This window comes from Runella sp. R0.1_18 (assembly GCF_057652155.1).
Genome location: NZ_JBYFCK010000005.1, coordinates 1 through 57,671, shown reverse-complemented (window position 1 = coordinate 57,671; position 57,671 = coordinate 1). Strand labels below are relative to the sequence as shown.

48 protein-coding genes (1 of these 48 running past the window's edge) are annotated in these 57,671 nt (G+C 43.5%); 31 read left to right on the top strand and 17 right to left on the bottom strand.

Annotation, left to right across the window (positions count from 1 at the left end):
* Both AC23P2_RS10675 and AC23P2_RS10670 read left to right on the top strand, forming a co-directional pair.
* Window positions 1-94 carry the end of a DUF7133 domain-containing protein gene (locus AC23P2_RS10675; RefSeq protein WP_487773176.1) on the top strand. The gene continues 1,406 nt to the left of window position 1, outside the view, so only the last 94 of its 1,500 coding nucleotides appear in the window; its start codon lies off the left edge, out of view; it ends in the stop codon at window positions 92-94.
* Window positions 95-97: 3 nt separating this feature from the next.
* Window positions 98-688 carry a Uma2 family endonuclease gene (locus AC23P2_RS10670; RefSeq protein WP_487773175.1) on the top strand — a complete coding sequence of 197 codons (591 nt, stop codon included), beginning with the start codon at window positions 98-100 and terminating at the stop codon, window positions 686-688.
* A 3-nt stretch (window positions 689-691) separates the two neighbouring features.
* Here AC23P2_RS10670 and AC23P2_RS10665 read toward each other — a convergent pair whose 3' ends face one another.
* The gene (locus AC23P2_RS10665) at window positions 692-1,264 is read right to left on the bottom strand and encodes an RNA polymerase sigma factor (RefSeq protein ID WP_487773174.1); all 573 of its coding nucleotides are present in this window, start codon (window positions 1,262-1,264) and stop codon (window positions 692-694) included.
* A gap of 164 nt (window positions 1,265-1,428) precedes the next feature.
* Between AC23P2_RS10665 and AC23P2_RS10660 the strand changes: the two genes are divergently transcribed.
* From AC23P2_RS10660 to AC23P2_RS10645, 4 genes are all read left to right on the top strand, one after another.
* On the top strand, window positions 1,429-2,433 hold the full coding sequence (locus AC23P2_RS10660) for a FecR family protein (protein WP_487773173.1): 1,005 nt from the start codon (window positions 1,429-1,431) through the stop codon (window positions 2,431-2,433).
* Window positions 2,434-2,468: 35 nt separating this feature from the next.
* Window positions 2,469-6,137 carry a SusC/RagA family TonB-linked outer membrane protein gene (locus AC23P2_RS10655; RefSeq protein WP_487773172.1) on the top strand — a complete coding sequence of 1,223 codons (3,669 nt, stop codon included), beginning with the start codon at window positions 2,469-2,471 and terminating at the stop codon, window positions 6,135-6,137.
* A gap of 12 nt (window positions 6,138-6,149) precedes the next feature.
* Window positions 6,150-7,823 (top strand): SusD/RagB family nutrient-binding outer membrane lipoprotein, encoded by a 1,674-nt coding sequence (locus tag AC23P2_RS10650; protein WP_487773171.1) that lies wholly within the window; start codon window positions 6,150-6,152, stop codon window positions 7,821-7,823.
* Window positions 7,824-7,950: 127 nt separating this feature from the next.
* Entirely contained in the window at window positions 7,951-10,365 is a 2,415-nt protein-coding gene (locus AC23P2_RS10645; RefSeq protein ID WP_487773170.1) for a hypothetical protein, read from the top strand.
* Window positions 10,366-10,553: 188 nt separating this feature from the next.
* Here AC23P2_RS10645 and AC23P2_RS10640 read toward each other — a convergent pair whose 3' ends face one another.
* Both AC23P2_RS10640 and AC23P2_RS10635 read right to left on the bottom strand, forming a co-directional pair.
* Entirely contained in the window at window positions 10,554-10,937 is a 384-nt protein-coding gene (locus tag AC23P2_RS10640; RefSeq protein ID WP_487773169.1) for a nuclear transport factor 2 family protein, read from the bottom strand.
* A gap of 8 nt (window positions 10,938-10,945) precedes the next feature.
* The gene (locus tag AC23P2_RS10635; RefSeq protein ID WP_487773461.1) at window positions 10,946-11,731 is read right to left on the bottom strand and encodes a glycoside hydrolase family 16 protein; all 786 of its coding nucleotides are present in this window, start codon (window positions 11,729-11,731) and stop codon (window positions 10,946-10,948) included.
* A 194-nt stretch (window positions 11,732-11,925) separates the two neighbouring features.
* Between AC23P2_RS10635 and AC23P2_RS10630 the strand changes: the two genes are divergently transcribed.
* The 3 genes from AC23P2_RS10630 (at window position 11,926) to AC23P2_RS10620 (ending at window position 17,975) form a co-directional block, all read left to right on the top strand.
* The gene (locus AC23P2_RS10630) at window positions 11,926-13,416 is read left to right on the top strand and encodes a M48 family metalloprotease (protein ID WP_487773168.1); all 1,491 of its coding nucleotides are present in this window, start codon (window positions 11,926-11,928) and stop codon (window positions 13,414-13,416) included.
* Window positions 13,417-13,546: 130 nt separating this feature from the next.
* Window positions 13,547-16,576, top strand: a complete 3,030-nt coding sequence (locus AC23P2_RS10625; RefSeq protein ID WP_487773167.1) for an amidohydrolase family protein — start codon at window positions 13,547-13,549, stop codon at window positions 16,574-16,576.
* Window positions 16,577-16,616: 40 nt separating this feature from the next.
* Window positions 16,617-17,975, top strand: coding sequence for an amidohydrolase family protein (locus AC23P2_RS10620; protein ID WP_487773166.1), 1,359 nt, complete (start codon window positions 16,617-16,619; stop codon window positions 17,973-17,975).
* 87 nt (window positions 17,976-18,062) lie between these two features.
* Here AC23P2_RS10620 and AC23P2_RS10615 read toward each other — a convergent pair whose 3' ends face one another.
* The gene (locus AC23P2_RS10615) at window positions 18,063-19,493 is read right to left on the bottom strand and encodes a circularly permuted type 2 ATP-grasp protein (RefSeq protein ID WP_183971138.1); all 1,431 of its coding nucleotides are present in this window, start codon (window positions 19,491-19,493) and stop codon (window positions 18,063-18,065) included.
* Window positions 19,494-19,733: 240 nt separating this feature from the next.
* On the opposite strand from AC23P2_RS10615, the gene AC23P2_RS10610 reads away from it, so the two are divergent.
* Complete coding sequence (locus AC23P2_RS10610) at window positions 19,734-21,275, top strand: DUF5723 family protein (RefSeq protein WP_487773165.1); 1,542 nt, start codon at window positions 19,734-19,736, stop codon at window positions 21,273-21,275.
* A gap of 9 nt (window positions 21,276-21,284) precedes the next feature.
* Window positions 21,285-22,040 (top strand): enoyl-CoA hydratase/isomerase family protein, encoded by a 756-nt coding sequence (locus tag AC23P2_RS10605; protein ID WP_487773164.1) that lies wholly within the window; start codon window positions 21,285-21,287, stop codon window positions 22,038-22,040.
* Here the strand turns inward: AC23P2_RS10605 and AC23P2_RS10600 are convergent.
* Window positions 22,037-23,299 (bottom strand): replication-associated recombination protein A, encoded by a 1,263-nt coding sequence (locus AC23P2_RS10600; RefSeq protein WP_487773163.1) that lies wholly within the window; start codon window positions 23,297-23,299, stop codon window positions 22,037-22,039. The two genes, AC23P2_RS10605 and AC23P2_RS10600, sit on opposite strands and share 4 nt — an antisense overlap.
* Window positions 23,300-23,421: 122 nt before the next feature.
* Between AC23P2_RS10600 and AC23P2_RS10595 the strand changes: the two genes are divergently transcribed.
* Entirely contained in the window at window positions 23,422-23,940 is a 519-nt protein-coding gene (locus AC23P2_RS10595) for an N-acetyltransferase family protein (protein ID WP_487773162.1), read from the top strand.
* Window positions 23,941-24,006: 66 nt separating this feature from the next.
* Here the strand turns inward: AC23P2_RS10595 and AC23P2_RS10590 are convergent, their stop codons facing one another.
* Together AC23P2_RS10590 and ade are read right to left on the bottom strand one after the other, a co-directional pair.
* Window positions 24,007-24,588: an RNA polymerase sigma factor gene (locus AC23P2_RS10590; protein WP_028521893.1), complete on the bottom strand. Its 582-nt coding sequence runs from the start codon at window positions 24,586-24,588 to the stop codon at window positions 24,007-24,009.
* Window positions 24,589-24,681: 93 nt separating this feature from the next.
* Window positions 24,682-26,328 (bottom strand): adenine deaminase, encoded by a 1,647-nt coding sequence (ade, locus tag AC23P2_RS10585; RefSeq protein WP_487773161.1) that lies wholly within the window; start codon window positions 26,326-26,328, stop codon window positions 24,682-24,684.
* Window positions 26,329-26,465: 137 nt separating this feature from the next.
* Between ade and AC23P2_RS10580 the strand changes: the two genes are divergently transcribed.
* The 11 genes from AC23P2_RS10580 to AC23P2_RS10530 all read left to right on the top strand — a co-directional run bounded on the left by AC23P2_RS10580 (window position 26,466) and on the right by AC23P2_RS10530 (window position 38,380).
* Window positions 26,466-26,801, top strand: coding sequence for a hypothetical protein (locus AC23P2_RS10580; RefSeq protein ID WP_487773160.1), 336 nt, complete (start codon window positions 26,466-26,468; stop codon window positions 26,799-26,801).
* Window positions 26,802-26,941: 140 nt separating this feature from the next.
* A complete protein-coding gene (locus tag AC23P2_RS10575; protein WP_487773159.1) occupies window positions 26,942-27,598 on the top strand; it encodes an NAD(P)-dependent oxidoreductase in 657 nt (218 codons plus the stop codon).
* A gap of 55 nt (window positions 27,599-27,653) precedes the next feature.
* Entirely contained in the window at window positions 27,654-29,888 is a 2,235-nt protein-coding gene (locus AC23P2_RS10570) for a DUF5916 domain-containing protein (protein ID WP_487773158.1), read from the top strand.
* A 245-nt stretch (window positions 29,889-30,133) separates the two neighbouring features.
* Window positions 30,134-31,921, top strand: a complete 1,788-nt coding sequence (lepA, locus tag AC23P2_RS10565) for a translation elongation factor 4 (RefSeq protein WP_487773157.1) — start codon at window positions 30,134-30,136, stop codon at window positions 31,919-31,921.
* Between the two features lie 21 nt (window positions 31,922-31,942).
* Entirely contained in the window at window positions 31,943-32,533 is a 591-nt protein-coding gene (locus AC23P2_RS10560) for a Uma2 family endonuclease (protein WP_487773156.1), read from the top strand.
* A gap of 91 nt (window positions 32,534-32,624) precedes the next feature.
* A complete protein-coding gene (locus AC23P2_RS10555; RefSeq protein WP_487773155.1) occupies window positions 32,625-34,262 on the top strand; it encodes a pyruvate dehydrogenase complex dihydrolipoamide acetyltransferase in 1,638 nt (545 codons plus the stop codon).
* 111 nt (window positions 34,263-34,373) lie between these two features.
* A complete protein-coding gene (gene hslV, locus AC23P2_RS10550; RefSeq protein WP_028521883.1) occupies window positions 34,374-34,916 on the top strand; it encodes an ATP-dependent protease subunit HslV in 543 nt (180 codons plus the stop codon).
* 324 nt (window positions 34,917-35,240) lie between these two features.
* A complete protein-coding gene (locus AC23P2_RS10545) occupies window positions 35,241-36,284 on the top strand; it encodes a sensor histidine kinase (RefSeq protein WP_487773154.1) in 1,044 nt (347 codons plus the stop codon).
* Window positions 36,285-36,286: 2 nt separating this feature from the next.
* Window positions 36,287-37,075, top strand: a complete 789-nt coding sequence (locus AC23P2_RS10540; protein WP_487773153.1) for a LytR/AlgR family response regulator transcription factor — start codon at window positions 36,287-36,289, stop codon at window positions 37,073-37,075.
* A gap of 32 nt (window positions 37,076-37,107) precedes the next feature.
* The gene (gene pth, locus AC23P2_RS10535) at window positions 37,108-37,668 is read left to right on the top strand and encodes an aminoacyl-tRNA hydrolase (protein WP_028521881.1); all 561 of its coding nucleotides are present in this window, start codon (window positions 37,108-37,110) and stop codon (window positions 37,666-37,668) included.
* Between the two features lie 241 nt (window positions 37,669-37,909).
* Window positions 37,910-38,380, top strand: a complete 471-nt coding sequence (locus tag AC23P2_RS10530) for a hypothetical protein (RefSeq protein WP_487773152.1) — start codon at window positions 37,910-37,912, stop codon at window positions 38,378-38,380.
* Between the two features lie 114 nt (window positions 38,381-38,494).
* On the opposite strand, the gene AC23P2_RS10525 is transcribed toward AC23P2_RS10530, so the two are convergent.
* The 7 genes from AC23P2_RS10525 to AC23P2_RS10495 form a co-directional block, all read right to left on the bottom strand.
* The gene (locus tag AC23P2_RS10525; protein WP_487773151.1) at window positions 38,495-39,967 is read right to left on the bottom strand and encodes a DUF1501 domain-containing protein; all 1,473 of its coding nucleotides are present in this window, start codon (window positions 39,965-39,967) and stop codon (window positions 38,495-38,497) included.
* A 3-nt stretch (window positions 39,968-39,970) separates the two neighbouring features.
* Window positions 39,971-42,721: a DUF1553 domain-containing protein gene (locus tag AC23P2_RS10520; RefSeq protein ID WP_487773150.1), complete on the bottom strand. Its 2,751-nt coding sequence runs from the start codon at window positions 42,719-42,721 to the stop codon at window positions 39,971-39,973.
* Window positions 42,722-42,792: 71 nt separating this feature from the next.
* Window positions 42,793-44,196, bottom strand: coding sequence for a Gfo/Idh/MocA family protein (locus tag AC23P2_RS10515; RefSeq protein WP_487773149.1), 1,404 nt, complete (start codon window positions 44,194-44,196; stop codon window positions 42,793-42,795).
* 151 nt (window positions 44,197-44,347) lie between these two features.
* Window positions 44,348-45,664, bottom strand: coding sequence for a gluconate:H+ symporter (locus AC23P2_RS10510; protein WP_487773148.1), 1,317 nt, complete (start codon window positions 45,662-45,664; stop codon window positions 44,348-44,350).
* A gap of 79 nt (window positions 45,665-45,743) precedes the next feature.
* The gene (locus tag AC23P2_RS10505; RefSeq protein WP_487773147.1) at window positions 45,744-46,514 is read right to left on the bottom strand and encodes an ABC transporter substrate-binding protein; all 771 of its coding nucleotides are present in this window, start codon (window positions 46,512-46,514) and stop codon (window positions 45,744-45,746) included.
* Window positions 46,515-46,529: 15 nt separating this feature from the next.
* A complete protein-coding gene (locus AC23P2_RS10500) occupies window positions 46,530-48,032 on the bottom strand; it encodes a capsule assembly Wzi family protein (protein WP_487773146.1) in 1,503 nt (500 codons plus the stop codon).
* Window positions 48,033-48,095: 63 nt separating this feature from the next.
* Complete coding sequence (locus tag AC23P2_RS10495; protein WP_487773145.1) at window positions 48,096-49,562, bottom strand: capsule assembly Wzi family protein; 1,467 nt, start codon at window positions 49,560-49,562, stop codon at window positions 48,096-48,098.
* Window positions 49,563-49,610: 48 nt separating this feature from the next.
* Between AC23P2_RS10495 and AC23P2_RS10490 the strand changes: the two genes are divergently transcribed.
* From AC23P2_RS10490 to AC23P2_RS10480, 3 genes are read left to right on the top strand one after another with little or no spacing between them, the layout of a single operon-like run.
* The gene (locus AC23P2_RS10490; protein ID WP_487773144.1) at window positions 49,611-50,621 is read left to right on the top strand and encodes a sugar transferase; all 1,011 of its coding nucleotides are present in this window, start codon (window positions 49,611-49,613) and stop codon (window positions 50,619-50,621) included.
* Window positions 50,618-51,538 (top strand): Gfo/Idh/MocA family protein, encoded by a 921-nt coding sequence (locus tag AC23P2_RS10485; RefSeq protein WP_487773143.1) that lies wholly within the window; start codon window positions 50,618-50,620, stop codon window positions 51,536-51,538. The genes AC23P2_RS10490 and AC23P2_RS10485 overlap by 4 nt, the downstream gene beginning before the upstream one ends.
* Entirely contained in the window at window positions 51,525-52,391 is an 867-nt protein-coding gene (locus AC23P2_RS10480; RefSeq protein ID WP_487773142.1) for a glycosyltransferase family 2 protein, read from the top strand. The genes AC23P2_RS10485 and AC23P2_RS10480 overlap by 14 nt, the downstream gene beginning before the upstream one ends.
* Here the strand turns inward: AC23P2_RS10480 and AC23P2_RS10475 are convergent.
* The 3 genes from AC23P2_RS10475 to AC23P2_RS10465 all read right to left on the bottom strand — a co-directional run bounded on the left by AC23P2_RS10475 (window position 52,333) and on the right by AC23P2_RS10465 (window position 54,722).
* Window positions 52,333-52,908, bottom strand: a complete 576-nt coding sequence (locus tag AC23P2_RS10475) for a dTDP-4-dehydrorhamnose 3,5-epimerase family protein (protein WP_487773141.1) — start codon at window positions 52,906-52,908, stop codon at window positions 52,333-52,335. The two genes, AC23P2_RS10480 and AC23P2_RS10475, sit on opposite strands and share 59 nt — an antisense overlap.
* A gap of 241 nt (window positions 52,909-53,149) precedes the next feature.
* On the bottom strand, window positions 53,150-53,464 hold the full coding sequence (locus AC23P2_RS10470) for a transposase (RefSeq protein WP_487773140.1): 315 nt from the start codon (window positions 53,462-53,464) through the stop codon (window positions 53,150-53,152).
* 151 nt (window positions 53,465-53,615) lie between these two features.
* A complete protein-coding gene (locus AC23P2_RS10465; RefSeq protein ID WP_487773139.1) occupies window positions 53,616-54,722 on the bottom strand; it encodes an IS110 family RNA-guided transposase in 1,107 nt (368 codons plus the stop codon).
* Between the two features lie 245 nt (window positions 54,723-54,967).
* Here AC23P2_RS10465 and AC23P2_RS10460 point away from each other — a divergent pair, with 245 nt between their 5' ends.
* The 5 genes from AC23P2_RS10460 to AC23P2_RS10440 form a co-directional block, all read left to right on the top strand.
* Window positions 54,968-55,174 carry a transposase gene (locus tag AC23P2_RS10460; RefSeq protein WP_487773138.1) on the top strand — a complete coding sequence of 69 codons (207 nt, stop codon included), beginning with the start codon at window positions 54,968-54,970 and terminating at the stop codon, window positions 55,172-55,174.
* 275 nt (window positions 55,175-55,449) lie between these two features.
* Entirely contained in the window at window positions 55,450-56,244 is a 795-nt protein-coding gene (locus AC23P2_RS10455; RefSeq protein ID WP_487773137.1) for an IS110 family transposase, read from the top strand.
* Window positions 56,165-56,551: a transposase gene (locus tag AC23P2_RS10450; protein ID WP_487773136.1), complete on the top strand. Its 387-nt coding sequence runs from the start codon at window positions 56,165-56,167 to the stop codon at window positions 56,549-56,551. The genes AC23P2_RS10455 and AC23P2_RS10450 overlap by 80 nt, the downstream gene beginning before the upstream one ends.
* Window positions 56,552-56,785: 234 nt before the next feature.
* Window positions 56,786-57,286, top strand: coding sequence for a hypothetical protein (locus AC23P2_RS10445; RefSeq protein WP_487773135.1), 501 nt, complete (start codon window positions 56,786-56,788; stop codon window positions 57,284-57,286).
* 33 nt (window positions 57,287-57,319) lie between these two features.
* Window positions 57,320-57,671, top strand: a 352-nt coding sequence (locus AC23P2_RS10440) for a DUF6444 domain-containing protein (protein WP_487773134.1), incomplete at its 3' end; no start/stop codon positions are given.

Here is a 57,671-nt window from a genome sequence, read left to right as displayed (position 1 = left end):
CGTTTATGACCTTAAAATGGGGGAACTTAAAACATCCGATGGAAAACTGCTCATGAACCGCGCGATTTATTATACCTTGAATAAACTGAAGTAGGGGTTGGAGAAAAAACATTATACCGTAGAAGAATATTTTGAGCTTGATAACCAAAGTGAAATTCGGTACGAATTTTATGAGGGGGAGGTATTTGCCATGGCAGGTACTTCCAAAAATCACAACATTATCACTGATAATATTCAAAGTGCTTTAAAGCGTGTGTTTCGCCCTAAAGGTTGTGATGTTTTTAGCGAGAGCGTCAAGCTGGAGGTAATAAAAAATACCTATTATCCCTATCCAGATGTAATGGTAAGCTGTGATGAGCGAGATAAAGAAGATGAATACATCGTTGCCCACCCTTCTATTTTGGTAGAAGTTTTGTCTAAAAGTACGGCAGAATATGATAAGGATTTTAAGCTAAAGAAATACAAGAAAATCCCTTCGTTACAGTATTACCTCATTGTTTCTCAGTACGAATGCAGTGTAGAGCTGTACAGCCGCACCGAAAACCCTGAGTTATGGTTGTATCAAACTTATGAGAAGCTAACAGACGAAATATCCTTCAATCGTTTAGATTTTACCCTGCCCGTTTCGAGTATTTACGAAAGTGTGCGCTTTTCGGCGATTGTTAGCCCATTTCGGGTAGATGCGTAAGGCTTAAAATATCCCTAGCGAAGCCTGTACCAAGAGAATCAGGAGTGGGACAAGGTGTTCTCGCAGAAATTTGACTGATTTATAAATCAGATTGACAACCGCTTGGTAGGTCAGCTTCATCACTTCGGCGATTTCGTCGTAATGTAATTGGCTAAAAAAACGAAGATAAAGGGCTTCTTGTTGTCGTTTGGTAAGCTGCCCCATGAGGTGGGTTAGTCTTTCTTTTTGATCATGGTCGGTTTGTTGTTCTATTAGCCAGCTTTCGTGGCTGATTTCAAACCACTCGTTGTTCTCTTCCTCAATCACATCAAAGCGATTTTCTTTTCGTAACTCCCGTGTTAGCTTGAATTTCAGGGCTTTAAAGAGATAGCCCTTGACCGACGCAACTTCCCCCAGACGTTCTTTGGACGTCCAAAGCTCAAAAAAAAGGTCTTGGATGCAGTCGTCCAAAAGCTGCGTATTACGGACAATTTTATACCCATACAGATATAACGGCCTGTAATACTTCTTAAAAAGTCCCTCAAAAGCTTTTTGGTCGGCGTTTAGAAAACCCTTCCACAATTGAGTTTCATCCATCTAACCAAGTGTTTATATACCACTATTACAAAAGTGAAGCAAAAGTAGGCTATTTAATGATGTAGCAATTTTAATTTTTTGAGAATAAAAAAAAAATAAGAAAAAAAATGATTATCCCGTGATGCCTTGTGGTACTGGTATATGAAAGGGTTAATAATCTTGATATGAAACCAGAACAATTGCTGACCGACGAGACCTTTCTTGCTTGGTATTTCCGAACCGATGATGAGTCGGTTGAAAAATGGAATAGGTCGATGGCCGAAAATCCTTCCCTCAAGGCGAGCGTGGACGAGGCCGTGTCTTTGTTGCAATTTATGCAAAGCGAAGAAGAGAGGCTAGTCAATGAACAGCAAATAGAGCAAGCGACGGCACGATTGATGTCGAGGGTGCAAGATTGGGAAAACACCAAGCCCGTAACTCGTTCGCTGTCAAATGTATTTGTTCGATGGGCATGGCCTGTTGCAGCGAGTATTTTGATGGCATTTGGGCTGGTTTGGTATCTGACCAAAGAAGTGGCCGACAACGTATATGTGGCTTCGGAGCACATGATGGAACTGAAACTGGCCGATGGTTCTCTGGTAAAACTGAACAAAGGCGCCGAGTTGAAAGTAACAAATTTGAACCAAGACGCTACTGGAAGCCGAGAGGTATGGCTCAAAGGAGAGGCATTTTTTGATGTGAGCCACCTGCCCAATCACCGAGGATTTGTGGTGCATTCGGGTGAAGTGGATGTAGTTGTATTAGGAACACGCTTCAACGTCCGCAATGGTGCTAATGCTACAGCTGTGGCGCTTGAATCGGGCAAAGTAGAACTGTCATTGGCCAATAACCACGCCCAAAAATTAGTGATGAAACCAGGCGATTTGGTGGAATATTCAACGGCTTCGGGTGGCTTGGTAAAATCAGAAATCAACGTCCAAACTTATGCTGCTTGGCAGACGGGCAAGGTGGTTTTTGAAAATGCAACATTGACCGAAATTCAAAAAACGTTAGAACGTCGCTTTGGCCTGAAAGTGCAAGTAGAGCCAGGCAGCGAGCTTGGAGAGTTCAACGGAGCTTTTCCGTCTGACGACCCCGCCGTACTCATCAATGCCTTGGAAAAAGCGTACCCAGGTCAGGTGGTTCGTATGGAGGGCGGAATTCAAGTGCGTAAGTCTATTAACAATTGATTGTTAGGTTTTTAGAATATTAAACCATTGTCTATATGAAAAATTTCTACCGTCGGAAATCGCGGCAACAGGCGCTGGGGCTACTGTTTTGCTGTTTTGCCTTTCAGGCATCAGGACAATTACTGGCCTCGCGCGAAATAGCTGGAGTTCAGGGTCAGTACCAAAAGTCAACAACGACCAAATCGCTCAAAAGCGCCTTGAAAGATCTTCAATCCAGATACAAAGTTTCCTTTTCTTATGACCGACGAACCGTTGAAAACAAAACCATTGAGTATGGGGTGCAACAGTTTGGGTCGCTTGAAAAAGAATTAGATTTTATCGTATCCACACTAAATCTACGCTATGAAAAACTCGACAAAAATCTGTACCTACTGACGCCCATGACCAAATGGGCGGGGTTTGTACAGGAACCTTTGCGAGTAACGCCCCCCGCAACCACCTCAACACCCCAAGTTTCGGAAGTACAGGCATTAGCACCTGCCCGAAAATTGGTGAAGGTGATTGCGGGTAAGGTGGTGGCAAAGTCGGATGGAGCACCTTTGCCTGGCGTCAACGTGGTAATAAAAGGAACCCAAACGGGAACGATTTCGGGAAGTGATGGCTCGTTTAGTATCGACGCCCCCGCTTCTACGTCGGTGTTGGTATTTTCGTTTATCGGGTACCAAACCAAAGAGGTGGCGTTGGGAGATAAAACCAACTTACAAGTGGAGTTGGAAGAAAGCGCGATCGTTCTCAACGAGGCAGTCGTGACGGCCTTGGGTATCAAACGTGAAAAACGCTCGCTGGGCTATTCGGTGGGGAATGTAGAAAGCACTGCACTTACTCAAACGCCTCAAAACAACGTTCTCAACACCTTGGCAGGGAAAGTAGCGGGGGTACAAATCTCGCAAATGGGCGGTGCTGTGGGTTCGTCGGTAAGCATGGTGATTCGCGGCGCAAATTCGCTCAATAGCGACAATCAGCCTTTGTTTGTGATTGACGGTGTGCCCGTTGCGAACCGCATGACCAACTCCTTTGCGGGGGCCGATATGGGAAATCCAATTTCGGACATTAACCCCAACGATATTGCCAATATCTCCATTTTGAAAGGGCCTAGTGCAGCGGCGTTGTACGGTTCGCGGGCAGGAAGTGGCGTGGTGTTGATTACGACCAAGTCGGGAACGGGAGGTAAAAAAGGCATTGGTGTGTCGTTGAACACCTCGGTAGTAATGGATAAGCCATTGGAGTACGTGCGAGTACAGAATAAGTTTGGCTCGGGTAAAACAGGAGCACACGTATTGGAAGAAGCCGAAAACGAAAGCTGGGGCGCGGCCTTAGATGCGGGCGAAAACTGGGCGTTGTGGAACAGTAATGGCCAAAAAGTGCCTTTGATTTCGTATCCGAATCGCTTCAACGATTTCTTTCAAACGGGCATAACCAACACCAACAACGTTTCGGTGAATGGTAATTATGAAAAAGGGAATTTCCGCCTATCGGTAGGAAATATGAGCAACACGGGCATTATCCCCAATACCGATTTGTCGCGTTTGACGATTGCCCTAAACTCAGCCTACAACATCACTGATAAGTTTCGTACTTCGGTAAGCTTAAACGTAACGCAGTCAGGTTCTGATAACCGACCTTTGATTGATGCCAGCCGCAACGACCCCGTTAGAAGTGTTTATGAAATGGGTTCACAGGTAAATATCAACGATCTGCGCAACTATTGGTTGCCTGGTCAGGAGGGAATAAGCCAGCTTAAATACAAAGACAAGCAAAACAACCCATTCTTTTTGGTCTATGAAAACCTGACGGGCTTTAAACGCGACCGTACAGTGGCCAAAATTCAGATGGATTATGACATTACAAACGAGCTGACGCTGACAGGAAAGTACGCTAGAGATTCGTACAGCGAAATCTTTGAGTCGAAAAAAGCCTATAGCAATTTTGAAGCGGTGAAAGGCGGTTACACCATTTCTAACGATTACCGTAAAGAGCAAAACTTGGATTTGATGCTCAATTATAAAAAGAGCTTTCAAAACAGCTGGAGCCTAAACGCGATGATGGGTGCCAACCGTTTGGAACAATACTACCAGTCATTGTATAATGCCACGACCGAACTCGTCATTCCAGGGTTATACACCATTGCCAACGGTGCCCCTGGAACGTTCAATCCACTGAGTTCTTTTTCACGGAAACTGCTTTATGGCGTTTATGCGTCGGCATCGCTTGGGTTCAAGGACTTTGTTTATTTGGATTTGACCGCCCGAAATGACTGGACGAGTACCTTGAAAAAAGGAAACAATTCGTATTTTTATCCTTCGGCATCATTGAGCGTGCTTTTATCAGAAGTGGTAAAAATGCCATCTTGGGTTGATTTTGCCAAAGTACGCGCGGGCTTTGCCCAAGTCGGTAACGACGTGGACCCATACAGCCGTTCACAAACTTACAGTACTGCGCTCGACTGGGGCGCGGCCAAGCGTATGTACATGGCGGGAGTACTTAGAAATCCTGATTTGAAGCCCGAAATTTCGACTTCGCACGAGATTGGGGTGGATTTTAAATTCTTCAAAAACCGACTTGGACTAGAAGCCACGTATTACAAACGCGGCAACCGAAACCAAGTACTTTCTATCGTAACACCCATTGAGTCAGGAGCGAGCAACAAGCAGATTAATGCAGGATTGGTGGAAAGTCAGGGCTTTGAGATTGGGATAGTAACGACGCCCATCAAAACCAAAGACTTTAAGTGGGACATGAATTTTACCTTGACCCGCAACCGCACCTACATTCGTAAGTTGGCCGAAGGAATCAAGTATTTCTCGTTTACATCGTACAGCGGGGCAGAGGTTCGTACCTACGAAGGTGGGCAAGTGGGCGATATTTATATGGCGCCGATGTTGAGGGTAAAAGATAAGGCATCGCCTTATTATAATTATCCGATTGTGACGAGCGGAGGGCTTTACCAGACTGATAACGACCCCAACAACTTGATGAAAATCGGCAACTTTAACCATAATTTCCTTATGGGGATTCAGCCGACCATTCGCTACAAAAACTTGAGCATTTTTGCCAATATCGACTGGCGTCAAGGAGGACAGTTTTATTCCAATACCATGATGTTTCTTGGAAATAACGGAATGCTTGACGAAACGTTGTCGGGCGTGCCGTATGACCCATCGCGTAGCCTTGCCGAACAAATCAAAGCCAATCCAGACGCGTATCTCGGCAATTGGGTTGGAGGAAGAAACGCCGCTTACGGAGGTTTTGCATGGCCTGAAGGAAGCACTGAAGCCGCAAAACGCCTGCAAGATGCCAGTCTAAATCCTGGGGTTTTGGCCACCAAAGATGCCGCAGGAAATACCGTTTATGTGGAAAATTTGGGGGGAGCGGGTAGTAAATGGATTGATCCATTCAGTGCGTACCGCTACGCCAATCGCCCTTTCCCTGATCGCAATTTGTACAGCGCCACGTACGTCAAGTTGAGAGAAATTTCGGTAACTTACTTTTTGCCAAAAAGCTTTGTGAGTCGTTTCAAAGTTCAAAACGCCTCTTTGTCGATTGTCGGGAACAACCTGTACATGTGGACTCGCCACGGAATCAAGGGCTTGGATCCTGAGCGCGCTTTCCGCCCCACGGGTACCAGCTGGTCGCAGGGGGTTGAATATTACAACGTGATGCCAATCACTGGCTCAGTAGGTTTCAAATTGAATGTTGACTTTTAAAATTGGGTAGCGATGAAATTCACAAACATAAAAAAAGGGATTGCCGCTTTAACCGTAGGTGGTGTGCTGTTTTCGTGTCAAGATTTGACCGAAATCGACAAAAATCCCAACAGTCCAGAAGATGTTTCTTCCAACTACATTATGACCTATGTACTGTCTAACACGGGTAAAACTTTCTTTAGCTTGGGCAGAGACGGGTCTAAAATTGGGGCAGCAATGCAATACATGCAAGCAGGAACCAACGAAGGAGCGGCAGTAATCAACCAATACGCTTGGACGCAAGAGTCGTGGAACGGTTATTATGAGATTTTGCGCAATAATCAGTTGATTTACGACAAAGGCGTCAAAGAAAATAATCGTTTTTTTCAGGCCATTGCCCTCACGATGCGGTCGGCCGTGTTTGGTTTATTAACCGATTTGTATGGCGATATACCTTACACCGAGTCACTCAAGGCATCTTCGGGTTTATTTTTTCCAAAATACGATGAGCAGGCCGTCGTGTATAAAGGCATTATGACCGACTTAAAACAAGCCGTGACCTTGCTCAATAGCCTAGAAAGCAAAGATGCCGTTAACCCAACGTCAGATATTTTGTACAAAGGAGACGGAAAAAAATGGCGGAAATTGGCCAATTCGCTCCGTTTGCGTTATGCCTTGCGCTTGGCCGATAAACGCTCAGAAATGAGTGCATTGGGCGTAAATATCCAAGCCGAATTCACAGAAGCTTCCGCCGACGCTTTTACAAGCAATAGCGACGATGCTTCGATGGCGTTTGTGGGCGCAAGTGCCGATAATTCAGCCCCAGGTGGGCCGCTCAATTCGCCTAACCCTAACTTTTTGCTAAAACCTGGGCAGCCGTTTGTGAGCAAATTGATTGCCTTGAATGACCCGCGTCTTCAACGTTGGATACAACCTGTGCAGCGAAAATGGGATACCAAAGTCACCAAAGAAACAACCGTAACGGTAAAAAATAGCTACGGCGAAAGCTATTCGGTGGTGTACGTTCCCACGACATTGACCAACGTAGATACGTCGCTTTATGTGGGCTTGCCAGTAGGCTTGCCCATTACGCAGGCAGTCGCTTACAACAAAGGCAATGACGCCACGGCTTACAACAATGAACGGAATCCCTACATTTCGTTTTTGCACGAGCGCTACCGTAAAAACACGGATACGTATGTACCCATGAACCTCATAACGTACAGCGAGGTAGAGTTTATTTTGGCGGAAGCTGCTTTGGCGGGAAATTTTGGAGCAACCGATGCTGAAGGTCACTACAAAAAAGCCATTCGGGCTTCCATGGACAAAGCAGGAGTGTTTACGGCGAGTTATGACTATGAAAAATACTACGCACAGCCGTCGGTTAGTTATGCGTCGGCTTCCAACAAACTGGAGCGAATTATGGAGCAAAAATGGCTTTCCTCTTGGTTTGGTATCGAGTCATGGTTTGACTGGAGACGAACGGGCTTCCCTGCTTTGAAGGCGGGTGAAGTGGCGCAATACGGCAAAGCGCTACCGATTCGATACATGTATCCTGTACCGAATCAAGACCCTTCGTATTTGACCAATTACAACTCAGCAGTCGAACGTTTAGGAAACACCAACTATATCCCATCAGGACAAAGCAAAGACCACCCATACGCCAAAATGTGGCTCATTCAAGGTACAAGTAAGCCTTGGAATTAGGTAGTTTTTGGCACTATTTGACTTTGAAAAATTAGAGTTCCTGTGATTAAAGCCTTCCCGAAAGTTCAAAAACTTTCGGGAAGATTCTTTTTGTACTTGGAAAATCTGATTCTGAAATAACGCACCAATGAAATCTATTTTAACCGCCCTCCTCTTTATTGTTATTTTCCAAGTCGGCTATGCCCAATCGTGGATAGACCTGACCCAAGCCAGTATTCACCATCGCCCTGCCGATGCGGCTGCTTTCAAAGAAATTGTAAATATTTTGCAGGAAGAAATCGCAAAGCGTTCAGGAATTAAACCCAACGTTTCTCCCAGTTTTTCAGAAGCTACAAGTGCCAGCATTTATTTGGTGCTGGATAAAAACATCGCCGAATTACCCGCGCCGTTGAAAGCCGAGGTACTTCGATTGCCCCCACCTACCCAAGAAGGCTTTCGATTGGTGGCTTTGCCCGAAAAAAATACTGTGGCGATTGTCGGGAAAGACACCCGAGGGGTGCTGTACGGCGTAGGGCGTTTGCTCCGCAAGGCTGAAATCACCCAAGGGAAAATTCGTTTTCCTGCCGATTTGCGACTTTCTACTAGTCCTAAATACCTCGTCCGAGGACACCAGTTGGGCTATCGACCCAAAACCAACTCATACGATGCTTTCACGGTGGCGCAGTATGACCAATACATTCGCGAATTGGCACTTTTTGGGGCGAATAGTATCGAAATTCTCCCGCCAGGTACCGACGACGAGCCTACCAGCCGCCACATGAAATTGGCAACGTTGGACATGGTCAAAGAACAAGCGCGGATTTGCCAACGCTACGGGCTGGACGTTTGGATGTGGTATCCCAACATTGGAAAAGACTTTACAACGCCCGAAAAAGTAAAAAATGAGTTGGCTGCCCGCGAAATAGTCTTCAAAGCTGTCTCAAAAATAGACGCCGTTTTTGTACCAGGTGGCGACCCAGGCGAGCTCGAACCCGACGAGCTTTTTGAGTGGATGGATAAAATGGCTTTGCTGTTAAACAAATACCATCCCAAAGCAAAAATTTGGATTTCGCCGCAATCGTTCAAACCGACCAAAGCTTGGTTTGAAGCGTTTTTTCGCCATGTCAACAAAGGCTATCCTTGGTTGGGGGGTATTGTCTATGGGCCTTGGGTAAAAGTGCCGATTGACCAAATTCGTAAAACGGTGAAGCCGTCGATTCCGATTCGGAACTATCCAGACATTACGCATTCCATCGCTGCACAATACCCCGAACCCGACTGGGATCCTGCTTGGGCGGTCACGCTCGGCCGCGAAGCCGTAAACCCGCGTCCCAAAGACCAGAAGTTTTTCCACAATATCGTGGCTCCATATTGTATTGGAAGTATAAGCTACTCGGAGGGGACTAACGATGACGTGAATAAGTTTATCTGGAGTGACCAAGACTGGGATCCGAAAATGGACGTCAGAGAGACGTTGAAAGATTACAGTCGCTTGTTTTTTGGAGCAGATTTGGCCATGGATGGGGCGTTGGGCTTATCGGAATTAGAAACCAACATCAAAGGGCCTGTGTTGGCCGCCAATCAAATCGAACGAACGCTAATGAGGTGGCAAAAAATGGAGCAGTCGGCCTCAAAAACGCTTCTAGCCAATCCTCGTTTTCAGATGGGACTGATTCGGGCGTATTTTGATGCCTACGTTCGGGAAAGAAGCATTTACGAAACACAGCTGGAGCACCAAGCCTACGAAATTCTGAAGTCGGGAGAAGGCAATGCCCAAGCCAAAGCTCAAAAAGCGATAAATGTGTTGAGCAAAGCGTGGAATGAACCTGTTGGCATTTCGTTACGAGAACGATGCTTGGCTTTGGCCGATTCGTTGCATCGAAGCATTGGGGCACAGTTGACGGTGGCAAAACACGGAGCGATGCCAGGTCGAGGTAATTTTATTGATAACTTGGATTACCCACTCAACGATGCGCCGTGGCTGATGCGCGAGCTCAAAAAAATGGAAAAAATGGACGAGGCGCAGGGGAAAGCTGCATTGACTCGTTTACTCAGCCGTACTTACCCAGGCAAAGGCGGTATCTACGACCAATTTATGAACCCCACCAGTCGAGCACGAGTAGTGACGACCAAGTACAATTGGAACAACGACCCCGAAAGCCTGCAATCGTCGCGCATAGGTTATGGCATGAACTTACCCAAAGAATACTTTGATGGCTTTCCAAGAATGAGCACACCCGTACCAGCTGTCCCCAAAGCATGGACAAGCCAAATTGAAGTTTTGTACGATAACATTTTGAAAATTAAGTATGACCAACTAGAGAAAGGAGCTAAGTACAGAGTAAAGGTGGTCTATAGCGGACGGTTTAAGTCCAACGTGCGAATGATGACTTCTAGCGGTATTCTCATCCATGATTACATTAAATTAGGCGAACAGCCCGAATACGAATTTGAAGTGCCTGCCGAGGCTTTTAAAAACGGTGAGGTTGTTTTTCAATGGAATTGCAAAGAGGCTGAGAGGGGCTTACAAGTGGGGGAAGTCTCGCTGATTCGGGTTGAATAAATGCGGTTTTGCGTCGGAGACGCGAGGCCGTATTGCCCCCAAACCATAGTTTGGGGGCAGCTTAGAGACGTGAGTCCATGTTGTCTCCAAATTATAGTTTGGGGGCAGCGATAGTTAGTTTTTGCGTCGGAGACGCGAGTCCATTTTGCCCCCGAATCATAGTTCGGGGGCAGCTTGTGCAGCGATAGTTAGCGCAAAAACCACACTTTGCGTATTAGACCTTTCTCCACCAGATAAATGGCCGTGGCAGAAAATTCTTGACCGCGTCCCGTAATGTATTCTTTGTCAATGACGTAGTTGCCCTGAATGATACGCCCGTGCAATGCGGCGAAGTTTTGAGGAAACTTTTTGAAAAGACTCCCGTAATCATTTTCTAGGTCTTTTTTTGTCAAAACGCGTGGTTTGGCGTTAGGGAAGCTATAAATCTCGACGGTATCGCTGTAGGTTTCAACGAATGCTTTGAGGTCTTGGCGGTTGTAAGCATCCAATTGTTGCTGGACGATTTTCTCAGGATTTTGAGCAAATACCTTCCACGAAAGAAAGAAAAATAAGGGTAAGAAGAGCGATTTCATAGCAATGCTTATTTTTGATATACTCGTACGTAGTCGATGATGTATTGAGAAGGAAATTTACTAGACGAAGGGTCACCACCGTTGTCGCCGCCGATGGCAAGGTTGAGTAGTAGGTAGTGGGGCTGCATAAAGGGGTTTTTCTGAGTCCCGTCTTGGTTGATGGTATATTGCAATTCCACAAAATTCAATAACTCTCCGTCCACGTAGAGCCGAATCGCTTTTTCGTCCCAGTCCATCCGCCATACGTGGAACTTCTTACTCCAGCGGCGGTCTTGGAAAGTCTCAATGGGCTTTTTGAGGTCTCGCCAAATCGCTTTATAACGGGTTTCGCTGCCCCATGCAACATTGGCCAACAGCATACCACGGTAAAACTCCATGATGTCGATTTCGCCATTGCGCGGCCATTCTCCTTCTACGCCCAGCGTCCAAAATGCTGGCCAAATTCCCGCTTGTGTATCTATTTTGGCCCTCATTTCGATGCGGCCGTATTGCCAACTGTGCAGACCTTGCGTTTTTAAACTAGCGGCGGTATATTCGATGTTGGTACGTTGCTTGCGCCAATCTTGGCTCTGAGCGTTGTAATTAGGATTCGATTTTTGCTCGCGTCGCCCCTCAATGATAAGTTTTCCTTTTTGACAATAGGCGTTTTCTGGTTGGTACCATTGTAGCTCGTGGTTACGGACAAAGCCTTTTTCAAACGTCCAGTTTTGTGGATTAGGAGCTCCGTCGTTGGAAAACTCATCAGACCAAACCAGTGCGTAGCCCGTATATTGGGGAATTTTTTGCCCAAACATCTGATTAGGAATCCCCACAACTCCCAATAAAAACCCTAAAAAGGATAAAAATGCTGATTGGTATTTTTTTAGTACATCTTTGGTAGGTTTGAATTCCATTAGGATGTGGATTTTATAGTGACTTAATGGTTACTTTTTTGGAAATTTGTGTCAATTATATAGATTCGTATCTTTTAATTTATTCTTAATTATCTATGAGAAAGACCTCACATTTGTGGTTATACTTTGTAGCGGCGGCGACTTTGGGCTTACAAAGCTGTTCCCGAAACCCCGTTACTGGCAAAAAAGAAATTATCTTCATGTCGCAAGAGCAAGAAATTGCCCTTGGGGCGCAGTCTCACCCGTCGATTGTAGCGACGATGGGCCTGTACGAGGATGCGAAACTACAAAACTTTATCAATGAAAAGGGGAAGTCGATGGGGGCTATCTCGCACCGTCCTGATTTGAAATATCAGTTTCATATTGTTGACTCTCCTGTTGTCAATGCCTTTGCCGTACCAGGTGGCTACGTCTATTTTACGAGGGGAATTATGGCGCATTTCAATAATGAAGCCGAGTTTATGGGAGTATTGGGCCATGAGATTGGCCACGTTACTGCTCGCCATTCGGCACGTCAACAAACGTCGCAGGTGCTGGGTACAGTAGGGCTAATGGCGGGAATGGTACTGTCAGAAAAAGTTCGTCAAATGGGTGATCAAGCCATGCAAGGGCTTCAGATGGTATTGTTGAGTTACAGCCGTGCCCACGAGTCGGAGTCTGATAAAATTGGGGTGGACTACTCAAGTAAAGTAGGATACGATGCCCGCGAAATGGCGCAGTTTTTCGGAACTATCAAGCGTATTTCTGACAAAAGTGGCCAAGCCATTCCAACCTTTATGTCAACCCACCCCGATCCAGGCGACCGCTTTACCAATGTGCGCCAAATGGCCGAAGCATACCAAAAGGCAAATCCTGGCCAGTATTTGGTGGAAAGAGAGCGTTATTTGCGCATGATAGACGGTATTATTTTTGGGGATGATCCGAAACAAGGGTTTGTAGAAAACTGGAATTTTTATCACCCAGAATTGAAATTCCAATTCCCCGTTCCGCGCGATTGGCAGTACGAAAACTCGCCTGTACAGTTCCAAATGGCGGCCAAAGACGGCAAGTCGATGATGATGTTGACCGTAGCCGAAGGTAAGACCTTGGACGAGGCGGCTCAAAACGTGGTTAAAAACTATAATTTCAAGGTGTTGGAAAACAAAAAAACAACCATCAATGGAATCCCTGCGGTGGTGATGGTTTCACAAATCCAGCAGCAACAACAGCAGCAGCAAGGAGGCCAAACGACTCCGCAACAAGCTCAAGACCCGAATACGGTGGTGCAGGTGGCAACGTATTTGTACGAGTACAACGGGATGATTTTGGCCATGCACGGCATGAGTTATGCGCCAACGTTTAATACGAATTTTGCGACATTCCGTAACGTTGCCGAAAATTTCCGTACCCTTAATGACCCTGACAAACTCAACCGCAAACCCGACCGTATTCGTATCAAAACGGTGGCACGTACGGCCGCTTTTAAAGATGTAATGAAAAGCTTTGGTATGCCCGATAGCAGACTGGACGAATTGGGGATTTTGAATCAACTCCAAGCCAACGACCAAGTACAGCAAGGAACATTGGTCAAGATAATTACAAAATAAAACTCGTAAAAACCCCTCTTGGTCGCAAAATCGCCTGAAGGTGAGTAAATAAGCCCAAGCGGGGTTTGGGCTTTCGCAACGAACGGAGTAGATTTGGGTTAGAATACTCACATTTACTCCGTTTTTTTGCATGAAAAAAATCATTACACTTCTCATCACACTAGCGGCTACTTTAGCCCTAAGGGCACAAACGCCCACTTTCCCCCGCAATGGGGTCTATGACGAGCGGCCAGAAATGTACGCTTTTACCAACGCGACCATTTATGTAGATGCTCGTACGGTGCTCGAAAATGCGACCTTGCTTATCAAAAATGGTATCGTCGTGGCGGCAGCCAAAGACGTTCAAATTCCTCCGGGGACGGTGGTTACTGACCTAAAAGGCCGTCGGATTTATCCTGCGCTTATTGATTTGGAATCCGATTATGGTATGCCCGAAATCGCGCGCGGACAGCGTGGTGGCCGAGGAACTCCTCCTCAAATCGAATCAAACAAAAAAGGAGCGTTTGGCTGGAACCAAGCCGTTAGCCCTGAATCAGAGGCAGGTAAACTTTTTACGGTAAATAACCCAAAAGCCGACGAACTTCGTAAACTTGGTTTTGGCGCTGTGCTTACGCACCACCACGATGGTATCGTACGAGGAAGCGGAGCATTGGTGAGCTTGGCATCGGAAAGTGCTAATACAGTGGTTCTTCGCCAACCTGCGTCTTTTCACTTGTCGTTCAATAAAGGTTCGTCAACTCAGCAATACCCCAACTCGCCAATGGGGGCAATGGCCCTGCTTCGGCAGACGTACTACGATGCGGAGTGGTACAAAAACAGCGGAAAAAACGTAGAGTTGAACCTGTCGTTGGAGGCATTTAATACATTTAGTTCCTTGCCTGCTATTTTTGAGGCAACCGACAAATGGAGCTTGATGCGTGCCGATAAACTAGGCGACGAATTTAAAACACAATATATATTCAGAGGCTCGGGCGATGAATATCAGCGTATCGACGAAATCAAAGCGACGGGTGGCGCCATTATTGTTCCGCTCAATTACCCTGCTGCTTTCGACGTAGAAGATGCATGGGATGCCGATAATGTAAGCCTAGCCGAAATGAAGCATTGGGAAATGGCGCCCGCCAACGCCGCCACGCTCGAAAAAGCAGGCGTGAACTTTGTGCTGACGTCGGCATTGCTAAAAACCAAAGCTGAGTTTTGGCCCAACCTTCGCAAAGCCATCGAACACGGCTTGACCGAAACCAAAGCCCTCGAAGCCCTCACGACCATTCCTGCGCAGTTGCTTCAATGCAGTGATAAAATCGGAAGCCTCAAAACAGGTGCGTGGGCGAACTTTATCATTACGTCGGGCAGTATTTTTAGCGCGGATAATATCCTGTACGAAAACTGGATTCGCGGTAAAAAATACGTCATCAACTCATTGAATCAAACCGATATTCGTGGCACGTACCAGCTAAATCTTAATGATGAAAAAGCAAAACTCGTCATTTCTGGAAAGCCTGATAAGCCAGAGTACCAAGTCGTGTTGCGCGATACGGTAAAAATCACGCCTAAAGTTACGTTCCTCAACGACGTCATTTCTATCAACTTCCAACCTGATCGCCGTACTCCAAACGCTACAACTCGTTTGACGGGGTATTTGGAAGGAACTACCTTGAAAGGAAGTGGTGAAAATGCCAAAGGAGAGGCGATTAAATGGGTAGCTACGTTCCAAGAAGCTTTCAAAACCCTAGAAGCACGCCGCGATTCTACCCAACGTCCTGTACCTAATGTCGGAAAACCGCTTTACCCTTTTGTTGGGTTTGGAAATACTGAAAAACCAAAGTCTGAAACAATTTTGGTGAAAAATACAACCGTTTGGACCAGCGAAGACGCAGGGGTGTTGACGAATACTGATGTGTTGGTAGAAAATGGCAAAATCACGAAAGTGGGTAAAAACCTTTCGGCAGCTACAGCCCGCGTGATTGACGGGACAGGCAAACACCTTACGCCTGGTATCATCGACGAGCACTCGCACATTGCCCTCGCTTCGGTCAATGAAGGTGGGCAGTCAAGTTCGGCAGAAGTGCGCATGAGCGATGTCGTCAATCCAGATGATATTAACATCTATCGTCAATTGGCAGGGGGCGTCACTATGTCACAGTTGTTGCACGGTTCGGCCAACTCAATCGGCGGGCAGTCGGCTGTGGTAAAACTCAAATGGGGAAGCAATGTCAACGAAATGCTTGTTCCCGAAGCGCAATACATCAAGTTTGCGTTGGGTGAAAACGTAAAACAATCAAACAGCCCGAACGCGACCGTGCGCTATCCACAAACGCGAATGGGGGTAGAGCAAGTATTTTATGATCACTTTATCCGTGCCCGTGAATACGACCGCTCGTGGGATGCGTACAATTCGATGAAAAATAAAATTGGTATTCCTGCCCCACGTCGCGATATTGAGTTGGAAACCTTGGCCGAAATCTTGAACGGCAAGCGTCACATCACTTGTCACTCGTATGTGCAGTCAGAAATCAATATGTTGATTAAAGTTGCCGATTCATTAGGGTTTAAAATCAATACATTTACGCACATTTTGGAAGGATACAAAGTGGCCGACAAAATGAAAAAACACGGCGTGGCAGGTTCGTCGTTTGCTGACTGGTGGGCGTATAAAATGGAAGTAAAAGACGCCATTCCGTACAATGCCGCGATTTTGGCGAAAGTAGGCGTATTGACCAGTATCAACTCTGACGACGCCGAAATGGCACGCCGCCTTAATCAAGAAGCCGCCAAAGCCGTAGAATACGGCGGTATTGCCGAGACAGAAGCGCTCAAAATGGTAACCATTAACCCTGCTAAAATTTTACGTCTCGACAAACGTACGGGTAGTATCAAAGTAGGAAAAGATGCTGATTTGGTACTGTGGAACAACCACCCACTTTCTATTTATGCACGTCCAGACTATACCATTGTTGAAGGGGCTATTTGCTATTCGACTGATGGTGATGAAAAACGCCGTGGGGAAGTAGAGCAGGAGCGTGCTCGTTTGATTCAGAAGATGATTTCTGCTAAAACAGGTGGCGCTACGGCCGTTCGCCCTCCGTTCCGTCGTCAGCGCATGTGGCATTGTGAAGACGTAGAAGGCATTATGGCCGAAGGTGAAGAAGAAGGCAAGTAGCTTTGTGTTGGTTTTTACAAATGATTAAAAAGAAATATCCATGATTGTTTCCATAAATAAAACAAAAACAACGACCATCAGGCGTTTGGCTGAGGTCGTTTTTGGAGCTTCTGCTCCCGTACTTTTTAGCTTATTATCTCTCAGTGCTAACGCTCAGAACCCTGCTCCCGCCAAGCCGCAATCTAAGCCAATGGCGCTGGTCGGAGGGACTGTTCACGTAGGCAACGGAACGGTGATTGAAAAGGGCGTGGTGGTGTTTGACAAAGGGGTACTTACCGCCGTGGGCGATGCCAGTACAGCGTTTGATAAATCAAAAACTGAAGTAGTTGACGTCACAGGTAAACACTTGTACCCAGGTCTTATTGCGATGGGCTCAACAACGGGTTTGGTCGAAATTTCATCGGTGAGAGCCACGGTCGATAATCAAGAAATAGGGAACATTACTCCGAACGTGAGGGCCTTAATTGCGTACAACACCGACTCAGAAGTGATTCCTACGTTGCGTAACAATGGATTGCTATTGACCCAAGCGACGCCCCAAGGCGGTACGCTTTCAGGTTCTTCATCGGTGATGGAACTAGACGGTTGGAACTGGGAAGATGCCGTGCTCAAAAAAGACGATGGGCTTTGGCTAACGTGGCCTGCGTTCTTTGCCCGTGAGTTTAACTTTGATGATTTTTCGGTAAATCTCCAGCGTAACACGCGCCGTCAAGAGGTTATAAACTCGCTGGCAGAGCTTTTCTCTGATGCTCGTGCATATAGCCAAATCAAAAACCCAGCCATTACCAACCTCAAATTAGAGGCGTTGCGTGGTCTTTTTGATGGACGCCAGAACTTGTACATCCGTGCTGATAATAGCAAAGACATTGTAGAGTCAGTGAAGTTTGCCAAACAGCAAGGCGTGAAGAAAATCATCATCATTGGAGCAGAGGATGCCTTGCGGGTGGCGGAGTTTTTGAAAGAAAATGGCGTTGCTGTTGTTTTGGGTGAAACGCACCGTTTGCCTACGCGTCAAGATGAACCTGTGTATCAGCCGTATCGTTTGCCTGCGATGCTTCAAAAAGCGGGTGTAACGGTAGCTTTGAGTTATGGCGAAGCCTATTGGCGGACACGTAACCTTCCTTTTACGGCGGGAACAGCCGCAGGATTTGGGGGAATATCTTCAGAAGAAGCCCTAAAAATGATTACGTCAACTCCTGCCAAACTGTTGGGAATTGATAACGTTGTGGGCACAATTGAAAAAGGAAAACTAGCGACCTTGGTCGTCTGTAAAGGGGATATTTTGGACATGCGCTCAAACGGCATTGACCATGCCTTCATTCGCGGGCGCAAAATTGACCTCGACGACCGCCACAAACGCCAATACCGCAAATACACCGATAAGTATGAGTTAAAATAAATTTTGAATGTCGAGTGCAGAATGCAAAATATCGAGTTTAATATTCGACACTCTGCATTCTGCACTCGACATTTATTTTTTGTCATTCTAATAAGTGACCCACGTGTCTTTTCCACCTCCTCCTTGCGAAGAGTTAACGACGAGGGAGCCTTTGCGTAAAGCAACGCGCGTTAGTCCACCTGGAATAACGTTGATACCATCGCCGTACAAAATGTAAGGACGTAAATCAACGTGGCGGCCTTCGGCGTGGTCGTCCAAGAAACAAGGCACGCGAGAAAGCGAAATCACGGGTTGAGCAATATAATTGCGCGGATTTTCTTTGATTTTTTGGCGGAAAATCTCGTGTTCTTCTTTCGTAGCTTTAGGGCCAATCAGCATCCCGTAGCCACCCGCTTCGTTGGCTTCTTTAATAACTAGATTTTCTACGTTTTCAAGCACGTATTTAAGATCATCGTCTTCGCGACAGATGTAGGTGCGCACGTTAGGAATAATCGCTTCTTGGTCTAAGTAGTACTTAATGATGCGCGGCACGTAGGCATAAATTACCTTATCGTCGGCCACGCCTGTTCCTGGGGCATTGGCCAATGCAACTCGCCCTTTTTTATAGACATCAAAAATGCCAGGAATCCCTAGCAGTGAGTGCGGGTTAAATACTTGTGGGTCGAGGAAGGTGTCGTCGAGGCGACGGTAAATTACATCCACGATTTCAAAACCACGCGTGGTGCGCATTTTTACGTAACCACCCGAAACGACTAAATCGCGGGCGTCAACGAGCTCAACCCCCATTTGTTGTGCCAAATATGAGTGCTCAAAATACGCAGAGTTATAAATCCCAGGCGTGAGCACCACAATGTTCGGGTCGGGACGGTCGGCAATGAATTTCAGCATCTCAAACAAACGCGCAGGGTAATCAGACACAGGACGGACACCCGTACGAGCGAGTACTTCGGGGAAAATCTGCTTAGAAAGCTCGCGGTTTTCGAGCATGTACGACACCCCCGACGGGCAGCGAAGGTTGTCTTCGAGTACCATAAACTGACCATCATCGCCACGGATAAGGTCGGTTCCTGTGATGTGGCACCAAATGCCTTTGGGTGGTTTTAAGCCTTTGCAAGCTTCCAGATAACACTTAGACGTCTCAATTAAATCGCGGGGAACAACGCCATCTTTTAAAATCTTTTGATCGTTGTAAATATCGTCAATAAAAAGATTAAGCGCCGTAATGCGTTGAATAAGACCTTTTTCCATGCGGTTCCACTCGTCGCCCGTTACTACCCTTGGAATAATGTCCAAGGGCATGATGCGTTCAGTTCCTTCACCTTCCGAATACACGTTAAAAGTAATTCCCATCGACATCAGTGCGCGCTCCGCAGTGTGCTGACGGTTAGCGAGTTCTGTATTGTTGAGCTGCTCTACACGTTGCTTAAATGCTTCGTACCCAGGGCGTACTTTGCCATCAGGGGTAAACATCTCATCATAGAACTTTTCGGTATCATAGTTTTTGAATGAAAATTGCATAATGGTGAAAAATCGTTGGTGAGTTATTTGTTTTGCCGAACAAGATATGGATAAAGTAGAGATTTTACCAAATTTTCTGTGGTAATTTGTTCTTTTGGTTAGTATTAATGGACAAGTTTCGGAAATTATTGGATTATGCCGTACTTTGTATAGTATTTTGCCGTTAAGTTTTTACTTTAAATAAGTACATTGTTACTTTAGAGCCCTTACTTTTACAACACCTACTTTACTGCTGCTAAAATGTCGAATCGCTTTTGGATGATTGTTGTTGGATTGCTTATTTGTGTTCAGGGGCGGGCACAACATTGGCTTGGAATTTCGTCGAGTAACTATGCAGGAACCAACGCCCTTTTTCTCAATCCAGCGCACGCCGCCGATTCGCGACATAAGTTGTACATCAATTTGGTGGGGAACGATATTTTCTTGGCTAATAATTACATCCGTTGGGCTGCTCCGTATTCCATGTTCGGAATCATGACCAATACCGTTCCTAAAAAATACCGAAGTGAGCGGGGGGCAATTATTTGGAAAGAAGAATATTACCAAGAACGCCTCAACGGGGAGCGTAAACATTTACACGCGGGGGGGGATTTACGCGGCCCGTCATTGCTGTATTCTTTTAATAACAATCGTTTTGCCATTGGTCTAATCAGTCGTGGGAGATATGCCATGAGCCTAACGGATGTCACGGAAGAAACCGCACGGGTGATTCGATTTGGTACTGATAATAAAGACCTTCAAAGCAAAGACTTTCGTAACCAACAAGCCCAATTAAATACCAATGGATTTCTGGAAATGGGGATGACGCTGGGGGCAGTGGTGGCTGATTATGATGAACATTTTTTGAAAGTAGGCGCAACTGTAAAAAGGTTGGTGGGGGTTTATAACGTCCACGCGGATGTAAGAAATACCGACCACCGAATCGCGGTGGAGAGTTTAAACCGCGAGAGGGAGTTTATTATTGTTCAGAACCTCGATGCAACCTATGGCTATACCACAGGGGCTGCTTTTGATAACATTGGTCTTAGCCCTAAATTTCTGTTTGGTAATGCGTCGGCGGGAGGAAGCTGGGGGGCTGATTTGGGGGCGGTGTATGAATATCGCCCTGAGTTTAATGAATATACGCGGAAAGTTCCCAAGAGAGGCAAAGAGCCCGACCCAAACAAAAACAAGTATAAGTTTAGGATTTCGGCAGCGATTACGGATATAGGGCGGCTTAACTATAAAAACCTGAATTATACAAGGGAAATAGATGTCCAAAAGGTTAGAGATGAATTTTCTTATACAGAATTTAATATGGCCAACACAACACCGCTTGCGGTGGCTGCTGTCAATCGCTCACTGTCGGTAAATCCAGACGATGCACCTCGTGCTTTTAAAGTTGGTCTTCCGCTAGCGGCCAATGTCAGCTTTGATTACCACCACAGTGGCCCTTGGTACGTGAATGCCATTTGGGTTCAAGGGTTGAGGGGAAAAAACTACATGAACATTAGACCACAGTCAGTTTTAGCCGTAACCCCAAGGTACGAAACGCGTTGGATTGAAGTCTCTGCCCCCGTGAGTCTATATGATAACTACCGCGCCGTTGCGGTAGGTTTAGCCGCTAGGATAGGGCCTATTATTGTTGGGACAGATCATTTTACGGGACTTTTTGGCATTGGAAAACCACAGGGAGCCGATTTTTATTTCGGGCTTTTTGCGCCTATCTTCCATCGAAAACCCAAAGAAGCCATCAAATGTTGGTTTCCACCCTACGAGAAACTCTTAAAGCGCAAACGCTAATCTAATAACATGGAAGCCTACGTTACCGCCGAACATTCCGCCGAAGGAATTGCCACTATTACGTTTTTTCATCCTGCCCAAAACTCAATGCCAAGTGCGCTTCTCCAACGTTTGGCTGCTACTATTTCGGAAGTGGGAGAAGACGAGCGAACCAAAGTGATTGTGCTAAAAAGTGGAGGAGAGCGTACCTTTTGTGCGGGAGCAAGTTTTGAAGAACTAGCTTCTATCGAAACCGAAGAACAAGGGTTGGCTTTTTTTTCGGGTTTTGCCAATGTTATAAATGCTTGTCGGCAAAGCTCCGCCATCGTGATTGGGCGCGTGCAAGGCAAAGCCGTCGGCGGAGGCGTAGGACTTGCCGCTGTCACTGACTATTGTTTGGCAACCCAACACGCCGCCGTACGTTTGAGCGAATTACTAATTGGCATTGGGCCTTTTGTCGTAGGGCCAGCCATCGAAAGAAAAATCGGTATGGCGGCTTTTTCACAAATGACCCTCAATGCGCCTACCTTTTATTCCGCAATTTGGGCTAAAGAAAAAGGGCTGTACGCCGAGGTGTACGAATCCATCGAAGCGCTGGACGATACTGTGGCTACCTTAGCCCGTCAGCTGGCAAGTTATAACCCCGATGCGCTTCGACAGCTTAAAAAGGTGTTTTGGGAAGGAACTGAGCACTGGAGCACGTTGCTTTACGAACGTGCAGCCATGAGTGGCCGATTGGTGTTATCGGAACAAACGCGCGCCGCCATTGCCCAATTTAAGGCTTAATAACCGTACCAATCCCCCCACCATTTTTGCAGGCTTTTTCTGATTTCGTTTTCGCGGGCATTTTGGCCAGGTTCGTAGAGCTTTGTTCCTTTCAATTCATCAGGCAAAAAGTCCAAAGGCGTAAAATTGCCTTCGTAATTGTGTGCGTATTTGTAGTTTTTACCGTAGCCAATTTCTTTCATCAACTTGGTAGGTGCATTGCGCAGGTGCAGTGGAACAGGTAAATGCGCCGTTTTTTCGGCCAATTCTAAGGCTTCGTTAATGGCCACATAACTAGCATTACTTTTGGGTGAGGTCGCCAAATACACTACTACTTGGGATAAAATAATGCGTGATTCGGGGAAACCAATCGCTTTTACGGCATCTACGCAGGCATTGGCCATGATCATGGCGGTAGGGTTGGCATTACCGATGTCTTCCGATGCCAAAATCAACATCCGTCGGGCAATAAACACGGGATCTTCGCCCGCGTGAATCATGCGTGCCATCCAGTATAGCGCTGCATTGGGGTCGCTGCCGCGCATGGATTTAATAAAAGCCGAAATGATATCGTAGTGCTGTTCGCCTGACTTGTCGTATCGTGCCAAATTTTGCTGCGCCACCTCCGTCACAGTATCGTCGTTAATCACGATTGGGTTTTCGTGGAAATGCGCATTAACCACCAGTTCTAACAAATTAAGCAGCTTACGGCCGTCTCCTCCCGACAAACGAAGTAAGGCGTCGTAAGAATCAAATTGAATGGTTTTTGTTTTTAAAATTTCGTCCTTTTCGGCGGCTTGGTGGAGCATTTTGATGAGTTCTTCTTGCCCCAAGCCTTCTAAAATATACACCTGACAACGCGATAACAAGGCGGAGTTGATTTCAAACGACGGATTTTCGGTCGTAGCTCCAATGAGCGTAATCTGGCCTTTTTCTACTGCACCCAGCAAAGCGTCTTGCTGACTTTTATTGTAGCGATGAATTTCATCAATAAATACAATCGGAGGGAATAATCCTGACGGCCGTGATAACACTTCACGTAGTTCTTTTACCCCCGAACTAATCGCACTCAGGGAATGAAAAACCCGTTTGGTAGTTTCGGCAATGAGCAGTGCCAATGTTGTTTTACCTACCCCTGGTGGTCCCCACAAAATCATGGAGGGAATAAGGTTGTTTTCAAGGGCTCGCTTGAGTGCGCCATTGCGGCCTAAAAGTCGAGGCTGACCGATGAAATCTTCAAGGGTGCGCGGGCGCATACGTTCGGGGAGGGGTGCTTGCATGGTTGCTGTTATTAGTGGGGCAAAAATACAAACCTTTGTGCCTTTTCGCGCAGTTTTCCTTTTTTACTATTCCCAAAATACTTTCTAGGATGTATCTTTGAAACTATAACATTCTACATTTTATGGCGCATTTTCGTATTGCTACTACCAACGATATTGAGACAATTGCTCACCTTCACGCGGCGAGTTGGAAAACAACGTACCGAGGCATGTTATCGGACGATTACCTCGATAACCATGTAACAGCCGATCGTATCAAGGTTTGGACTGAGCGGATTGAACATCCTGCCGAAAACCAGCGCATTATTTTGTGTGTAGATGACCAAGACAAAGCCATGGGATTTGTGTGTGCTTATGGTAGCTCAACCGACCCTTTCGGTACATTTATTGATAACCTACACGCGGCGCCTGAGTTGAAAGGGAGAGGGGTTGGAAGGAAGTTGATGCGGAAAGTCTATGAGTGGAGCCTTGAAGTCTATCATCAGCCGAAGATTTATCTTAAAGTGTTGGAAGACAATCTTCCTGCACGAGGTTTTTACGAGAAAGTAGGGGGCGTAAACCAAGCAATACTCACTGAAGTAATGCCAGGGGGAAGTACTGTAAAGGCTTGTCGATTTGTGTGGGATACCTTTGAATTTTAATAGATAAAAAAAGCCCGCAACTCAGTTGCGGGCGTAAGATTAAGGTGTCGGAATAGTAATATATTCTTAAACAATTACGTGTTCAGCCGATAATTGCTTCTTCATGCTTGTCAAAGCGCCAAAAACCAAGTTATACACCGACTGGATATTGATTTTCATGAAGTTTGAAATTTCTTCGTTGGTCATATTGACATAAAACTTCAAGAAAATAGCCTCGCGCTGACGGCGTGGGAGGCGTTCCATCGCTTCGTTGAGGTTGCGGTTGGTTTGTAAATACTCTTCTTGAGCAATTACGTACGACTCCGCCGAAGCAGTGTAAAGGTGGTGGTACTCCAAAGGAATTTCTTCGCTGCTCGTGTTTTTCTGTTGAGCATTGAGATGGCGAACCAATTTACGTTTAATCGAAGCCATCAAATAATAACGAACCGATGTGGTGTCACCAAGCGTGTGACGGTGTTGCCAAAGTTCTACAAACAAATCGTGAATACAATCTTTAATCAAAGCTTTATCGACACTAAATTGCGTACAATAGTTGTACAAAAGCTGAACGTAACATTGATAAAGTTTTGCAAACGCTGCCTCGTCGTCTTGACGAAACTGATTCCAAAGAGTTACCTCTTCCTGAGTAGTTAGATGAAACCGGGGCATTTGGGTGGAGGGGTTTGGGGTTTTGAAACAATCACAGCCCAAATGTAATTTTCTTTATATTAAGTTGCAAAATAAAAAGTGTTTTTTTTACATTTAATTTTCAGAATATAATTTGGTGAATTGAAATGTACTCCCATCAAATAATCCTAAATCGCTCATTTTCAGAGAAGGAATTACAAGTAGCCCCATAAAAGATAATGTCATAAAAGGGGACGCCAGCGTCGAATTTAATGTTTGCTTAACAAAAGAATCTAGCGCTGTATATTGATTTGCGACTTCGTAGCCGTCTTTATCCGACATTAATCCTGCAATTGGCAGCGATAAAATATGACCACTTCCTTCACCACCTACAGCACTGACGCCACCATGGGCTTCAATCACCAAATTGATGGCTTTGGCAAGGCTTTCGTCGTCACACCCCACCGCAATAATATTGTGTGAATCGTGCGCTACCGACGAGGCCAATGCGCCGTTGGTGAGGCCAAAATTTTTAATAAAACCAATCGCAACAGGAGCAGGTTGATAACGATTTATGACGGCGATTTTGAGAATATCGCGCTCGGTGTCTGAAACAATGTAACCCGCTTCGACGCGGGCGGGTACCTCAAGCAGGTTGGTGATTAATTGACCATCTAGGGCTTCAATGACTTTCAAAGCAAGAAAAGTACTGGGAGCTGGAATGGCCAAGTCGGATGCTTGGCAAGGCTGACAATCAAACTGATTGACGATTGGACTGCGTAAATCAGGCAAGAGAGACGTGCCACGGTCAGCTACTTTTTCGCCATTGATGTAAGTTTCGAGAATGGTAAAATCATGCAGGTTATCCACGATGATAAAGTCCGCCGAATCGCCTTCTCGAAGCAACCCCACGGGCAGGCGATAATGCAACACAGGATTGACACAAGCAGCCCGCAAAACATCGAAAAGCTTGTAGCCCTTGGCTAAAGCGCGCTTCACCAGTTGATTGATGTGACCATCGACCAGGTTATCAGGATGCTTGTCGTCCGAGCAAAACATCAATCGGGAAGAATATTGTGCCATCAGTGGAATAAGCGCTTCAAAGTTTTTGGCAGCACTTCCTTCTCGAATCAAGACGTATTCGAGTCCAAGCTGGATTTTTTCAAACGCTTCTTCGTAGGTAAAACACTCGTGATCGGTGGTGATGCCCGTTTCAATGTATTTTTTTGCTGCCTCTCCTCGAAGCCCAGGTGCATGGCCGTCGATGGGTTTGTTGAAGGCATTGGCCCACTGAATCTTCATCATTACATCAGGGTCTTCGTTAAGCACCCCAGGGAAATTCATCATTTCGGCCAAATAACCAATCTCCTTTAATGCCAACAATTGTCGAACTTCTTTGACGGAAATGGTGGCGCCTGCGGTCTCGAAAGTGGTCGCAGGTACGCACGACGGCGCACCAAAGCAAAACTTAAAGGGAACTCTTTGGCTGTCTTCAATCATGTATTCGACGCCTTTTACGCCCAATACATTCCCAATTTCGTGCGGGTCAGAAACTGTTCCCACTGTGCCGTGTACCACTGCCAGTCGGGCAAATTGGGCGGGTGTCAGCATCGAACTTTCGATATGTACGTGGGCATCAATAAAACCAGGTAGTACGTAGGGAGCACCTACTCGTTCTCCTCCGAGAATAGAAATGTTGACGATGCGGGTGTCTTCAACGTCGATTTCGGCATAAGAAATGATGTGATCAAACACATTGAGGAGGTTGGCAGTAAATCGCATGGGGCTTGTAAAGGTTAATGGTTTGGTCAAAGGGAGAAACGACGATTTTGTGATTTGTGCCAGAAACTCCTAACTTTTCGCCAAAGAGTGCTAAAATTAGATTTTTCATTAAAAGAAATCAAATTTTTGACAATTTCATGCTAAAACGACCGCGTTTACCCATGATTTCGGTGCATGTCCCCTTTCTTTGGGTAGGTGGACTGACATTTTTTCCGTGGGTCTTTTTTAAGAAACAAAATCCTCCTGCGTGGCTTATTAACCACGAGCGGATTCATTTGAGGCAACAGGCGGAGATGGGGCTGCTTTTGTTTTATGTTTGGTATATTTTGGAATACCTAGTGCGCCTTATCGTTTATCGGCACCGCTACCGAGCTTATCGAAACATTTGTTTTGAGCGCGAAGCCTATGCCAATGACCAAAATTTGACCTACCTAAAAACACGAAAAGCGTGGGCGTTTTGGAAGTATTTGTAGGATAACCTATCTTTGGTCTATTAAAATCTCTTTGTAAAAATACGCGAAACTTGGGTGGCTTCTGAGTATTCCCATCCTTCTCAGTCGATGAAATAACGACTGACTGTTTTCTTATTTTTCAATTTTTACAAAGACTTTTTATGAATTCTTCCCCAATTATTGCCGTGATAGGCGGCACAGGTAAATCAGGCGCTTATTTAGTACAAGAACTGCTTCGACAAGGCTTTCGTTTGAAGCTATTGATTCGTGATGCTTCTTCAAGAGACTTACCTTTGTTTTACAGCCATCCTGCTGTTAAAATTTTGGATGGCAATGTCCGAGATTATGAAGTCGTGCGTCGGTTGATTCAAGGCTGCGATGCGGTGATAAGTACGTTGGGTTTAGGTATCCCTAACAGTGAACCTACAATCTTTAGTCAATCTACGCAAAACATACTTAGTGCGATGAATGAGTGCAACATCGAACGGTATATTGTGACTACAGGATTGAACGTAGATACCCCTTTCGACAAAAAAAGTGCTAAAACGCAGTTCTCAACCGAATGGATGAGAACCAATTTCCCGCTTTCTACCGCCGATAAACAACGAGAATATGAGATTTTGAGTGACAGTGAAGTGCAGTGGACATTGGTTCGGCTTCCACTTATCGAGCTGACGGATAGTCGAAAAGAGGTTTTAATAAGTACAGAAGACATGCTGGGTGAAAAAATTAGCACAACCGATTTGGCGTGCTTTCTGATAGCACAACTCAATGACCACACATATTGGCAAAAAGCTCCGTTTATTGGCTCAGTATGAGTAATTTTGTAGCTTGTTAAGCGCCTTCTGTTAACCTAAACCGTTTTGCGTATCGATGAGACTTTTACTGTTGTTATGCTTGCCCCTTTTTACTTTTGCCCAAACTGCGCCGCCTTATCAAGTCAAGTTTACCAATGAAAAAATAAAAATAGACGGTGTGCTTGATGAACAAACGTGGGCGGCCATTCCTACGATTGGAACCTTTTGGCAGTATTTTCCTGCCGATACGCTCAAAGCTGTTTACAAAACCGAAGTGAAATTGACGTTTGATGACAAAAACATCTACGTCAGTGCCAAATGCCACGCGCAGCATAAAAACTACGTGGTTTTGTCGTACCGTCGGGATTATCGGGCAGGCAGCAACGACAATGTGAGTTTTATTTTTGATACCTTCAACGACCGTACCAATGCCTTTCTGTTTGGCACCAATCCGTTGGGCGTCATGCGGGAGGCATTGCTGTACAATGGAGCTACCGACAATACGTTCTTCAGCGAGTTTTGGGACAACAAATGGACGGCGGAGTCGAAGATTTATGACAACTACTGGACGACCGAAGTAGCAATTCCGTTTACGACTTTGCGTTTTAAAGAAGGAACGACTCAGTGGTTATTCAAAAGCTACCGTTTTGATACCCAAATCAATGAGCAAAGTACAGTAGTTCAAATACCCCAAAATCAATTGATTATGAATTTGGGGTATTCTATTCCCATTGTTTTTGAAAAACCTCTGCGCAAAACGGGAGCAAACATTTCGTTGATTCCGTACATTGCGACGGGCAATTCGCAGGATTTTGTCAATCGAAATAATCCCAACAATGGTACCCGTTTTAACGTGGGTGGGGACGCTAAAATCGCTGTGACGTCGGGACTGAATTTAGATTTGACGGTCAACCCAGACTTTTCCAATGTCGAAGCTGACCGTCAGATAATTAATCTCACTCGTTTTGATATAAATCTCCCCGAACAGCGCCAGTTTTTTCTCGAAAATTCCGATTTGTTTTCGGGCTTTGGAAGCTATGTCATCAACCCATTTTTGCCCCCACAGGGGAATTTAGGCGGTGCAGGAAATCAGATTTTAAGTCCCTTTTTCTCGCGCCAAATAGGCATTGCCAAAGATTCAACGACAGGCTTGGGCGTGCCGAATCGTATTGTATATGGAGCACGTTTGAGCGGGAAATTGGATGACAACTGGCGCATAGGTTTGCTGAATGCCCAAACGGCCGACGATGAATTTAAGGGGATTTCGGGCGCAAACTTTGCCGTGGCGTCGGTGCAGCGGAAGGTGTTTAGCCGCTCTAACATTGCCGCGATTTTTGTCAATAAACAAACGTTGCACCCAGAAATGGGGAGAAATTTGTCGAGTTTTAACCGCGTGGGAGGGTTAGAATATAATTTCACTTCGCGAGACAGCCGTTGGCAAGGCAAAGCGTACTATCATCAATCTTTCAGCGAAAACAAACAAAAGGAGGCGTTTGCCAACGGGTTTTCGCTGATGTACAGTGTGCTGAAATACACTTTCCGTTGGGCGCACGATTGGGTCGGAAAAGGTTATGACGCTGAAGTAGGTTTTGTTCCACGAAAAGACTTCTTGCGTATTAATCCAACGCTCGGATTTTCGTTTTACCCCCGCACGCGTTTGGTCAATCGGTACAGTGTCGGAGTGGCGTTGGAGCAGTACTCCATGCCCAATATCGGGATAACCGACCGTACGGCGGGGCCATTTTTGTCGATGTCGTTTCAGAGTTCTGCACGAATGCTCTTATCGTTAAATCAAAACTATACCTACCTTTTCTCAGATTTTGATGCTTTACGAAGTAACGGAAAATTGCCGTCGTTGAAACAGGGGGGAAGTTATACGTACTACAATGCTTCGTTGAATTACTTTTCTGACCAGCGTAAAAAATGGTGGTTGTTTGCCCAACCGCTGATTGGCCAGTACTACGACGGTACGATTGTGAGTTTGGCAGGTTCGCTCAATTACCGTTATCAGCCTTACATTGCGTTGGCAATGAATTTTACGTATAACCGAATCAATTTACCCATCGGAGAAAATAATGTGTTTTTAATTGGACCACGGTTGGATTGGACTTTCTCCAAAAAGGTATTTTTGACGACTTTTTTGCAGTATAACAGTCAGTTTGAAAACATGAACATCAACACTCGTTTTCAGTGGCGGTTTGCGCCTGTGTCTGATTTCTTCTTGGTCTATATCGACAATTACAACACAACCAACGGAGAGTCAAGAAACCGTTCTATTCAAGCGAAATTGACGTATTGGTTTAATTTGTAGTGTTAACACATAGGACACATTAAAATAGACACATAGAAAATAGAGAGAACAGCTTTATTTTCTATGTGATAAATCTATGTGAGCTATGTGGTTATCTAGTGTTTTTATGGCCAAAAAATAAGCTGAAAGCCCTCTGAAAGAAGACTACCGTTAAACAATCCCCTCTAACCCGCTGTTATTCGACGAATCTAACGTAATTTTGCAAACCAATTGCCTATTGGTAAGCTAGTATAACGACATTTTGAATGAAGAATATTCGTAATTTTTGCATTATTGCCCACATTGACCACGGCAAAAGTACTTTAGCCGACCGCTTGTTGGAGTTTACCAAAACGGTTACTGACCGTCAGATGCAGGCCCAGCTGTTAGATGATATGGACTTGGAACGGGAACGGGGTATCACCATCAAGAGCCACGCCATCCAGATGGACTACATGTATAAAGGGGAAAAATATACCTTAAACCTCATTGATACACCAGGCCACGTTGATTTTAGCTACGAAGTATCGCGCTCGATTGCGGCCTGCGAAGGTGCGCTGCTTTTGGTGGATGCTTCGCAAGGCGTAGAAGCGCAGACGATCTCTAACCTTTACTTGGCCATGAACCAAGGGTTGGTCATCATTCCTGTATTGAATAAAATCGACCTCCCAGGGGCAATGCCCGAAGAGGTAAAAGACGAGATGGAAGACCTCCTCGCCTGCGACCGTAATGACATTATTCCAGCGTCAGGAAAAGCGGGTATTGGGATTGAAGATATTCTAAATGCCATTGTAGAGCGAGTGCCTGCACCGTCAGGAAATCCAGATTCAGAACTCCAAGCCTTGATTTTTGACTCGGTCTTTAACTCATATCGTGGGATTGAAGTAATTTTCCGTGTTCAGAACGGAAGCATCCGTAAAGGTGACAAAGTAAAATTTGTGGCTACGGGTAAAGAGTACAACGCCGACGAAATTGGAACGCTTCGCCTCGAAAAAGAGCCGAAAGACGTCATTGAATGTGGCGACGTAGGTTATTTGATTTCGGGAATTAAAGTAGCCAAAGAAGTAAAAGTAGGGGATACCATTACCCATACCGAAAAGCCATCTAAAGAAGCCATCAAAGGTTTTGAGGAAGTAAAACCAATGGTATTTGCGGGATTATACCCCGTCGAAACCAGTGAGTTTGAAGAAATGCGCGAAGCAATGGAAAAACTCCAGCTCAACGACGCAGCCTTGGTGTGGGAACCCGAAACATCGGCGGCCCTAGGTTTTGGTTTCCGTTGTGGGTTTTTGGGAATGCTCCACATGGAGATTGTCCAGGAGCGTTTGGAACGTGAGTTTGATATGACGGTTATTACCACCGTCCCTTCTGTGAAGTTTAAGGTAGTGACGACCAAAGGTGCGGAGTTAGAAGTAAGTGCTCCTTCCGAAATGCCTGAGCCGACGTATATTTCGTGGATAGAAGAACCATTTATTAAGGCCCAAATCATCACGAAGTCGGAATACATTGGCCCTATTTTAAAGCTGTGTATGGATAAACGCGGTTTATTAAAAAACCAAAATTACCTGACGGCCGAGCGCGTTGAATTGATTTTTGAAATGCCGTTGGCTGAGGTAGTTTTTGATTTCTTTGATAAATTGAAAACCATTTCTCGCGGCTATGCGTCCCTTGACTATGAATTGCTCGACTACCGCGAGTCAGACATGATTAAGCTGGACGTGATGCTCAACGGCGACGGAGTGGATGCACTTTCGGCCATTGTTCACCGTACGAAGGCTTATGAATGGGGTAAAAAACTTTGCGAAAAATTGCGCGAGCTGATTCCGCGCCAAATGTTTGAAATTGCGATTCAAGCGGCAATTGGTCAAAAAATCATCGCCCGTGAAACCGTCAAAGCCATGCGGAAAGACGTATTGGCAAAATGTTACGGTGGGGATATTTCGCGTAAACGTAAATTGTTGGAAAAACAGAAAAAAGGAAAGAAACGAATGCGTCAAGTGGGCAGCGTAGAGATTCCTCAAGAAGCATTTATGGCGGTGTTGAAGATCAATTAATGATTTTAAACACACTTTATTATGGGATTGCCAGAGGATAACCACTACTACTACACTATCGCAGAATACCTCGAACTGGAACGCCAAACGGGCATTAAGTACCAGTACGATGGAGGAGAGGTGTTTGCAATGGCAGGAGGAACTACCGAGCACAGCCGAATAAGTACTAACGTAACAGGTGAACTTCGTCAGGCTTTGAGGCGGAAGCCGTGTAATGAATACAACAGTGACCTAAAGATTGCTATTAGCGAAGAAAAGTACCGCTATGCCGATGCGTCCGTCATTTGTGGACCTGTGGAGTTTTACGAGGCAAATCCCGAGGCAGCTAAAAACCCCGTGCTGATTGTAGAAGTGCTTTCCGAAAGTTCTGAATCTTATGATCGAGGAGAAAAATTTAAAACGTATCGCCAGATTGCTAGTTTTCAGGAGTATGTGTTGATTGAACAACGGTTTCCTTTGGTAGAAGTCTTTTACAAAGTAGATGATAAGACGTGGGAATACCGAGTCTATGAACAACTCGACCAAACCGTCACATTTTCTTCCATCCAAGCCGAAATTCCAATGGAAGAAATATACAGCGGAATAAACTTTGAATCCCAAAAGTCAAACTAATTCTGAAAGAAGATGACGACTTTTGCGTGATTCTACTAATTTTGACCCTTGAAATTTAACGAAAAAGATTCCCTATTCATACCCACTCACTATGGCTGAAGTAATTCGAATGCCCAAAATGTCTGATACAATGACCGAAGGGGTCATTGCAGCTTGGCACAAAAAAGTAGGAGATGTAATCAAATCAGGTGATATTATCGCCGAAGTAGAAACTGACAAAGCGACCATGGATATGGAGTCGTACCAAGAAGGTACACTTCTTTACATTGGCGTAGAAAAAGGAGCGGCTGTACCCGTTGATGGTATTCTGGCCATTATTGGAGCTCCAGGCGAAGACTATCAAGCATTGTTGGGTGGAGGTACTGCGCCTGCCCCCGCTGAAGCTCCAGCCGCGCCTGCTCCACAAGAAGTAGCTGCGCCAGCGGCAGCGCCTGCTCCTGTTGCGGCAGCTGCACCAGCAGTTCCAGTGAATGCAACTGTGGTACGAATGCCTAAAATGTCGGATACGATGACCGAAGGGGTGCTTGTAGCATGGTTGAAAAAAGTAGGAGATGTAGTGAAGTCGGGTGACATTATTGCCGAAGTCGAAACCGACAAAGCAACAATGGAACTTGAAAACTATGAAGACGGAACACTTCTTTATTTAGGAGTGAAAGAAGGCGAAGCCGTACCTGTCGATGGTATTATTGCTATTGTTGGTGAGGCAGGAGCTGATTATCAATCTCTTCTAAGCCCACAAGCAGCTAGTACACCTGCGCCAGCAGCACCAGAGGCGGCGGCTTCTGCTCCAGTGGCAACTGCTGCTCCAGCCGCTGCTACAAGCGGAGATGGACGCATCAAAGCGTCTCCGTTGGCAAAAGCACTTGCCAAAGATAAAGGTGTTGATTTGAGCCAAATCGTAGGTTCTGGAGAAGGCGGTCGTATCGTGAAAAAAGATATTGACGGTGCTTCTGCGGTTAGCAGTCAGCAGCCAGCAGTTAGCAGCCAGCCAGTAGCACCAAAAGCACAACCAGCTGCACCAGCGGTGGCGGCAGCCCCTGCGGTTGGAGATTTCGAAGATACTCCAGTATCGCAAATGCGTAAGACGATTGCTCGTCGTTTGAGCGAGAGCCTATTTACTGCTCCGCACTTCTACCTTACCATGGAAATTACCATGGATAAAGCGATGGAATTGCGTGGTAAAATCAATGAAGTTAGCCCAGTAAAAGTGTCGTTCAATGACATGGTTATCAAGGCGGCAGCGTTGGCACTTAAACAACATCCTGCCATCAACTCGGCATGGTTGGGCGACAAAATTCGTAAATACAACTATGTAAACGTTGGGGTAGCAGTAGCGGTTGACGAAGGCTTGTTGGTGCCTGTGGTTCGGGATGCTGATAAGAAAACACTTTCTGTCATTGCAAGCGAAGTGAAAGACATGGCAGGAAAAGCGAAAGATAAAAAACTACAACCGAAAGATTGGGAAGGTAATACATTCTCGATTTCTAACTTAGGGATGTTTGGTATCGACGAATTTACGGCCATCATCAACCCGCCAGATTCGTGTATCATGGCCGTAGGAGGTATCAAGAAAGTAGCAGCTTTCAAAGAGGACGGTAGCATTTATCCTACCAATATCATGAAAGTAACGCTTTCGTGTGACCACCGCGTGGTGGATGGTGCTACGGGTTCTGCTTTCTTACAAACATTCAAGAAGTTGTTGGAAAACCCACTCGGAATGTTGGTTTAGCATTCTGAAACCATAGTATCCCTCTCCTGCGTTATTGTCGGGAGAGGGATTTTTTATGGGTTATTTCCTTCCATAAATGAGGAATAAACAGTCAAAACAAATTTTAAAAATATGCAACCAATTCATGCCACTACAGTAGTGGGAATTATTCATAACGGTGAGGTAGTTGTGGGTGCCGACGGACAGGCTACAATGGGAAATACCGTAGCAAAAAGCAACGTTCGTAAAGTAAGAAGCCTAGCAGGAGGTAAAGTCATTGCAGGTTTTGCAGGCTCTACGGCCGATGCGTTTACTTTAATGGAGCGTTTTGAGGAAAAGCTCAATGCCTACGGTGGAAACTTAAAACGCGCTGCCATCGAATTAGCCAAAGATTGGCGTACCGACCGCTATTTGCGCCGCTTGGAAGCCATGATGATTGTCGCAGGAAAGGGTGAGTTGCTCGTCATTTCAGGTACTGGCGACGTTTTGGAACCCGATAATCAGGTTGCTGCGATTGGGTCTGGGTCTATGTTTGCGCAATCAGCGGCCTTGGCACTCAAAAAACATGCACAGCACCTTTCGGCCGAAGAAATGGTAAGGGAAAGCTTACACATCGCTGCCGACATCTGTATTTATACCAACCATAATTTAGTTGTGGAGAAAGTCAACGACTAAGCCAATGGATTTGTAGTAGCTTTTATATTTATACAAAGCGCCCCGTCATTGAGTTGACGGGGCGCTTGTCGTTTCCATGGCTTGTAAGTTTTAAAAAAATGGCTGTATGGCTGTTGGGTGATTCAAAAGTAGGGTCTAGTGGCATATTCTGCTAAAAAAAGTGATAAACACCCCTATTCGCGGTTTGAAATACAAACTTTATGTGATTTAGTTTCACATGGACAAACTCCGCGTTGGTCAGCCCAAAGACCAAATTCGTCCAATAAACCAACGTCATAAAGATTATGTAACCGATATTTGCCTTAAAAAGAATTTCACAGCAACATGAACCAGTGGCATAAATACAAATACCACATTTTCTTTTGGACTTTTTGGGGAGCCTTGCTGCTTCTACAGGACTCTATAAGCAATTACCTGCAAGGGCGATTTGAGCAGACCTTTACGTGGCACTATTTCTATTGGTTTGTGTTGCATATGGTGTTGGTGACAGGAGTTACCTATGGCTATGCGTATCTGCTCAAAATAGTCCCTTATTCTGGAAATAAAACCAAATGGCTGCTGAGCTCTTTGGCGTTACAAATATCAGTAACAGCCGTTTTTTCATTCTTCCGTACTTATGTTACTGAACTGCTCTTTGGATCTCCTTCAGACGAGTACCTAAGTAGTTTTTTAGACTACTTCCCTTGGTTACTTCGTACGTCGATGGTGTTTATGATTGTAGGATTTGGGTATCGAATTTTGATGGATTACTTTGAAGAACAAAAGAAACGCCAAACGCTGGAAAAAATGGCTTTGGTAGCCGAATTAAGCTCGCTGAAAAATCAGATTAATCCTCACTTTCTTTATAATACCCTCAGCTACCTTCACGCGCAGGCAGTGCCACTTTCAGAATCGTTGGGGGACGCCATCTTATTGTTGTCGGATATGATGCGATACAGCTTGCACGATACAGACGAAACTGGCTTGGTATCACTGGAAAAAGAAGTAAACCATATTAATAATTTTATTACGATTCATCAACTTCGTTTTGGGAATAATCTTGCCGTTGAGTTTACGGTACAAGGTAATTTAACAAACAAACGCATTCTACCTTTGGTGCTTATTTCATTCGTCGAGAATGCCTTTAAACACGGAAAAAAGACCAAGGCTGAAGAACCTATCCAAATTCAATTGCAAATAACACCTGATTCTTCGTTGGTGTTTACAGCGAAAAACCGAAAGTTGGAAGGCCCGAAAGACCATTCAAGCGGCATTGGCCTAAACAACGTACGACGTAGGTTAGAATTAGTTTATCCTAATTCACACCAGCTAACTATCAACGATACGAAGCATTATTTTGAGGTTAACTTGGTCATAAATCACGTTTAACAATGAGTGAGAATCTGTACATTTGTGGTTCGGACCAATCCCCAATTACGATGTCAATTCGTTGTCTTGCCGTTGATGATGAGCAACATGCACTCGATAATATCAAACGCTACGTAGAAAAAATACCTAATTTAGAGCTTGTCGCTGCGACAACTGATGCCATTGAAGCGTTTCAGTTGATTCAAAAAGAGCCGATTGACTTGGTATTTTTGGATATTCACATGCCCGAAATTACGGGGATTCAGTTTCTAAAGCTTCTCGGTGGGCGAACGAAAGTCATTCTTTGCACCGCTTATCCCGAATATGCGCTCGAAGGGTATGATTTAGACATTGTTGATTATTTGTTGAAACCCATGCGTTTTGAACGTTTTTTGAAAGCAGTTCAGAAAGCACAAACTTTACTTGAAGCCGAAGAACAACCCAAGACGGCTTCTCCTTCGGCTACATCGTTTCTCGACGATTATATTTTTGTGAAGACCGAAACCAAAGGAAAATTGCTTAAAGTAGTTCTTTCCGAAATAAGATACGTAGAAGGGCTAGGAAACTACGTCTCGATTTTTACCGACGAAAAACGTATCGTCACCCTGCTTACTATCAAAGAGCTTGAAGAGCGATTGCCGAAACCTTACTTTCTGCGGGTGCACAAGTCGTACATTGTGGCATTGGCTAAGATTCAGGGTATTGATGGTAATCAAATCATGGTTGCCGAAGGGCACATTCCACTGGGAGATACCTACCGCGAAGCCTTTTTTAATGGCCTTCAACAAAAAATTGTCGCTTCTAAAAAGTAGTCACTACCTTCGTTTTATTTTCAGTCTAAACTATGAAATATTTGATTGTTGGCCTTGGAAATATAGGCCCAGAATATGCCCTTACGCGGCATAATATTGGTTTTATGGTGCTCGATCGCCTGGCAGCGCAGCATGATTTTAAGTTTACCATGCAAAAATTGGCCTACACGGCTGAGTTTAAACATAAAGGCCGTCAAATTTACTTCATTAAGCCTACCACTTACATGAACCTCAGTGGCAAGGCGCTGCGCTACTACATGGATGCCTTTAAAGTGCCTTTGGAAAACGTAATGGTAATTACGGACGAAATCCAATTGCCGCAAGGAAAAATAAGAATCAAACCTAAAGGGTCGAATGGGGGGCACAATGGCTTGCGCAACATTGAAGAATTGTTGGGGACGCAAGAATACGTCCGAATGCGCTTCGGAGTAGGCAGTGATTTTCCGCGCGGGCAGCAGGTTAGGTATGTGTTAAGTAATTTTCCAGAAGATAGTTTTGAAGAACTACTTATTGATTTGGACCGTGCTGGCGACGCAGTACTCAGTTTTTGTACTTTAGGAATACAAAATACGATGAATAATTTCAATCAATGATTGTATTTTTTAAAGAACTTTATTTTTTTGTTAAAAAAAATTTTATCGACATTTTATTTTTTTAACCAAAATAAAATTCTGACAAAAATCATAAATCTTACTTATACTGTTCCTAAAACCCTTATTTATAGAAGTTTAGTCGAAATAATATTTTAATTTGTGAAAAATGAAAATTTGCAGATTAAAAATTTATCCCGACCTTTGTATCGTTCAATGAGCAAGAGCAAAATTGAACTTTATTATGAAAGCAGCGGTTAACTCAATTATATTTGCAATTGCACTCGGATTTGTACTTTTAGCGACCGAGTCAAACGCAAAAGAAAGTAACAAAACAAACGCCAGCCCGAAGGTTACTTCACTGGTGAAAGCGCAACAAAAGGCATTCGAGCAGTACATCAATGAACAGTACACGCCTTTCGTTGAACAAGAAGATTGGAAAGTTTTTGTAGAAATTGTGACTTATTACAACAACTCCCCGTCTAAGTTTTTGAATGTTGACGCTGAAAAGCAAAAGCAGTTTAGAAACGCAGTTAGTCTAATGATTCATTCGCTGAGTACTAGCAATGATACAAATGCAAAAGACTGGTTGCAAAGTTTAAAAAAGACATCACATAACATCAATTTTCTCTGGAAGCTGGACTGGAATAGTCTCATGGAAAGCGAAGAAGTTGAAAATCAAGGGGAACAAATTAGCTCACTCAATGGTTTTTAAAGAACAAGAGAAAAATTGATAGATAACAATATTAGTTTTTTCATGTAGAAAAGGTTAAGGGTTTAGGAATAGTCAGTATAAAGCCCCGCTCACGATAGCGGGGCTTTATCTTTTTTAGGCAATGACATTTCTAATCACTTTGCCTGCCGTATCGGTCAGTCGGAAATTTCGTCCTTGAAACTCGTAGGTGAGTTGTTCGTGGTCAAAACCAAGTTGGTGCAAAATCGTCGCCTGTAAATCGTGAATGTGCGTTCGGTCTTTGATGCCAAAATACCCTAGCTCATCGCTTTCTCCCATACTAAATCCTCGCTTGACACCACCTCCTGCCATCCAGCACGTAAACGCATCGGTATGGTGGTCGCGGCCTTTGAAAGGCATTTTTTTGCCGTTGCGGTTTTCTTGCATTGGCGTTCGGCCAAATTCCGTGCCCCACACCACCAACGTTTCATCCAACATACCGCGTTGTTTCAAATCCAACAGTAAAGCCGTGATGGATTGGTCGATTTGATTAATTTTATCGCGTAACCCAAATTCCAACGAAGTCCCTTTCCCGTCGCCGTGGGTGTCCCAGCCCCAGTCGTATAACTGTACAAAACGAACGCCTTTTTCGACCAATTTACGCGCCAAGAGGCAGTTGTTGGCAAAAGATGATTGCCCTGGTTGGGTGCCGTAGAGTTGATGAATGTAGGTGGGCTCTTTGCTAATATCCATCACTTCAGGTACTGATACCTGCATTTTGAAGGCCATTTCGTACTGCGCAATACGAGCCAATGTTTCGGGGTCTTTAAATTCCTCGTATTGTTGTTGATTGACTGCGGTAAGCGCGTCAATGGCTTTTTTACGTAGATCTCGGTCTAAGCCGTTGGGGTCGCTCAAAAACAAAACGGGGTCACCTTCGGAGCGGCATTGGACTCCTTGGTAAACCGATGGTAAAAAACCATTTCCCCAGACCGATTTTCCCGCATCGGGGGCTTTCCCTCCCGATGTAAGCACGACAAAGCCTGGCAAATTGGCGTTTTCGGAACCCAACCCGTACGTTACCCACGAGCCCATCGAAGGGCGACCTAAGCGCGCACTGCCCGTGTGCATAAACAACTGTGCGGGAGCGTGGTTAAACTGGTCGGTGTACATGGCTTTCAAAAAAGAAATTTCATCGGCCATTTGGGGTAAATAGGTAAAATAATCGGACATCCATGCGCCTGATTGGCCGTGTTGCTTGAACACGCCTACCGACCCAAGCATGTCGGGCACTCCACGGATGAACGCAAATTTTTTGCCTTCCAAAAACGAAGGAGGGCAAGGTTTACCGTCCAATTTGGCCAATTCGGGCTTGTAATCCCACAGCTCAAGTTGCGACGGAGAACCGCACATGTGCAAGAAAATCACCGATTTAGCCTTAGCCGCAAAATGTGGAATCTTGACATCCAATGGATTGGTAACAAGCTGTTTTTTAGTACTCCCGTTGCCGCAGCTTCCAAACATGGTTCCTAAGGCCATCATGCCCAGCCCCGAAGTACATTGCTTGAGAAAATGCCGCCGAGTTTCCAACAGAGCGGATTCGATTTGAAGTTCGTTTTGAAGTTTCATGGGTTATTCCTTCGTTATAAACTCGTCCATATTCAACATAGTATTGGCCACAAACGCCAGCGCAGCGGTTTCAGCCGTGCTGTTACACATCCAGTCTTCGCGTTTTTTGGGGTCTTTTTGAAAACGCATCAGCGCTTCCTGATAGAGGTTTTCAAATACTTCTTGCTTGGGTTTTGGAAGCGCATGACCCGTCATCCACTCATATCCTTTTTGAAGCTGAGAAGCAACGGTTTTGCCTCCTTCATGTTGCATTCGACGCGCAAAGTGTTGGGCCACATCAACAAAGGCCGAATCGTTGAGTGTGACCAATGCCTGCAAAGGAGTGTTGGTGCGAATCCGTCGGGCCAAACAGACATCGCGCGTGGAGCCATCAAACGTAAGCATACTTGGATACGGACTTGAACGCCGAATGTAGGTATAAATGGCGCGCCGATAGGCATCTTCACCTACGCTTTGGTTCCATTTAGAACCGCTGTAAACGACTTGCCAAACTCCTTGTGGCTGGTAAGGCATGACGGGGCGGCCGTACATTTTTCGACTCAATAAATTGCTGACGACCAAGGCTTGATCACGAACCTGCTCGCCTGTCAATCGAACGCGAGGGCCACGTGCCAAATAGCGATTGGCAGGGTCTTTTTCCAAAAGTTCATCGGTAACGTGAGAATCTTGGCGGTAGGTGGCCGATAAAACAATCTCCTTCAAAAGCGGTTTAATCTGCCATTTCATATCGTCCATAAAACGGTACGAAAGGTAGTCGAGCAAGGACTGATGGGTAGGGGAAAAGCCTTGCGAACCCATGTCTTCGAGGGTTTCGACAAGACCTGTTCCAAATAATTGTTCCCACACCCGATTGACTAGCGTTCGAGCCGTGAGCGGGTTTTCTTTGGCCGTAATCCATTGGGCTAATCCTAGTCTATTTCGTGGGGCATTTTTAGGAAATGGGTGTAATGAATGTGGTACATCGGGCTCGACGGCCGTGGTGGGCGAAAACATACTTCCCCGCTCAAAAATTCGTGTTGTACGTTTCAAATCGGCGGGGTTTTCGAGCATAATAGGGACGTTTTCGGTGCGGGTCAGCAACAGTTCGTTGAAATGTTTGAACTGTGTTTCGTAACCCTCTTTTCCTTTTCCAGGAAAGTCGTCCTCCAAAAACATGACCCAATTGACCAAGCAGACATCCTGACTTTCAGAGGTTAACTTGGGGTTTCGGAAAATAAAATGCAGGTCTTTTCTTGTGCTAAATTTGGGAAGATTCACCCATTTCAGGAGCGTAAGGCCGTTCCAAAAATTACGCCCTTGTGCCGTATCAAGCTTTACTACGGCCAATTTCGGGCCGTTGAGGCTATCGGTTCTAATTTCGATACTTCCACCGACTTGCGCCGTGACGTAAGAAATCAACATCCGACTTTTATTGATGGTTGGGGCGTTTTTTAAGCGGCAGGTTCCCCCATTTTGCATGCCCATGTACGAACTAGGCTCGGAAGTTCCTTTTTGAAAACTATCAAAATTGTGCGCATAAATGCGTGGTTCGACGGTTCGTAAAAAATGGACAATTTCTTTCGACTTTGTTTCAGAAACGGAAGTTTTCACCCATTGAGCGACTTCATCTAGTTTCTTTTGGTCAGTTTCATTGAAAAATCTCAAGTGTGCCGATTCATCCATGACATCCTCGTCGCGCGTGTTGTTGAAGAAGGCCATGTACTTATAAAACTCTTCGTGCTTAAAAGGGTCATACGGATGGCTATGGCATTGGACACACGCAAAGGTCGTACTATTGAAAGCTACCCAATTGGTGCTTACGCGGTCGAGCACGGCAGCCACGCGAAACTCTTCATCGTCGGTTCCTCCTTCGTCGTTATTGGTGGTATTTCGGTGAAAACCAGTTGCAATGAGTTGATTTTCAGTAGGATTCGGAAGCAAATCACCTGCCAATTGTTCGGTGATAAACTGGTCATAAGGCATGTTTTGATTAAATGCCTTAATGACCCAATCGCGGTAACGCCAAGCATTGCGAATATCGTCCTTTTCGTAGCCTTTTGAATCGGCATAGCGTGCCAAATCGAGCCACATAGAAGCCCATTTTTCTCCAAAAGCTGGTGATTTTAACAAAGAATCAACCACAGTTTCGTAGGCATTGGAGGCGGGATTGTTAAGAAAAGCTTTGTACTGTTGTTCGGTGGGCGTAAGCCCTGTCAAATCGAGCGTTACGCGGCGTAAAAGCGTGGCTTTATCGGCTTCTTGGCTGTGCGATAGTTGCTGTTCTTTAAATTTTTCGGCCACAAAGTGGTCAATATCATTATTCGCCCACGAGTTTTGCCAAAACTTCCACCATGAAGTACTTGGAACCGCTGGTTTTTCAACGGCCTGGTAAGCCCAATGTTTTCCCCATTTTGCTCCTTGATCAATCCATTTGGTCAGTATTTCTATTTCTTCTTTGCTGAGAGGCTCGCCCTTTTTTGGCATAAATTTTTCAGGATCAGGGTGCGTCAAGCGAAGGATAAATTCGGAGTGAGCAGCATCTCCTGGAATGATGGCAGGCTTTCCAGATTTGGTTTTTCCGAAAGCTTCTTCTTCAAACAAGAGGCTAAACCCGCCTGCTTTTTTTACTCCACCGTGGCAAGCCATACACTTTTTGTTCAAAATAGGCTTGACTTGCGTATTAAAGTCAATTTCGCTTTCAGACAGGGAATGATAGCCGTATGCTAAAACGCAAACAGCTACTGTACCAACGAGTAGTTTGTTCAGAAAGGTCATGGGAATGGTGGTAAAATAGACCTTCCAAGTTTCCGAAACTTGGAAGGTCTTAGGAAGGACTGTAGGAGAGATTAAACGTTGGTCAAAATACCGAGTTTACGGTCTTCTTTCCAGCGTCCGCGCGTGAAGTCAGGGAATTTAACAGGAGCGTTGCCACCCTGAATCGAAAGTGCAGAAAGCGGAGTTACCGACGACCATGAGGCGGCATCGTACACGTCCATGTCGAGGGCTGTCCCACGGTTGAAGCAGTCAATCAAGCGGTAAATTAAAACAAAGTCCATACCGCCATGCCCGCCATTACGCTCGATTTCTTCCTTCATTTTTGCCCAAATTGGGTGTTTGTATTGTTCGCGCAAGGCTTTGTATTCGTCGTCTTTAATAAAACCGTGTCCTTGTCCTTTTTTGGCAAAACGGCTTGGATAGCCCGTATGAAATGCCTTGGTTCCCGCCAGCATGTTGATACGGCTGTAAGGACGAGCGGTGACGACATCGTGTTGTACCAAAATCGTACGCCCTAAATGCGTCTTAATGAGCGTATTGTTCATGTCGCCGTGTTTAAAACCTTTCCGCCCGTGGAATTCGTTAGAAGGGTCGGTCATCGTACTTGAATCCTCGCTAAGACTAGCTTCCAAACTGCTCATGGACACTAGGTGATTGAAACGGTCGCCACGATCGATGTTCATGTATTGAGACACAGGTCCCAGTCCGTGCATGGGATAAAGGTTTCCGTCACGGGTCAAATTGTGACGAATCCGCCACATGTTATAGTATTCAGTTTTGGAGAAAAGTAACTCCCGTAAATCGTGGATATAACCACATTCAGCGTAAGTAATGGTACCAAAAACACCCTGTTCGGCCATGTTTAACACCCAAAGTTCTTCGTCGCCATAGCAAACGTTTTCAAGCATCATACAGTTGCGTTGCGTTTGCTCGGCGGTATTTACAAGTTTCCAACAATCTTCTATGGTATAAGCCGCAGGCACTTCAGTGGCAGCGTGTTTGCCTTGTTGCATGGCATAGACGCACATGGGCACGTGGTCTTCCCAAGGAGTGGCAATGATAACGAGGTCGATATCATCGCGGCGACACATTTCTTTCCACGCATCTACTTTGGAATGATAGTAGGCAACGTCGTTGACCCCTTTAGATTCAAGCCACTGTTTGGTTCGGTTGGTATAGCGCTCCTGAATGTCGCAAACGGCGACAATTTTGGCTTTTGCTCCGCAGGCATGTACCAGTTTTACGTGTCCCGAACCACGGTTCCCGACCCCAATAAAAGCCACCCGAACCTGCGGAATCGGTGCTGATTTTAGGCCAATGACCGACTTACCAACGGCCTTGGGGATGACGGTAGTTTGAGCAATGGTTTCTTCTATTGAATTTGAGCGAGCATTAGAAGCAAAGGGTAATCCTAAGGCAGAACCAATGGCTGCCGTAGCTTTTAGAAATGAGCGGCGTTCCAAGAAATTTTTCATGGAGTGGGAGGGATTGAAGGTTAGAAATATTGATGAAGCAAATTAATAAATAAATTTAAAAAATAAGCAATGACTACCGAAGTAATCATTGCTTATAAATAGAATTTTATGTCCAAATAGTTGATTTTTAATTAGATGGGTTTTAGTCACACTAAACAAATTGGTTCAAAACTAGAACTCCAATTAACCCTACTACCGAAACGATGGTTTCCATAATCGTCCAAGTTTGTAAGGTTTCTTTGATAGATAGGTTGAAATATTCTTTGAACAACCAAAAGCCACCGTCGTTTAGGTGAGAGCAAATCAAGCTACCTGAACCGATTGCTAAGACCATTAATTCAGGCTTAACTCCTTGACTTTGAACCAAAGGGGCGATAATTCCTACGGCGGTGAGGCCCGCCACTGTAGCCGAACCTACACAAATGCGAATAACGCCTGCAATCGCCCAACCTAATAAAAGAGGCGAAATTTGAACACCTGCTAGTAGTTCACCAATGTACTTACTTACCCCGCCATCGGTAAGTATTTGTTTAAACCCACCCGCTCCTGCTACAATCAAGAGAATGATTGAGACGCTTTTGAAGGCTTCTTCCAGTGATTTCATCACATGTTTGGTACTTCTTCCCCGACGGATTCCCAAGAAATAAATAGCTACAAGTACTGAAATGAGCATTGAAATAGAGGGATCCCCCAAAAATGAAAACGCTGTGTGTAACGCCGAATTTTCCGCAAATTGTCCTTTGAGCCACGGCATCAATGTCAATAAAAGCAAAGGTAAAAGCGCTACTACAAGGCTAATGCTCAGGCTAGGCATTTCGGCTTCGGTAAATTGGCGGGTGTTAAAAAGTGAAGCGTCGGGTTTGGGATTGTATTTTTTTAAGGTTTTTCCAAAAAGTGGGCCTGCAATGATGATGGCAGGAATCGCCACCAAAATCCCGTAAAAGAGTGTTTGTCCCACATCTGCTTTAAATTGGGTAGCAATGGCTGTAGGCGAGGGGTGAGGAGGTAAATAACCGTGCGCTACCGAAAGTGCTGATAACATCGGAATAGCGACATACAACATGGGAAGTCGAGTAGAGGCAGTAATGGTAAAAATGAGGGGGATGACAATCACAAAACCCGCATTATAAAACAAAGGTAAACCGATAATAAAACCAGCCAATGCAAGCCCCCAAGGTAGGTATTTGAGACCAAAAATATTCATGAGGGTGGTAGTAATCCGTTGGGCTGCCCCACTATCCGCCACGAGTTTGCCAAGCATTGAACCAAAACCAATGATAATTACCAATGACCCGAGCGTTCCGCCGATGCCTTTTTCGAGCGACTGACTGATTTGACTTACGCTCATTCCACAGGCTAATCCTAGGCCAATACTGACAATGACGAAGGAAATGAACGTATCAAGATGGAAATAGGCAACTAACAAAACAAGGGCTACAATCCCCAACAGGACATACAAAAGCAGCATAGTAAGGAGGGTTTTAGGTATAAAATCGTATGAAACTAAGTACAATGTTAAAAATTTGCAAAGATAGTTTTGTACAAAATCAGGAAATGAAGAATTTTGACAAACTATCTCTCAATTCGTTGAAATAAGCAACGGATTTTAATAACCTACTCCCGTACCAACTGAACAATTCACCATCAACCAACATAATGTGGGCTGATGGACAAATTTCTTGAAATTCTTGTAAGTGTTTTTCTCGAAATGAATAAGGCTCTGAAGAAAGAAAGATAAGCTCAGGAGCAGTTTGTTTTAAGTCAGCTTCTGAGATTTCGGGATAACGTGTCAGGCCTTCAAATACGTTTAGAAAACCAGCTTTCCCCAGCATCTCGTGGATAAATGTGCCGTTTGCGGCAACCATGTAGGGCTTTTTCCAAATAAAATACGCTACGCGTGGGCGACGTGATGGCGATTGGAGTGAGTCAAATTGGATGGATAATTGTTGACAAATTTTGAAAGCCTCAGGCTCTTTGTGGGTAAGCTGTCCGACCTCCCGAATCATTTCAAGCGAGTCTTCCAACGTGACGATGTCAGAAATCCAAACGGGAAAGTCTCGTTGCAAAGTTTCAATGCCTTCTTGATAATTTTCCTCTTTATTGCCAATAATCAAATCGGGTTTCAGCGCCTTGATTTTTTCAAAGTCAAAGTTTTTGGTTCCGCCGATTTTTGAGATGCTTTTTACTTGATTGGCGGGGTGGCAACAAAATTTTGTAATACCTACTACTTTATCTTCCAAACCAAGGTCAAAAAGGAGCTCAGTTTGTGACGGAACAAGTGACACTATTCGCTGCGGAGCTATCGGTGAAGAACGCATACAAGATGAAGTGTCCTAGTTGGATGTACGAAATTTGCCTGTACCAAAGGTTTGCCTAAAACCTATTTTAAAACCTGTATTTTTGGTATAAAGGTCACCACGGTCAATGGCCGCAGAAGCAACCCATTCTAAGCCCGACAATGCAGCAATTTGACCTTTGAGTTGTAACAAAGCCGATAGTTGTTTGGGAACGGTAGGGTAGGGGTAGATGTAAGTACCGTAATTGGCACTGTAAGAAATTTTGGATAAAAACTGAATGGAGGGGCCGATATTGCCTTCAAAACCAAGATGATATACTAAAACACGGTTATTATTAGCCATGTCATTGGTATTTTGTTCTTCAGGGCGGTTGGTGTCTTCCTGATTCGTAATGAACGGTGTCCCGATAATTCGTCGTCGATACGACCACCCATCGTAGTACTGTTGATGGTTGAAGTACTCGTCTTTGCCACGCTTTTTACCATTCGTCATCACAAACGTATCACCACCCTGACTACGGGTATTTAAGAACTCAAATACCACCTTTTTAAAGGAAATTCTACCTTTTTCTTGGCTAGGGTAAAGATTGGTGAGTACAATCCCATTCAGGCCGTCGGCGATGCTTGTAAGGTAGAATAAAGACCCATCTTCGTAGATATTTTGGCGATACACCAAAATATTTACTTTTTTCAAATCAAGTTCAAAGCCAACATCAACTGTACCTAAATGGTTACCTACGCGGTTTGTAGAGTCGAAGGCATTGCCTTTTCGAACCCCAATATTGGGGCCAATGGCGATTACTGCTAATAAATAGTCTGCAAAACTGCTGGGTAGCGTCTTATTTGTAACCGTTGCGATATCGTCAAACGTCTTTCCTCCCCATTGTACTTGGTGGTTAAAGCCTCCATATAGTTTGACGGAAGAGCTTTGCCTACCGATACGAACATAAACGGACTTTTGGTGCAAATAATAACCGTAGGCAAACTTGTTCGTCCCAAACCAGCTATGAGCATAATTTCCCTTAAAAGCTAACCAAGGGTTGTTTTTTCCTAATGGTTGATAATCTGGTATTTCAATTTGGAGTTTGGGCATCGGAAAGGCATTGCCCGACCATATATAAGAACCTGTGCCAAGTGTACTGTCAGCTAAACCAAACAATTCTTTTTTGCGACCAGCATAAAAAAGTAAATTTTTATATTTAACGCCTGCATACAACTGGGGTAAAAATAGAGTGGTACTTCTACTATCGAGCAGATTTCCTACCACTTGAGTACCGCCTATGAGTTTCCAATTATTATTTTTTGCAGATAAGTTACTTTCAAAGTCGATTGTCCCACTTAGTGCAACAGCTGTTTTTTCTGGCACGACATCGTACTGATTCGCTCGTAACCAAAAGGGCATTTGGGTGGCCGTATTGTAATAAAAAGCACTGAAATCAGTCCTAAAAGAATGTTTTGCAGTACTATCTTGTGCGGCAGCCAAACCTGTACAACCCAAAATTAAAAAGCAACAAGACAGTAATACGAAAAGCTTTTTCAAGGGAAATGAAGTAATTTCTGGACGAATAGAATACTTGTGGGAACAATGTAAAAAACAAAGTTATCAAAAAAATCCTCTTTTACGAAGTCCTAATTGGATTCCTAAGGAAGGTTCGTAAAGTAAACCTGAATCAAAAGCAATGGAAGTAGTCCAATCAATTCCCTGTAACAATGGAAGTTCTTTTTGAATTTGCAACAGACCAGAGAATTGTTTAAGAGGAGTTGGGAATGGATAATCGTAGGTACCTAAATTACTACTGAAAGAGGCTTTTATAAGCCATTTCCATTCATCAATCCAGCCACTTGCACCGAGATGTACTACTTGTACCCGATTGTTAATTGTCATCAAATTCTTGACAGTAGGTAGAGGATTGAGTATATCGCTTTGCTTTGGTATGAAAGGGGTTCCAATCATTTCATTTTTGTAAGACCAGCCTTGCGGATACACGTAATGATTAAAATAATTATCTCTCCCAAAAATTTGTTGTTGAAAATCAAATACATCACCACCTTGGCTTGTGGTATTCAGCCACTCCAAGTTTATTTTTTCGAGTGTAAATGTTCGTGTATAGTTGGGGGTGGAGCGATTTCGGAAGGTGACTCCTTGAAGACCGTCTTTGATATTTAAAAAGTTGTAAAGCGAGCCATCGTCAAAAATATTTTGCCGAAAGAAGGTCAAAGACTTATCATCTGATAATTTCCAGATCATCCCTAAATCAAGCGTCCCAAGGTGGTTTCCCACACGGCTACCTTGCCAAGGCTTCCCAATAACTACTGCCCACCAAGCTTCTTTTGGAGGAAGCCCGTCGGGCCAAATTTGATTTTCTCCCCCCCATTGGGCTTGGTGATTAAATCCTCCGTATAGATTCACTCTCCAGCTTGGCCGTCCTATTTTTATGTATAGCGTTTTTTGATGTAAATAACCTTTGACAGTATTGACACGGGCTCCATAATCTACTGCAAGAGTATCTAACCATCCGTGAGCGAAAGTTGCATGAATTTGAAGTAAGGAATTAGTAAATGGTACATCTATAAAACCCAACGTATTTATTTGTATTTTGGGAATTGGAAAAGCATTAGACGACCAACTGAATGAGCCTGATGTTAAAGTAGTATCTCCAACAAAACCATAGATTTCTCGTCGCCTTCCTCCCCAAAATTCCAGAGAACCTAGTCTCAATTTTAAAAAAAAGTCAGGAAAAACTATTTTCAATTTATTGGAAAGACTTTTTTGGACTATGCCGTTAACTTCGCTTCCCCATCCTAATAAATGAGTGTGTTTTTTGAGGCTATCTTTTTGATAATCAATATTTAAGTATATTTGTGTGATAGAAGTGAAATGTTGCTGTTTTGGAGTTAAGTTGTATTGATTCGCATAATGCCAAAAAGGAAGAGATGATGTAGATAAAAAAAAATCACTTTTCAGTGTATATTGGATGGGCTTTTGTATATTCGTGCCTTGGGAGAAGGAACAAAAAGTGAAAAGTATCCAAGTTCCTACCAGCACTAAAGCTAAACAAATTTGTTTCATTTTACTTTATTTGAAGCAAAGTCATACTAAAGTAAGACTATGTAATATATGAGATTCACTAATATCCATCGTACAATTCCTCATATTTCAATTCATACGCTGAAATCCAAAAAAACATCCTCTAGTAAAACGCTAGTTATAACTGGGTATGATTATTTTCTACAAAAGAGGGATTTGAAGTTTTTGCTTGCAAAATATGCAAAAATTATTTTAGTTCCAAAACGATTGATTGATACAGAAAGCTTAGTAGAGGTGCTTCTAACTGTATTTGCGCAAAATCACCAAATCCATTTAGTAACAAATCCAGCTTATGATAGACAATATGAGATTATTTATCAATTATCAATTAAAGATAGTAAGATAATAGAGATTAGCACTGTGCATGATTTTTGTGAGAAGTGCTTAAAAAAAACATATGTACCAGAAACAATTGAAGAATCCGTTTTTGGCCTTCAAAAAGCCCAACCTTTCAACTGGAAAATTCTTCTATCCAAAAAAATAATGGATATTTTGGCATGTTGTATTTTATTACCACTGACTTTACCAGTATGGTTTCTTGTTTTTCTTGTTGTTAAGTTTCAATCGCCAGGGCATGTCTTCTACAAACAAAAGCGATTGGGGCACAACAATATCGAATTTGAATGTATCAAGTTCCGTTCAATGCGTTTAGATGCAGAGGCTAATGGGGCTAAATTTGCTTCCCGTAATGATGATAGGGTCTTCCCTTTTGGGCGTCTAATGAGAATTACTCGAACAGATGAGTTGCCACAGCTTTTAAATTTATTAAGAGGCGAAATATCACTTATTGGTCCTCGGCCAGAAAGAAAAGTGTTTGTTGAAACTTTTGTTGAAGAAATTCCTTATTATAACCAACGTTCTGTTGTTAAACCTGGAATATCAGGTTATGCACAAGTAATGTATACATATGGGACTGGAGTAAAAGATGCTCGGCATAAGTTGATGTATGATTTGTACTACATTACAAATTGGTCATTAACTTTGGAGTTGACGATTGTTTGGAGAACGTTGGTGACAGTTTTATTAAGTAGAGGAATATGACGTTAGGGCTCATAGGGTGTGGTATTTGGGGGAAACTTATTTTAAATGAATTGCTTCAACTAGAAGTATTTATTAAAGTCTACGACTTAAATTCAAAGGTACGTGAGCAAATCGCAAATAGATATCCTGTTGAAGTTCATCAAGGTTTAAACTCTTTAAAAGGCGTAGATGGGGTTATCATTGCCTCAGACTCTTCAACTCATTACCAATTATTAGTTGAATTGTCGAACTGGGATGTTCCTATTTTTGTTGAGAAACCACTGACTACATCTTATGAAGATGCGCTAAAATTAGTCTCTAAAGTCAATCATAAAAAAATTTTCATGATGCATATTTGGAGATACCATTCTGGAATTCAGATGTTAAGCGAGTTGGTGCGGCAAAAAAAAGTTGGGGAGGTAAAATCACTTCATACTTACCGGTGTAATTGGACAAGTCCTAGATTTGATACAGATACCCTTTGGAATCTTATCCCTCATGATTTAACAATTGCTCTGCAAATACTCGGGTATATACCAGAACCAAAGTATGCAGTAGCTGAATTTCATTTTACTAAAATAAGAAATATGGTTGCTATTTTGGGAAATAGCCCGTTTGTTAAAATAGAGATTTCTAATCGCTCTCCAAATAAAATACGAGAAGTTCGTCTTCAAGGAACTGAAGCAGTTGCGATTTTAAAAGATGAAAATATAAATTATGTGGAAGTTTATTATGGAAACAGTGAAACTTATCCAGGGCCTTCTAAATGTGAACGATTTTATTTAAAAGAAGAATCGGCACTACAAAAGGAACTAAAAGCCTTTATTGCCTTTTTAAAGGGTGGGGCTCCTCCTATTTCTACTTTTTATGAAGGAATTGAAACAATCCGTTTAGTTTCACAATTAAATCAAATGGCCAACAAAAATGCCAATATTTAGTATAATTCTTCCTACAACATCTGATCGAGGCTATTTACTTCCCTTTTCTGTACAAAGTGTATTAAATCAATCTGTTTCAAGTTTTGAATTATTAATTATAGGGGATGGAGTTAATCAATATACGAGAAATGTAATCAAATTATTACAAGACAAAGATGCTCGTATCAAATTTTTTGATTTTCCTAAACATATAAGAAGAGGAGAACCATATCGACATCAAGTATTAACTCGTTATGCAGAAGGGACTTATATTGCTTATTTACTTGATCGGGATCTTTGGTTACCTAATCACTTAGAAACACTATTGTTACTATTCCAAAAAAATGGAAATTTTGTAGCATCAAACGTATTTAAAATATTACAAGATAAAAATATTGATTTTGATTTATCTCATACAGTTAGGACATTTTTGTTTTCAACGGTTGGGCATACATTAGAACTTTATAAAAATTTACCTCACGGATGGAGACTTACTCCTGCTCATTTATTTACAGATACATATATGTGGGAACAGTTTCAAGAGAATTCTAATTTTCGTGTTTCTGTTTGTTATACTCCTTCTGTTCTTTATTTTAAACGAGGAGCAACATATCCAGGAATACCAACTGAAAAACGTGTAGATGAGCTTAAAAACTGGTGTGATAAGCTTTTGGAGCCAACACTGCATTCATATTTGATAGAAGAAGCATTGAAGTATTCATTAAATGAACGAAAAAAAGAGTACCTTAAAGGTCTCCAAATTTTAATTAAGGGACGCTCTATAAGTGATTTTTTGGTAATTATACAAACTCAATTTAAATATAAGCTAGCTTCTTTAAAGAGGAAAGTAAATTACTTAATGAAGGGGCATTAGAAGCCAAGTCAGTTAAAATAGGTGTATTTTTTATGCCCCAAGGTAATTCAAGCTCAGGATCATCCCAACGACAACGCCAATTGTCATCAGGACCATAATCTTCATATGCCTCGGACACAGACTGGATGTGAAGCGAAGTAGTATGAAAATACCAGCCATGTAGTAGCCCTTTCGGAAATATCAGCGCAGAGGGGTTATTGCCATGTAATTCAAAAAGAGCCGATTGATGTTGTGTCGGTGAATTTGGTCGCAAATCTCTAAGACCCACTAGGCAGTGACCTTCAATTAAACAAAAATATTCGTCATGACGTTGGTGGTAATGCATTCCCCTAAATACATTTGCTTCTGACTTTATAACGCTCCATTGAACAGGTTTTAATACACTGCCCCAATTTTCCTGGAAAATCTCAGTAAACGAACCCCGTAAATCTTTATGTTCGGTCAATGATATTAAGCGAACTTGATGGAGGTCTGTACCCGCAATTTGGGATGACTTTAAAACCGCAACACTACTCATTAGGATACATTCTTTTTGACAAAGGTAGTGCGAAGAGCGCATTTAACCAATTATCAAACGGCTTTTTTTCGTTGGTTAAGATTAAATCTGTGCTATTTGACGTTTAGAATCTAGCCCGCTAAAAAGTTGGATACAAATTAGGGTATAACTTTTAAAGTTGTGGTTCAATGGGAAAACATCAAAAATCATGGAGTCAGGAGGAAAAACTGATTATAGTAAAGTAACGTGAACTTTTCAATATCTATGCAGCCATTGGGGGGCAATACAGCCTCAATTCCAATGGTGCTGTAATACTAACTTTGGGTTTTCGTTGGTAAAAAGAATATGTACATATTGCAGCTAAAGAATGTGTAAAAGCATTAGTCGTTTTTCTGTGCCTTGTGTGTTCAAGAACCATTACATTTTTTTGAATACCGATCACGGTTTCAATAATGGGTCTTTTTTTAGCCATCTTTTTGGCTTCAAGAGGGATTTCTTTTGCTGACTTTTTCTTTGCGTTATTGCGTGGTTTGAGGTGTGCTGATTTAGCTGTCCTGCTCCCGAGAGGCGTAACCATTTAAAATTGGAGGGAATTTCTTAATTTTCACAATCACAATGGTAAAACAATGAAACAAAGCAAATTTAGCGAATCGCTGGTACTGTCTTAAAATGCAAGTTTTGAATTAGGATTTTTTTGATAATTTTGGGATTGAATCGGAATAGCTGCTTCAAGCGGCTATATCCTGCGTAGTCCCGCTTGTCGGGACTATTTTTTTGTCCATATTTTCTTGTTCTTTGACATTGTTGGAATAATTTGGGTTGTAATCTGTATTGTTTTTCCAAATAGCATAACAAAGGGTTAGTAACTTTTTTTGGACGGCTACATAGCCTTTCATTTTAATTTTAGTACGCTCAAAAACTCGCTCAAACAATGCTTGACAAGTTGGTTCGCCAAAGCGAACAGAGTTGAATGCAGGTAGGTGTAAAATACGCCTAATTCTGCTATTTCCTTTTTTAGAGATTCTTGTTTTTCCGACGCGATTTCCAGATTGGTTTTCGACTACGTCGTAACCTGCAAAACTGACCAGCTGACGAATATTCTCAAAACCAGTAAAACCGTTAGTTTCAGCCACGATGGTCGAGACAGAGAGTAATCCTAAGCCTTTTATTTTGCACAATTGCTCAATTCTGGGCTTCAAAATCGGGTCTTTATCAATCAACTTAGTGATTTCTTCTTTGGTCTCATCAATCTGCTTGTCATATAGTTTTATCAGTTTTTCTAAGTGTTTAAGCGTAAACTTATCAATTATCCGACTGTGTAAAACAGCATGTTTTTGGTTCTCAGATTGATTTTTCAATTCTTGAAGTGTTTGATAATGACGAGTTAACATTCTCAATTGGTAAATATTTTTCGATAGCGGCTCCCATAGTTTTAAGTTTTGTTCCAGCCCCATCTGAGCCAAACCTCTTGCATCAATTGAGTCATTTTTTGATTTATTCCCGATACTTTTTAAATAATGTTGGGCCTTGTTTGGTAAGACCACACTAACTGCCAAATCATTTTGAAAAAGATACCACGCTAACTGTTCGTGATAGACACCTGTAGACTCCATCACGTAGCGAATCGGTAGAGACTTATCTTTGCAATGTTTATCCACCCATGTTAAAAAACTTTCAAATGCCGTAGTTTTGTTTACTACTTTTCCACTTCCTTTGATTGTGATTTTGCCATTGGTATCAATGACTGAAACACATACTTGGAGAGTGTCTTTACTTACATCGATGCCCACACAATAGCGCAATAAAGTGGTCGAATTTTGAGTTTGTTTATTCATCGACAGGAGTGTTTTAAGTGTATTTTTTGCCTGACGGTTTTTCTCGAATTTTGCACATAAATGCAGGATTGTGGCACTCAGCTACATCCAATAGGTACTGTTCAAGTTATAGAGAAAAACAGGGTGAACAGATAGACCAGCGGTACAATATCACCTACTCAGAGGCGTATTAGCGGCGAGACTCGGACTGCTGTTCTCCCCTGCCAAACAACTACTCCAAAATTGCACTTTTTCCAACAATTTCAATGAACTTCAAAGATATGAGCGGCGAACCGCCTCAAATCGTAGCGATATTGGGTAGCGTAGGCAAAGACAAGAACATAGAAAATGTATGCCGCGAACATGGTATCTCACCAGCAACCTTCTATAATTGGAAAAGCAAGTATGGTGGCATGGGTACTGAGGAACTCAAGCGAATGCGGTCCGCCGCCCATATCTTTGAAGTTCATTGAAATTGTTGGAAAAACGGGGCGGCCCGAGCCGTACAATTTTGAGGTAGTTGTTTGACAAGGGAGGACAGCAGTCCGAGTCTCGCCGCTAACACGTCTCAAAGAAGTCGATGTTGTACCGCTGGTCTATCTGTTCGCCCTGTTTTTCTCATCAACTTGAACAGTACCTATGGATGTAATTTTTATATTACAATCCTGCATATATGTTCGGAGCGCCGATGCGACAAAATTCGAGGAAAACCGTCAGGCAAAAAATACACTTTAAACATCCCCTGACGATGAACAAACAGACTCAAAATTCAGCCACTTTATTACGCTATTGCGTGGGTATTGACGTGAGTAAGGACACCTTACAAGTATGCGTTTCAGTGATTGATACTAATGGTAAAATTACCATCAAAGGAAGCGGAAAAATCAGTAATAGAACGACCGCATTTGATAGTTTTTTAACCTGGGTAAGCAAGCATTGCAAGGATAAAAATTTGCCCGTTCGCTATGTAATGGAGTCCACTGGAGTCTATCACGAGCAGTTGGCTTGGTATCTTTTTCAAAATGATTTGGCAGTTAGTGTGGTCTTACCAAACAAGGCCAAACATTACTTGAAAAGTATCGGTAACAAATCTAAGAACGATACAATTGATGCACGTGGATTAGCTCAAATGGGATTAGAGCAGAGTCTAAAACTATGGGAGCCATTATCGAAAAATATTTACCAATTGAGGATGCTAACCCTTCATTATCAGACACTTCAAGAGCTTAAAAGTCAATCAGAAAATCAAAGACATGCTATTTTACACAGCCGAGTGATTGATAAATTTACGCTTAAGCACTTGGAGAAACTGATAAAATTGTACGACAAACAGATTGATGAAACTAAACAGGAAATCACTAAATTGATTGACAAAGACCCTATTTTAAAACCCAGAATTGTGCAATTGTGCAAAATAAAAGGCTTAGGTTTACTCTCCGTCGCTACCATCGTAGCTGAAACAAATGGTTTTACTGGCTTTGATCGCACCGGCGACCCGGAATATTCGCCAGATAGTCAGTTTTGCAGGTTACGATGTCGTTGAGAATCAATCTGGAAATCGCGTAGGAAAAACAAGAATCTCTAAGAAAGGGAACAGTAGAATCAGACGAATTTTACACTTGCCAGCTTTTAATGCGGTACGTTTCGGAGAACCTACTTATCAAGCCTTATTCGAACGGGTTTTTGAGCGTACTAAAGTCAAAATGAAGGGGTATGTAGCCGTCCAAAAAAAGCTGCTAACTCTTTGTTATGCCATCTGGAAAAACAACACAGAATACAAACCAAATTACAATTCCAACAATGTCAAAGAGCTCGAAAATATGGACAAAAAAATAGTCCCAAAATTATAAAAAAATCTTAATTCAAAACTTGTATTTTAAGACAGTACCAGCGGTGGGCAATGCAATTGTTTTGTGGAACATTGTTGGATGATAATGAAATGATTAGAGACAATTCTTTTGTGTCAAAAGCCCGTTCTTACCTAGGTAAACATGTGAATTTTGAAGAGTTTCAGCGGAAAATTATTGAGAATTGGCGTGACGAAATTCCAGATAAAACTATCTTATTACAAGATGCGACCTGTTATGAAGTTTACATCAGATTTCTCACCGACCCGGGCCGCCGATGCGGTTAAACTTTTATGGGAATCATGCCAATGGATTTGGGAGAAAATGATTCCAGAAATTTACCAGAGGAATAAACTTAAAGTACCTAGGAGTAAGTTTAAAGAACAACATAAAAAACACCTTATTTATAGTAAATTACGTAAAAAATCTTATCAAAAAACGAGATCTAGAAAGCGGGTGAGTTTATATCTTTTATCAAAAGGAATAATTGAATTACAAAGAATTCTAAATGAAACTAAGGCATTAAAATGGAGTACAAAAGAATCTAAAATTTTCAAAACTATTAGGCAAATATATCAACAACAAAAACATCACTATGATAATCCAAAAGTTAAAATTAGGGATAGAATTGTTAGTATTTACAAACCATATATTAGACCCATAGTGAGAGGCAAAGAAAATAAGCCAGTTGAGTTTGGTATAAAAGTTCATAAAGTCCAAGTCGGAGGTATTAAGTAACTGTTTAGGTACGCTATTTGCATAGATGAGATTATGGAAGAGTTGATCAAAGAAATATCAGACTTGAAGGCGTTAGTCAACCGCTTACTACTTCGTATCGAAGAGTTAGAAGCGGAAAATGCTGATTTGCGTCGTCAACTTAGCCAAAACTCCTCAAACTCACACAAGCCACCTTCAAGCGAAGGGTATGCAAAGAAGCCTCTTATTAAAGCAGCGCTTCCAAAATCGTCAGGTAAAAAGCCAGGAGGTCAGCATGGTCATACAGGCAAAACGCTTCAATTCGTAGCGAATCCTGACCACATTCATACGGCTTTGTTGCATGGCTCACTTAGTTCACAAAAAAGCACTGGATTAGGTAACTTTGAGATCGCCAAACCTCCAAAGT

Bases quoted from the DNA above. Each gene is read 5' to 3' on its own strand.
- AC23P2_RS10665 (WP_487773174.1), bottom strand. From the start codon at position 1,264: ATGGATGAAACTCAATTGTGGAAGGGTTTTCTAAACGCCGACCAAAAA.
- AC23P2_RS10660 (WP_487773173.1), top strand. From the start codon at position 1,429: ATGAAACCAGAACAATTGCTGACCGACGAGACCTTTCTTGCTTGGTAT.
- AC23P2_RS10655 (WP_487773172.1), top strand. From the start codon at position 2,469: ATGAAAAATTTCTACCGTCGGAAATCGCGGCAACAGGCGCTGGGGCTA.
- AC23P2_RS10650 (WP_487773171.1), top strand. From the start codon at position 6,150: ATGAAATTCACAAACATAAAAAAAGGGATTGCCGCTTTAACCGTAGGT.
- AC23P2_RS10645 (WP_487773170.1), top strand. From the start codon at position 7,951: ATGAAATCTATTTTAACCGCCCTCCTCTTTATTGTTATTTTCCAAGTC.
- AC23P2_RS10640 (WP_487773169.1), bottom strand. From the start codon at position 10,937: ATGAAATCGCTCTTCTTACCCTTATTTTTCTTTCTTTCGTGGAAGGTA.
- AC23P2_RS10635 (WP_487773461.1), bottom strand. From the start codon at position 11,731: ATGTTTGGGCAAAAAATTCCCCAATATACGGGCTACGCACTGGTTTGG.
- AC23P2_RS10630 (WP_487773168.1), top strand. From the start codon at position 11,926: ATGAGAAAGACCTCACATTTGTGGTTATACTTTGTAGCGGCGGCGACT.
- AC23P2_RS10625 (WP_487773167.1), top strand. From the start codon at position 13,547: ATGAAAAAAATCATTACACTTCTCATCACACTAGCGGCTACTTTAGCC.
- AC23P2_RS10620 (WP_487773166.1), top strand. From the start codon at position 16,617: ATGATTGTTTCCATAAATAAAACAAAAACAACGACCATCAGGCGTTTG.
- AC23P2_RS10615 (WP_183971138.1), bottom strand. From the start codon at position 19,493: ATGCAATTTTCATTCAAAAACTATGATACCGAAAAGTTCTATGATGAG.
- AC23P2_RS10610 (WP_487773165.1), top strand. From the start codon at position 19,734: ATGTCGAATCGCTTTTGGATGATTGTTGTTGGATTGCTTATTTGTGTT.
- AC23P2_RS10605 (WP_487773164.1), top strand. From the start codon at position 21,285: ATGGAAGCCTACGTTACCGCCGAACATTCCGCCGAAGGAATTGCCACT.
- AC23P2_RS10600 (WP_487773163.1), bottom strand. From the start codon at position 23,299: ATGCAAGCACCCCTCCCCGAACGTATGCGCCCGCGCACCCTTGAAGAT.
- AC23P2_RS10595 (WP_487773162.1), top strand. From the start codon at position 23,422: ATGGCGCATTTTCGTATTGCTACTACCAACGATATTGAGACAATTGCT.
- AC23P2_RS10590 (WP_028521893.1), bottom strand. From the start codon at position 24,588: ATGCCCCGGTTTCATCTAACTACTCAGGAAGAGGTAACTCTTTGGAAT.
- ade (WP_487773161.1), bottom strand. From the start codon at position 26,328: ATGCGATTTACTGCCAACCTCCTCAATGTGTTTGATCACATCATTTCT.
- AC23P2_RS10580 (WP_487773160.1), top strand. From the start codon at position 26,466: ATGCTAAAACGACCGCGTTTACCCATGATTTCGGTGCATGTCCCCTTT.
- AC23P2_RS10575 (WP_487773159.1), top strand. From the start codon at position 26,942: ATGAATTCTTCCCCAATTATTGCCGTGATAGGCGGCACAGGTAAATCA.
- AC23P2_RS10570 (WP_487773158.1), top strand. From the start codon at position 27,654: ATGAGACTTTTACTGTTGTTATGCTTGCCCCTTTTTACTTTTGCCCAA.
- lepA (WP_487773157.1), top strand. From the start codon at position 30,134: ATGAAGAATATTCGTAATTTTTGCATTATTGCCCACATTGACCACGGC.
- AC23P2_RS10560 (WP_487773156.1), top strand. From the start codon at position 31,943: ATGGGATTGCCAGAGGATAACCACTACTACTACACTATCGCAGAATAC.
- AC23P2_RS10555 (WP_487773155.1), top strand. From the start codon at position 32,625: ATGGCTGAAGTAATTCGAATGCCCAAAATGTCTGATACAATGACCGAA.
- hslV (WP_028521883.1), top strand. From the start codon at position 34,374: ATGCAACCAATTCATGCCACTACAGTAGTGGGAATTATTCATAACGGT.
- AC23P2_RS10545 (WP_487773154.1), top strand. From the start codon at position 35,241: ATGAACCAGTGGCATAAATACAAATACCACATTTTCTTTTGGACTTTT.
- AC23P2_RS10540 (WP_487773153.1), top strand. From the start codon at position 36,287: ATGAGTGAGAATCTGTACATTTGTGGTTCGGACCAATCCCCAATTACG.
- pth (WP_028521881.1), top strand. From the start codon at position 37,108: ATGAAATATTTGATTGTTGGCCTTGGAAATATAGGCCCAGAATATGCC.
- AC23P2_RS10530 (WP_487773152.1), top strand. From the start codon at position 37,910: ATGAAAGCAGCGGTTAACTCAATTATATTTGCAATTGCACTCGGATTT.
- AC23P2_RS10525 (WP_487773151.1), bottom strand. From the start codon at position 39,967: ATGAAACTTCAAAACGAACTTCAAATCGAATCCGCTCTGTTGGAAACT.
- AC23P2_RS10520 (WP_487773150.1), bottom strand. From the start codon at position 42,721: ATGACCTTTCTGAACAAACTACTCGTTGGTACAGTAGCTGTTTGCGTT.
- AC23P2_RS10515 (WP_487773149.1), bottom strand. From the start codon at position 44,196: ATGAAAAATTTCTTGGAACGCCGCTCATTTCTAAAAGCTACGGCAGCC.
- AC23P2_RS10510 (WP_487773148.1), bottom strand. From the start codon at position 45,664: ATGCTGCTTTTGTATGTCCTGTTGGGGATTGTAGCCCTTGTTTTGTTA.
- AC23P2_RS10505 (WP_487773147.1), bottom strand. From the start codon at position 46,514: ATGCGTTCTTCACCGATAGCTCCGCAGCGAATAGTGTCACTTGTTCCG.
- AC23P2_RS10495 (WP_487773145.1), bottom strand. From the start codon at position 49,562: ATGAAACAAATTTGTTTAGCTTTAGTGCTGGTAGGAACTTGGATACTT.
- AC23P2_RS10490 (WP_487773144.1), top strand. From the start codon at position 49,611: ATGAGATTCACTAATATCCATCGTACAATTCCTCATATTTCAATTCAT.
- AC23P2_RS10485 (WP_487773143.1), top strand. From the start codon at position 50,618: ATGACGTTAGGGCTCATAGGGTGTGGTATTTGGGGGAAACTTATTTTA.
- AC23P2_RS10480 (WP_487773142.1), top strand. From the start codon at position 51,525: ATGCCAATATTTAGTATAATTCTTCCTACAACATCTGATCGAGGCTAT.
- AC23P2_RS10475 (WP_487773141.1), bottom strand. From the start codon at position 52,908: ATGAGTAGTGTTGCGGTTTTAAAGTCATCCCAAATTGCGGGTACAGAC.
- AC23P2_RS10470 (WP_487773140.1), bottom strand. From the start codon at position 53,464: ATGGTTACGCCTCTCGGGAGCAGGACAGCTAAATCAGCACACCTCAAA.
- AC23P2_RS10465 (WP_487773139.1), bottom strand. From the start codon at position 54,722: ATGAATAAACAAACTCAAAATTCGACCACTTTATTGCGCTATTGTGTG.
- AC23P2_RS10460 (WP_487773138.1), top strand. From the start codon at position 54,968: ATGAACTTCAAAGATATGAGCGGCGAACCGCCTCAAATCGTAGCGATA.
- AC23P2_RS10455 (WP_487773137.1), top strand. From the start codon at position 55,450: ATGAACAAACAGACTCAAAATTCAGCCACTTTATTACGCTATTGCGTG.
- AC23P2_RS10450 (WP_487773136.1), top strand. From the start codon at position 56,165: ATGGTTTTACTGGCTTTGATCGCACCGGCGACCCGGAATATTCGCCAG.
- AC23P2_RS10445 (WP_487773135.1), top strand. From the start codon at position 56,786: ATGAAGTTTACATCAGATTTCTCACCGACCCGGGCCGCCGATGCGGTT.